At 71.4% G+C, this 55,412-nt stretch carries 56 protein-coding genes (1 of these 56 running past the window's edge); 30 read left to right on the top strand and 26 right to left on the bottom strand.

All coding sequences use genetic code 11. The annotated features are described in order from the left end of the window. Positions 1 to 109 precede the first annotated feature (109 nt). The gene (locus tag ABTZ99_RS27300; protein ID WP_499615116.1) at positions 110 to 1,810 is read right to left on the bottom strand and encodes a substrate-binding and VWA domain-containing protein; all 1,701 of its coding nucleotides are present in this window, start codon (positions 1,808 to 1,810) and stop codon (positions 110 to 112) included. A gap of 421 nt (positions 1,811 to 2,231) precedes the next feature. Here ABTZ99_RS27300 and ftsH point away from each other — a divergent pair, with 421 nt between their 5' ends. From ftsH to ABTZ99_RS27340, 8 genes are all read left to right on the top strand, one after another. Continuing rightward, positions 2,232 to 4,457 (top strand): ATP-dependent zinc metalloprotease FtsH, encoded by a 2,226-nt coding sequence (ftsH, locus tag ABTZ99_RS27305; protein ID WP_498779307.1) that lies wholly within the window; start codon positions 2,232 to 2,234, stop codon positions 4,455 to 4,457. A 17-nt stretch (positions 4,458 to 4,474) separates the two neighbouring features. After that, positions 4,475 to 5,098, top strand: a complete 624-nt coding sequence (gene folE / locus ABTZ99_RS27310; RefSeq protein ID WP_498779367.1) for a GTP cyclohydrolase I FolE — start codon at positions 4,475 to 4,477, stop codon at positions 5,096 to 5,098. A gap of 29 nt (positions 5,099 to 5,127) precedes the next feature. Further along, the gene (gene folP, locus ABTZ99_RS27315; protein ID WP_498779368.1) at positions 5,128 to 5,916 is read left to right on the top strand and encodes a dihydropteroate synthase; all 789 of its coding nucleotides are present in this window, start codon (positions 5,128 to 5,130) and stop codon (positions 5,914 to 5,916) included. Next, the gene (gene folB / locus ABTZ99_RS27320) at positions 5,906 to 6,307 is read left to right on the top strand and encodes a dihydroneopterin aldolase (RefSeq protein WP_498779309.1); all 402 of its coding nucleotides are present in this window, start codon (positions 5,906 to 5,908) and stop codon (positions 6,305 to 6,307) included. The genes folP and folB overlap by 11 nt, the downstream gene beginning before the upstream one ends. Further along, a complete protein-coding gene (folK, locus tag ABTZ99_RS27325; RefSeq protein WP_498779310.1) occupies positions 6,300 to 6,782 on the top strand; it encodes a 2-amino-4-hydroxy-6-hydroxymethyldihydropteridine diphosphokinase in 483 nt (160 codons plus the stop codon). Before folB ends, folK begins: the two co-directional genes overlap by 8 nt. 53 nt (positions 6,783 to 6,835) lie before the next feature. Next, complete coding sequence (locus tag ABTZ99_RS27330) at positions 6,836 to 7,492, top strand: maleylpyruvate isomerase family mycothiol-dependent enzyme (RefSeq protein WP_498779312.1); 657 nt, start codon at positions 6,836 to 6,838, stop codon at positions 7,490 to 7,492. 17 nt (positions 7,493 to 7,509) lie between these two features. Continuing rightward, complete coding sequence (locus tag ABTZ99_RS27335; protein WP_498779314.1) at positions 7,510 to 7,962, top strand: DUF3180 domain-containing protein; 453 nt, start codon at positions 7,510 to 7,512, stop codon at positions 7,960 to 7,962. A gap of 131 nt (positions 7,963 to 8,093) precedes the next feature. Then, positions 8,094 to 9,743, top strand: a complete 1,650-nt coding sequence (locus ABTZ99_RS27340; RefSeq protein WP_498779316.1) for a DUF6779 domain-containing protein — start codon at positions 8,094 to 8,096, stop codon at positions 9,741 to 9,743. On the opposite strand, the gene ABTZ99_RS27345 is transcribed toward ABTZ99_RS27340, so the two are convergent. The 3 genes from ABTZ99_RS27345 to ABTZ99_RS27355 all read right to left on the bottom strand — a co-directional run bounded on the left by ABTZ99_RS27345 (position 9,744) and on the right by ABTZ99_RS27355 (position 11,810). Next, positions 9,744 to 10,808: an NADH-quinone oxidoreductase subunit D gene (locus ABTZ99_RS27345; protein WP_498779317.1), complete on the bottom strand. Its 1,065-nt coding sequence runs from the start codon at positions 10,806 to 10,808 to the stop codon at positions 9,744 to 9,746. It abuts the gene before it with no gap. Positions 10,809 to 10,856: 48 nt separating this feature from the next. Continuing rightward, positions 10,857 to 11,303, bottom strand: a complete 447-nt coding sequence (locus ABTZ99_RS27350; RefSeq protein ID WP_499615121.1) for a DUF1203 domain-containing protein — start codon at positions 11,301 to 11,303, stop codon at positions 10,857 to 10,859. Positions 11,304 to 11,366: 63 nt separating this feature from the next. Then, a complete protein-coding gene (locus tag ABTZ99_RS27355) occupies positions 11,367 to 11,810 on the bottom strand; it encodes a MarR family winged helix-turn-helix transcriptional regulator (protein WP_499615124.1) in 444 nt (147 codons plus the stop codon). Between the two features lie 49 nt (positions 11,811 to 11,859). Here ABTZ99_RS27355 and ABTZ99_RS27360 point away from each other — a divergent pair, with 49 nt between their 5' ends. Then, complete coding sequence (locus ABTZ99_RS27360) at positions 11,860 to 12,183, top strand: cupin domain-containing protein (protein ID WP_498779320.1); 324 nt, start codon at positions 11,860 to 11,862, stop codon at positions 12,181 to 12,183. Positions 12,184 to 12,186: 3 nt separating this feature from the next. On the opposite strand, the gene ABTZ99_RS27365 is transcribed toward ABTZ99_RS27360, so the two are convergent. Further along, positions 12,187 to 13,098 (bottom strand): SAM-dependent methyltransferase, encoded by a 912-nt coding sequence (locus ABTZ99_RS27365; protein ID WP_499615127.1) that lies wholly within the window; start codon positions 13,096 to 13,098, stop codon positions 12,187 to 12,189. Positions 13,099 to 13,128: 30 nt separating this feature from the next. Between ABTZ99_RS27365 and ABTZ99_RS27370 the strand changes: the two genes are divergently transcribed. The 5 genes from ABTZ99_RS27370 (at position 13,129) to ABTZ99_RS27390 (ending at position 17,460) form a co-directional block, all read left to right on the top strand. Further along, the gene (locus ABTZ99_RS27370) at positions 13,129 to 14,301 is read left to right on the top strand and encodes a PrsW family intramembrane metalloprotease (RefSeq protein WP_498779323.1); all 1,173 of its coding nucleotides are present in this window, start codon (positions 13,129 to 13,131) and stop codon (positions 14,299 to 14,301) included. A gap of 91 nt (positions 14,302 to 14,392) precedes the next feature. Continuing rightward, positions 14,393 to 15,283 carry a Rossmann-like and DUF2520 domain-containing protein gene (locus ABTZ99_RS27375; RefSeq protein ID WP_498779325.1) on the top strand — a complete coding sequence of 297 codons (891 nt, stop codon included), beginning with the start codon at positions 14,393 to 14,395 and terminating at the stop codon, positions 15,281 to 15,283. Then, positions 15,280 to 16,170 (top strand): pantoate--beta-alanine ligase, encoded by an 891-nt coding sequence (panC, locus tag ABTZ99_RS27380; protein ID WP_498779326.1) that lies wholly within the window; start codon positions 15,280 to 15,282, stop codon positions 16,168 to 16,170. Before ABTZ99_RS27375 ends, panC begins: the two co-directional genes overlap by 4 nt. Before the next feature lie 10 nt (positions 16,171 to 16,180). Beyond that, on the top strand, positions 16,181 to 16,663 hold the full coding sequence (gene panD, locus ABTZ99_RS27385; protein ID WP_498779328.1) for an aspartate 1-decarboxylase: 483 nt from the start codon (positions 16,181 to 16,183) through the stop codon (positions 16,661 to 16,663). Between the two features lie 11 nt (positions 16,664 to 16,674). After that, a complete protein-coding gene (locus tag ABTZ99_RS27390) occupies positions 16,675 to 17,460 on the top strand; it encodes a type III pantothenate kinase (RefSeq protein ID WP_498779330.1) in 786 nt (261 codons plus the stop codon). Between the two features lie 81 nt (positions 17,461 to 17,541). Here the strand turns inward: ABTZ99_RS27390 and ABTZ99_RS27395 are convergent, their stop codons facing one another. Continuing rightward, positions 17,542 to 18,297: a class I SAM-dependent methyltransferase gene (locus ABTZ99_RS27395; RefSeq protein ID WP_498779331.1), complete on the bottom strand. Its 756-nt coding sequence runs from the start codon at positions 18,295 to 18,297 to the stop codon at positions 17,542 to 17,544. Between the two features lie 62 nt (positions 18,298 to 18,359). Here ABTZ99_RS27395 and lysS point away from each other — a divergent pair, with 62 nt between their 5' ends. From lysS to ABTZ99_RS27420, 5 genes are all read left to right on the top strand, one after another. Then, the gene (lysS, locus tag ABTZ99_RS27400) at positions 18,360 to 19,871 is read left to right on the top strand and encodes a lysine--tRNA ligase (protein ID WP_498779333.1); all 1,512 of its coding nucleotides are present in this window, start codon (positions 18,360 to 18,362) and stop codon (positions 19,869 to 19,871) included. Between the two features lie 114 nt (positions 19,872 to 19,985). Then, positions 19,986 to 20,333 (top strand): histone-like nucleoid-structuring protein Lsr2, encoded by a 348-nt coding sequence (locus ABTZ99_RS27405; RefSeq protein WP_053715841.1) that lies wholly within the window; start codon positions 19,986 to 19,988, stop codon positions 20,331 to 20,333. A gap of 257 nt (positions 20,334 to 20,590) precedes the next feature. Next, positions 20,591 to 21,580 (top strand): FecCD family ABC transporter permease, encoded by a 990-nt coding sequence (locus tag ABTZ99_RS27410; RefSeq protein ID WP_498779335.1) that lies wholly within the window; start codon positions 20,591 to 20,593, stop codon positions 21,578 to 21,580. After that, the gene (locus tag ABTZ99_RS27415; RefSeq protein ID WP_499615133.1) at positions 21,577 to 22,650 is read left to right on the top strand and encodes a FecCD family ABC transporter permease; all 1,074 of its coding nucleotides are present in this window, start codon (positions 21,577 to 21,579) and stop codon (positions 22,648 to 22,650) included. The genes ABTZ99_RS27410 and ABTZ99_RS27415 overlap by 4 nt, the downstream gene beginning before the upstream one ends. Continuing rightward, positions 22,647 to 23,438, top strand: a complete 792-nt coding sequence (locus tag ABTZ99_RS27420; RefSeq protein WP_498779338.1) for an ABC transporter ATP-binding protein — start codon at positions 22,647 to 22,649, stop codon at positions 23,436 to 23,438. The genes ABTZ99_RS27415 and ABTZ99_RS27420 overlap by 4 nt, the downstream gene beginning before the upstream one ends. A gap of 45 nt (positions 23,439 to 23,483) precedes the next feature. Here ABTZ99_RS27420 and ABTZ99_RS27425 read toward each other — a convergent pair whose 3' ends face one another. Beyond that, positions 23,484 to 24,284 carry a (2Fe-2S)-binding protein gene (locus ABTZ99_RS27425; RefSeq protein ID WP_498779340.1) on the bottom strand — a complete coding sequence of 267 codons (801 nt, stop codon included), beginning with the start codon at positions 24,282 to 24,284 and terminating at the stop codon, positions 23,484 to 23,486. 351 nt (positions 24,285 to 24,635) lie between these two features. Between ABTZ99_RS27425 and ABTZ99_RS27430 the strand changes: the two genes are divergently transcribed. Then, positions 24,636 to 27,194 carry an ATP-dependent Clp protease ATP-binding subunit gene (locus ABTZ99_RS27430; RefSeq protein WP_498779341.1) on the top strand — a complete coding sequence of 853 codons (2,559 nt, stop codon included), beginning with the start codon at positions 24,636 to 24,638 and terminating at the stop codon, positions 27,192 to 27,194. A 384-nt stretch (positions 27,195 to 27,578) separates the two neighbouring features. Here ABTZ99_RS27430 and pcp read toward each other — a convergent pair whose 3' ends face one another. Continuing rightward, positions 27,579 to 28,211, bottom strand: a complete 633-nt coding sequence (gene pcp, locus ABTZ99_RS27435; protein ID WP_499615138.1) for a pyroglutamyl-peptidase I — start codon at positions 28,209 to 28,211, stop codon at positions 27,579 to 27,581. A gap of 18 nt (positions 28,212 to 28,229) precedes the next feature. Here pcp and ABTZ99_RS27440 point away from each other — a divergent pair, with 18 nt between their 5' ends. Continuing rightward, the gene (locus ABTZ99_RS27440) at positions 28,230 to 29,201 is read left to right on the top strand and encodes an endonuclease/exonuclease/phosphatase family protein (RefSeq protein WP_499615141.1); all 972 of its coding nucleotides are present in this window, start codon (positions 28,230 to 28,232) and stop codon (positions 29,199 to 29,201) included. Here the strand turns inward: ABTZ99_RS27440 and ABTZ99_RS27445 are convergent. The 4 genes from ABTZ99_RS27445 to ABTZ99_RS27460 are packed head-to-tail and all read right to left on the bottom strand — an operon-like array spanning position 29,173 to position 32,431. Then, positions 29,173 to 29,970: an SIR2 family NAD-dependent protein deacylase gene (locus ABTZ99_RS27445; protein ID WP_498779346.1), complete on the bottom strand. Its 798-nt coding sequence runs from the start codon at positions 29,968 to 29,970 to the stop codon at positions 29,173 to 29,175. The genes ABTZ99_RS27440 and ABTZ99_RS27445 overlap by 29 nt on opposite strands. A 25-nt stretch (positions 29,971 to 29,995) precedes the next feature. After that, a complete protein-coding gene (locus tag ABTZ99_RS27450; protein WP_123744476.1) occupies positions 29,996 to 30,304 on the bottom strand; it encodes an antibiotic biosynthesis monooxygenase family protein in 309 nt (102 codons plus the stop codon). A 9-nt stretch (positions 30,305 to 30,313) separates the two neighbouring features. Continuing rightward, positions 30,314 to 30,925 (bottom strand): CGNR zinc finger domain-containing protein, encoded by a 612-nt coding sequence (locus ABTZ99_RS27455; protein ID WP_499615143.1) that lies wholly within the window; start codon positions 30,923 to 30,925, stop codon positions 30,314 to 30,316. A gap of 39 nt (positions 30,926 to 30,964) precedes the next feature. After that, entirely contained in the window at positions 30,965 to 32,431 is a 1,467-nt protein-coding gene (locus tag ABTZ99_RS27460) for a M1 family metallopeptidase (RefSeq protein ID WP_499615145.1), read from the bottom strand. Positions 32,432 to 32,448: 17 nt separating this feature from the next. Here ABTZ99_RS27460 and ABTZ99_RS27465 point away from each other — a divergent pair, with 17 nt between their 5' ends. Further along, positions 32,449 to 33,195 carry an alpha/beta fold hydrolase gene (locus ABTZ99_RS27465; protein WP_499615148.1) on the top strand — a complete coding sequence of 249 codons (747 nt, stop codon included), beginning with the start codon at positions 32,449 to 32,451 and terminating at the stop codon, positions 33,193 to 33,195. Here the strand turns inward: ABTZ99_RS27465 and ABTZ99_RS27470 are convergent. Genes ABTZ99_RS27470 through ABTZ99_RS27480 form a run of 3 tightly spaced genes read right to left on the bottom strand, consistent with a single transcriptional unit; the run spans position 33,144 to position 35,049 of the window. Then, entirely contained in the window at positions 33,144 to 33,641 is a 498-nt protein-coding gene (locus tag ABTZ99_RS27470) for a 2'-5' RNA ligase family protein (RefSeq protein WP_498779352.1), read from the bottom strand. The genes ABTZ99_RS27465 and ABTZ99_RS27470 overlap by 52 nt on opposite strands. A 2-nt stretch (positions 33,642 to 33,643) precedes the next feature. Next, on the bottom strand, positions 33,644 to 34,519 hold the full coding sequence (locus ABTZ99_RS27475; protein WP_498779353.1) for an HhH-GPD family protein: 876 nt from the start codon (positions 34,517 to 34,519) through the stop codon (positions 33,644 to 33,646). A gap of 38 nt (positions 34,520 to 34,557) precedes the next feature. Further along, complete coding sequence (locus ABTZ99_RS27480) at positions 34,558 to 35,049, bottom strand: beta-class carbonic anhydrase (protein WP_498779355.1); 492 nt, start codon at positions 35,047 to 35,049, stop codon at positions 34,558 to 34,560. 140 nt (positions 35,050 to 35,189) lie between these two features. Here ABTZ99_RS27480 and ABTZ99_RS27485 point away from each other — a divergent pair, with 140 nt between their 5' ends. Next, positions 35,190 to 35,843 (top strand): hypothetical protein, encoded by a 654-nt coding sequence (locus ABTZ99_RS27485; RefSeq protein WP_499615151.1) that lies wholly within the window; start codon positions 35,190 to 35,192, stop codon positions 35,841 to 35,843. Between the two features lie 33 nt (positions 35,844 to 35,876). Here ABTZ99_RS27485 and ABTZ99_RS27490 read toward each other — a convergent pair whose 3' ends face one another. From ABTZ99_RS27490 to ABTZ99_RS27505, 4 genes are all read right to left on the bottom strand, one after another. Further along, positions 35,877 to 36,299, bottom strand: coding sequence for a hypothetical protein (locus ABTZ99_RS27490; RefSeq protein ID WP_498779359.1), 423 nt, complete (start codon positions 36,297 to 36,299; stop codon positions 35,877 to 35,879). After that, positions 36,296 to 38,101 (bottom strand): hypothetical protein, encoded by a 1,806-nt coding sequence (locus ABTZ99_RS27495; RefSeq protein ID WP_499615154.1) that lies wholly within the window; start codon positions 38,099 to 38,101, stop codon positions 36,296 to 36,298. Before ABTZ99_RS27495 ends, ABTZ99_RS27490 begins: the two co-directional genes overlap by 4 nt. A 363-nt stretch (positions 38,102 to 38,464) precedes the next feature. Beyond that, positions 38,465 to 39,568, bottom strand: coding sequence for a LacI family DNA-binding transcriptional regulator (locus ABTZ99_RS27500; RefSeq protein WP_498786914.1), 1,104 nt, complete (start codon positions 39,566 to 39,568; stop codon positions 38,465 to 38,467). Between the two features lie 107 nt (positions 39,569 to 39,675). Further along, on the bottom strand, positions 39,676 to 40,725 hold the full coding sequence (locus ABTZ99_RS27505; protein ID WP_230569940.1) for a LacI family DNA-binding transcriptional regulator: 1,050 nt from the start codon (positions 40,723 to 40,725) through the stop codon (positions 39,676 to 39,678). Positions 40,726 to 40,951: 226 nt separating this feature from the next. Here ABTZ99_RS27505 and ABTZ99_RS27510 point away from each other — a divergent pair, with 226 nt between their 5' ends. From ABTZ99_RS27510 to ABTZ99_RS27520, 3 genes are all read left to right on the top strand, one after another. Further along, positions 40,952 to 42,208 (top strand): extracellular solute-binding protein, encoded by a 1,257-nt coding sequence (locus ABTZ99_RS27510; protein ID WP_498786916.1) that lies wholly within the window; start codon positions 40,952 to 40,954, stop codon positions 42,206 to 42,208. Positions 42,209 to 42,273: 65 nt separating this feature from the next. Continuing rightward, positions 42,274 to 43,194 carry a carbohydrate ABC transporter permease gene (locus ABTZ99_RS27515; RefSeq protein ID WP_498777868.1) on the top strand — a complete coding sequence of 307 codons (921 nt, stop codon included), beginning with the start codon at positions 42,274 to 42,276 and terminating at the stop codon, positions 43,192 to 43,194. Further along, positions 43,194 to 44,087, top strand: coding sequence for a sugar ABC transporter permease (locus ABTZ99_RS27520; RefSeq protein ID WP_499615158.1), 894 nt, complete (start codon positions 43,194 to 43,196; stop codon positions 44,085 to 44,087). Before ABTZ99_RS27515 ends, ABTZ99_RS27520 begins: the two co-directional genes overlap by 1 nt. A 40-nt stretch (positions 44,088 to 44,127) precedes the next feature. On the opposite strand, the gene ABTZ99_RS27525 is transcribed toward ABTZ99_RS27520, so the two are convergent. Genes ABTZ99_RS27525 through ABTZ99_RS27535 form a run of 3 tightly spaced genes read right to left on the bottom strand, consistent with a single transcriptional unit; the run spans position 44,128 to position 45,422 of the window. Beyond that, positions 44,128 to 44,532 (bottom strand): type II toxin-antitoxin system VapC family toxin, encoded by a 405-nt coding sequence (locus ABTZ99_RS27525; RefSeq protein WP_499615161.1) that lies wholly within the window; start codon positions 44,530 to 44,532, stop codon positions 44,128 to 44,130. After that, complete coding sequence (locus tag ABTZ99_RS27530; RefSeq protein ID WP_230569936.1) at positions 44,525 to 44,803, bottom strand: type II toxin-antitoxin system Phd/YefM family antitoxin; 279 nt, start codon at positions 44,801 to 44,803, stop codon at positions 44,525 to 44,527. Before ABTZ99_RS27530 ends, ABTZ99_RS27525 begins: the two co-directional genes overlap by 8 nt. Positions 44,804 to 44,855: 52 nt before the next feature. Beyond that, positions 44,856 to 45,422, bottom strand: coding sequence for a histidine phosphatase family protein (locus ABTZ99_RS27535; protein WP_499615164.1), 567 nt, complete (start codon positions 45,420 to 45,422; stop codon positions 44,856 to 44,858). A gap of 115 nt (positions 45,423 to 45,537) precedes the next feature. Between ABTZ99_RS27535 and ABTZ99_RS27540 the strand changes: the two genes are divergently transcribed. The 4 genes from ABTZ99_RS27540 to ABTZ99_RS27555 all read left to right on the top strand — a co-directional run bounded on the left by ABTZ99_RS27540 (position 45,538) and on the right by ABTZ99_RS27555 (position 49,390). Further along, entirely contained in the window at positions 45,538 to 46,638 is a 1,101-nt protein-coding gene (locus ABTZ99_RS27540; RefSeq protein ID WP_230569934.1) for an ABC transporter ATP-binding protein, read from the top strand. A 160-nt stretch (positions 46,639 to 46,798) separates the two neighbouring features. Next, positions 46,799 to 47,743 carry a metal ABC transporter solute-binding protein, Zn/Mn family gene (locus tag ABTZ99_RS27545; RefSeq protein WP_499615166.1) on the top strand — a complete coding sequence of 315 codons (945 nt, stop codon included), beginning with the start codon at positions 46,799 to 46,801 and terminating at the stop codon, positions 47,741 to 47,743. Beyond that, the gene (locus ABTZ99_RS27550; protein ID WP_499615169.1) at positions 47,740 to 48,552 is read left to right on the top strand and encodes a metal ABC transporter ATP-binding protein; all 813 of its coding nucleotides are present in this window, start codon (positions 47,740 to 47,742) and stop codon (positions 48,550 to 48,552) included. Before ABTZ99_RS27545 ends, ABTZ99_RS27550 begins: the two co-directional genes overlap by 4 nt. Positions 48,553 to 48,559: 7 nt before the next feature. After that, a complete protein-coding gene (locus tag ABTZ99_RS27555) occupies positions 48,560 to 49,390 on the top strand; it encodes a metal ABC transporter permease (protein ID WP_498777853.1) in 831 nt (276 codons plus the stop codon). 230 nt (positions 49,391 to 49,620) lie between these two features. Here ABTZ99_RS27555 and ABTZ99_RS27560 read toward each other — a convergent pair whose 3' ends face one another. From ABTZ99_RS27560 to rlmB, 4 genes are all read right to left on the bottom strand, one after another. Next, positions 49,621 to 51,027 carry a GGDEF domain-containing protein gene (locus ABTZ99_RS27560; protein WP_498777851.1) on the bottom strand — a complete coding sequence of 469 codons (1,407 nt, stop codon included), beginning with the start codon at positions 51,025 to 51,027 and terminating at the stop codon, positions 49,621 to 49,623. 302 nt (positions 51,028 to 51,329) lie between these two features. Further along, positions 51,330 to 52,553, bottom strand: a complete 1,224-nt coding sequence (locus ABTZ99_RS27565; protein ID WP_498777849.1) for an MFS transporter — start codon at positions 52,551 to 52,553, stop codon at positions 51,330 to 51,332. Between the two features lie 383 nt (positions 52,554 to 52,936). Next, positions 52,937 to 54,358: an MBOAT family O-acyltransferase gene (locus tag ABTZ99_RS27570; protein WP_499615172.1), complete on the bottom strand. Its 1,422-nt coding sequence runs from the start codon at positions 54,356 to 54,358 to the stop codon at positions 52,937 to 52,939. 279 nt (positions 54,359 to 54,637) lie between these two features. Beyond that, on the bottom strand, positions 54,638 to 55,412 hold the 3' portion of the coding sequence (rlmB, locus tag ABTZ99_RS27575) for a 23S rRNA (guanosine(2251)-2'-O)-methyltransferase RlmB (protein WP_499615174.1). The gene runs 194 nt beyond the window's last position; the window shows 775 of its 969 coding nt (coding positions 195–969); its start codon lies off the right edge, out of view; its stop codon occupies positions 54,638 to 54,640.

The following is a 55,412-nucleotide window of genomic DNA, read 5'->3' on the forward strand; positions in this document are numbered from 1 at the left end:
GTTCGCGTCCTCATTCCCGGCGATCACGCTTTTCGATCGTCGGGAATCAGGGCGCGAACGACCGACTTCCAGGCGACCGAGCCGCCGTCTGCGGAGCAGCGGCAATGTTTCAGCAGTTCGGCCGGCAGCGGCGCTGGGAGATGCCGTCCAGCAGCACGCCGCGGATGTCCTCCGGCTCCATCGCCTGGTAGGCCTTGCCGCCGGTGGCCTCGGCGATCTGCCGCAACGCGTTCATGTCCGCGTCCGCGCCCAGCCCCACCATGATCATCGGCACCGGCCGCGACGGGTCGGCCTCCTGCTTCAGCGTGGCCAGCAGGCCGGGCAGGTCGATGCTGGAGATGTCGTCGTTGCTGCCGTCCGTGATCAGCGTGACCGAGTTGATCTTGGACGGGTCGTAGGTCTGCTGCACGTGCCGGAACGCGGCCAGCGCCGTCTCGTGCAACGCCGTGCCGCCGCCGACCAGGGCGGGCAGGTTGCCCGCGCCCTTCTGCAGCTGCACCCGCCGCGGCGCGCCGCCGATCGGCTCGCCGAGCGGACCGACCGGCACCAGCTCGATCCAGTCGTTCGGCGGCTTCTTGTTCGTCGAGAACGCCCACAGGCCGATCTCCGAGGTGTCGGGCAGCATGCCCAACGCGGTCAGCGCCGCCTCCCGGGCCGCCTCGACGCGGGTCTGGCCGTTGCTCATCTTCTCGGCCATCGAGCCGGACACGTCCAGCACCGCGAGCAGCCGGGTGTCCAGGCTGACCGCGCCCCACGTGCGCAGCAGTTCGGAGACCTGGTCGGGGTCCGGCGTCTTCAGCACGGCCACGTCGTCGCCGCGCACGCCGTGCTCCTCGTTCGTCCAGCCGCCGGGGGCCTTGCCGTCGGGCGTGCGGAAGCCCGCCTCGGCGAACCGCTGCGCGGTCCGGCCGGTGCGCAACGCCTGCTCGAAGCCCTCCGCGGCCTGCGCGGTGCCCGCCTGCTCGCTCAACCGGCTCACCCGCACCAGGGGGTAGTCGAACGAGACCGTGCCCTCCTTGGGGTAGGAGGCGACGACCCGGCGCGACCCGGCCGTGCGGTTGGCGGACAGCACGGACTGCTCCGAAGCGGTGAACACGGGCGCGTTGTCCGCGCCCTGCACGACCTTGCCGAACGCGTCGCGCACGGACGGCAGGGCGTTGCGGCCGACCCTCAGCAGTGCGCCGATCAGCTCCGGCTTCGGCGTGCCGTCCGGGTTGCCGAGCTGCGCCCGGATGACCGCGAGCGTGGCCAGGCCCTCGGTGGACGTGGTCGGGTCGCTCAGCGTCACCGGCACCCTGGGGTCGACGACCTTCGCCCACGTCACGGGCGTGATCGGCCAGCCGAGCGCGGTCATGGCCTGCTCCGAGCCCGCGATCACCAGCGGCGAGCTCGCCAGCGGGTCGTGGATGTCCAGCCGCGGCGCCTCCGCGCCCTCGTCACCGGCCTGCCGCTGGGTCTCGGCCGCCCACATGGACGAGTCCGGCACCCACAGCGCGGGCGGGTTGATCTGGGCGGTCGGCAGCTCGTTGGCCACGTCGGCGGCGCCGCGCGCCTCGACCTGCACCTGCACGCACTTGCCGTCCACGATCGGCTGGGTCGCCTGGTAGTCGTCGGCCGCGCCGCGCACGACCTCCTCGATCGCCGGGGTCACCGCGATCTTGAGCGGTAGGGTGCCCTTGCACTCGGGTCCGCTGGTGGCTCGCAGCGCCACCACGGTGACGCCCGCGGCGGCGATGACGCCGAGCAGCGCGCCGACGGGCAGGACGACGCGGCGGAGCCGGCCGGGGCGGTCCGGGTTGCGAGCTGACATGCTTCGTACCTTCGGTCGGTGTTCACCCTTTCGGGTGGGCGAGGAACACTCGGTTGGTTGCCGAGGATGACACGGCTCACTCACATGACAAACTCTCGTGTTCTACGTCACTCGAGTGGTCCTCGCGTTGTCGCTACCTGCTAGTGCGGGATGACCCCTCGTGAGTGGTTACGGGATCGAGCCCTCGCCGGTTCACGATCGAGTCAGTCGACCGGCTGAACCTGGTTGACCTGGGATCCGTGTCCGCGGTCACCACGGGAACACCGGACGCCCCTCGCCCGTTGGTCCGGCAAGACGCGACAGGGCCCGCACGCGGAGCGCTTCGCCCGAGCCATGGGCGGTAGTCTGGTCGGACGGGTGTGCCCGTCTACGCCCGTCGACAAGTCAGGGAGGGTCGAGGCCGCCCGCCGGCCGTAAGTGCATGGACCGCAAGCGCCTGCTTCGCAACCCGCTGCTGTGGATCGTGGCGGTGTTGTTGCTCTTTTACGCCTTCAACGTGCTCTTCGACGACAACCGGGGCTACACCCCGATCAAGACGTCCCAGGCACTGCAACAGATCCGGGACGGCCAGGTCAAGGAAGCCACGATCGAGGACAAGGAGCAGCTCCTCAAGCTCACCCTCAACGACGGGGTGACCGTCGAGGGCAGCAACCGCGTGCGCGCCCAGTTCCCGGCGAGCTCGACGGACGAGGTCTTCACCATCCTCGACCAGGCGGGCAACAAGCCCGTCGTGGAGACCAAGGTCACGCAGGACTCGTTCCTGATGCAGATGCTGCTGTACATGATCCCGCTGGGTCTGCTGCTGCTCCTGCTGATGTGGATGATGAACAACTCCCAGGGCGGCGGCAACCGCGTCCTGAACTTCGGCAAGTCCAAGGCCAAGCAGCTGTCCAAGGACATGCCCAAGACGACGTTCAGCGACGTCGCGGGCGCCGAGGAGGCCGTCGAAGAGCTCTACGAGATCAAGGACTTCCTGCAGAACCCGGGCCGCTACCAGGCCCTGGGCGCGAAGATCCCCAAGGGCGTGCTGCTGTACGGCCCGCCCGGCACCGGCAAGACGCTGCTCGCGCGCGCCGTGGCCGGCGAGGCGGGCGTGCCGTTCTACTCGATCTCCGGCTCGGACTTCGTGGAGATGTTCGTCGGCGTCGGCGCCTCGCGCGTCCGCGACCTGTTCGAGCAGGCGAAGCAGAACGCGCCGTGCATCATCTTCGTCGACGAGATCGACGCGGTCGGCCGCCACCGCGGCGCGGGCCTCGGCGGCGGGCACGACGAGCGCGAGCAGACGCTCAACCAGCTGCTGGTGGAGATGGACGGCTTCGACTCGCGCGGCGGGATCATCCTGATCGCGGCGACGAACCGGCCCGACATCCTCGACCCGGCGCTGCTGCGCCCCGGTCGCTTCGACCGGCAGATCCCGGTGTCCGCGCCGGACCTGAAGGGCCGCAAGCAGATCCTGCGCGTGCACGCCAAGGGCAAGCCGTTGGCCCCCGAGGCCGACCTGGACGGCCTGGCCAAGCGCACCGTGGGCTTCTCCGGCGCCGACCTGGCCAACGTGATCAACGAGGCCGCCCTGCTCACCGCGCGCAAGAACGGCACGGTGATCAGCAGCCTCGAGCTGGAAGAGTCGGTGGACCGCGTGATCGGCGGTCCGGCCCGCAAGAGCCGGATCATCTCCGAGAAGGAGAAGAAGATCACCGCCTACCACGAGGCCGGGCACGCCCTGGCCGCGTGGGCGATGCCGGACATCGACCCGGTCTACAAGGTCACGATCCTGGCCCGCGGCCGGACGGGTGGTCACACCCTCTCCGTGCCCGAGGAGGACAAGGACCTGATGACCAGGTCCGAGATGATCGCCCGGCTGGTGTTCGCGCTGGGTGGCCGCTCCGCCGAGGAGCTGGTCTTCCACGAGCCGACCACGGGCGCGTCCAACGACATCGAGCAGGCGACCAAGATCGCCCGCGCGATGGTCACCGAGTACGGCATGTCCGCCCGGCTCGGCGCGGTCAAGTACGGCCAGGAGCAGGGCGAGCCGTTCCTCGGCCGCACGGCGGGCCGGCAGGCCGACTACTCGCTCGAGGTCGCGCACGAGATCGACGAGGAAGTCCGCGAGCTGATCGAGGCCGCGCACACCGAGGCGTACGAGGTGCTCAACACCTACCGCGACGTGCTCGACGCGCTGACGCTGGAGCTGATCGAGAAGGAGACCCTGCACCAGAAGGAACTGGAGCGGATCTTCGCCGCGGTCGAGAAGCGCCCGCGCATCACGAAGTTCAACGACTTCGGCCACCGCACCCCGTCGGACAAGCCGCCGGTCAAGACCCCGGCGGAACTGGCCAAGGAGCGCGGCGAGCCGTGGCCGCCGGCGATCGAGGACACCCTGGACGCCGAACCGCGCGTGCAGGACCAGGTGCCCACGCCGCCGAACGGCCACAACGGCGTGCTGCCCCAGAGCCCGCAGCCGCAGGCCTACCCGCAGCAGCAGCCGCAGCACCCGTCGTCCGGCCCGCCGAACTACGGCGCGCCGCCCGGGTGGACGCCCGCGACGGCGCCCGGCGGCGCACCGCAGCCACCGCAGTGGCGGCCGGAGCCGACGGACGCGGAAGCGGGGAAGCGGTCCTTCGACACGGACCCGGACAACCGCACGTGACCGAGCACGGCACCGCGATCGACCAGACCGGCCTCTCCGTCAACGGGGGGGCCGGTCTCGCGCGCCCACCCTTCGACCAGAAGCGGGCCGAGGCTGCGGTGCGCGAGCTGCTGCTCGCGTGCGGTGAGGACCCGGAGCGCGAAGGGCTGCGCGACACGCCGGCGCGGGTGGCGCGGGCGTACCGGGAGCTGTTCGCCGGCCTGCACACCGACCCGGACGCCGTGCTGGCCAAGACGTTCGACGAGAGCCACGAGGAGTTGGTGCTGATCACCGACATCCCGATGTTCTCGTTCTGCGAGCACCACCTGCTGCCGTTCCACGGCGTCGCGCACGTCGGGTACATCCCGAACGAGCACGGCCGGGTGACCGGGCTGTCGAAGCTGGCCCGGCTGGTCGACCTGTACGCCAAGCGGCCGCAGGTGCAGGAGCGGCTGACGTCGCAGGTGGCGGACGCGCTGATGCGGCGGCTCGACCCGCGCGGCGTGATCGTGGTGGTCGAGGCCGAGCACCTGTGCATGGCCATGCGCGGCGTGCGCAAGCCGGGCTCGCGGACCACGACGTCGGCGGTGCGCGGGTTGCTGCGCGACTCCGCGTCGACGCGGTCGGAGGCGATCGAGCTGATCAAGGGACGTTTGCGGTGAGCGTGCCCAGGCCGGGGCACTGCGTGGTGATGGGCGTGCTCAACGTCACCCCGGACTCGTTCTCCGACGGCGGCCGGTACCTCGACCTGGACGACGCGGTGGCGCACGGCGTGGCGCTGTTCCGCCGCGGCGCCGACCTGATCGACGTCGGCGGCGAGTCGACGCGCCCCGGCGCGGACCGGGTGTCGCCGGAGGTGGAGGCCGCGCGCGTCGCGCCGGTGATCCGGGCGCTGGTCGCGGAGGGCGTGCCGGTGAGCGTGGACACCACGCGGGCCGAGGTGGCGCGGGCAGCGCTGGACGCGGGCGCGTCGATCGTGAACGACGTGTCCGGCGGGCTGGCCGATCCGGCGATGGCGCCGCTGGTGGCGTCGGCGGGCGTGCCGTACGTGCTGATGCACTGGCGCGGGCACAGCAGGCGGATGGACCGGCTGGCCGTGTACGACGACGTGGTGTGCGAGGTGCGCGACGAGCTGTGCCGCCAGGTGGACGCCGCCCTGGCCGCCGGTGTGGCGTCGGACGACATCATCCTCGACCCCGGGCTGGGTTTCGCGAAGGACGCCACGCACAACTGGCAGCTGCTGCACGGCCTCGGCTCGTTGCTGGAGCTGGGTTTCCCGGTGCTGGTCGGCGCGTCGCGCAAGCGGTTCCTCGGCGCCCTGCTCGGCGACCGGGCGCCGGACGGCCGGGAGGACGCGACGGCGGCGGTGTCGGCGCTGGCCGCGTTCGTCGGCGCGTGGGGCGTGCGGGTGCACGACGTGGACCGGTCGTTGGACGCGGTGGCCGTGGCGCGGGCGTGGAGGCGGGGACGTGCCGACTGACCCGGGTGGCTCGGCGGAGGTGGGCGGGACTTCCGACCGGATCTCGTTGCGCGGCCTGCGGGTGCGCGGGTTCCACGGCGTGTTCGAGCACGAGAAGCGCGACGGGCAGGACTTCCTGGTCGACGTCACGGTGTGGCTCGACTTGTCGCGCGCGGCGGCCACGGACGACCTGCGGGAGACGCTGCACTACGGCGAGCTGGCCGAGCGCGCGGCGGCGATCGTGGCCGGTGGGCCGTACGACCTGATCGAGACGGTGGCGGGCAAGGTGGCCGACGAGGTGATGACCGACCTGCGGGTGCGGGCGACCGAGGTGACCGTGCACAAGCCGTCGGCCCCGATCCCGCTGGCGTTCGAGGACGTCGCCGTGACGATCCGGCGCACGCGTGACTAGGGCGGTGCTGTCGCTCGGCTCGAACCTGGGCGACCGGCTCGGCTACCTGCGGCTCGCGGTGGCCGGGTTCGCCGACGTGCTGGTGGCGGCGTCGCCGGTGTACGAGACCGCGCCGTGGGGCGTGACCGACCAGCCCGACTTCCTCAACGCGGTGCTGATCGTCTCCGGTGACGTGGACGAGTGGGGCTGGCTGCGGCGGGGGCAGGCGGTGGAGCGGGCCGCCGGGAGGGTCAGGGAGCTGCGGTGGGGCCCGCGCACGCTGGACGTGGACGTCGTGACGGTGGACGGCGTGCGGTCGTCGGACCCGGAACTGCTGCTGCCGCACCCCGGCGCGCACGACCGCGCGTCCGTGCTGGCGCCGTGGCTGGACGTGGAGCCGGACGCGGTCGTGCCGGGGCACGGCCCGGCGCGCGACCTGCTCGCCGGTCTCGACCTCGGCGGCGTCACCCGACGGGATGATCTCCACCTGAGGTGATCAGCGCTGCGGTGTCCGCGAAGCGGGGTTAGCGTGGGCGCGGAGGTGGCGCGATGAGCAACGCGGTCACTTACGACGCCGCACGGCGGCGGATCATCAGCCTCGTCACCGGCGGCGATCCCGACGCGCCGGTCGGGGCGTGCCCGGGGTGGACGGTCCGGGACGTGGTCGCGCACCTGGCCGGTGGGCTCGGCGACTTCACCGAGCGGCGGTTCGAGGGCGTCGACGACGGCTCGTGGGGCGAGCGGCAGGTGCACGACCGCCGCGGCCGCACGCTGGGCGAGCTGCTGGTCGAGTGGGAGCGGAACTTCCAGATCGCCGAAGGGCTGTTCGACTCGCCGATGGGCGCGGTGCTGATCGCCGAGATCATCTCCCACGAGCACGACATCCGCACCGCGCTGGGGCAGCCGGGTGAGCGGGACAACGTGGCCGTGCGGGCGGCGTTGACGCGGCCGTTGCAGGACCTGGACAAGCGGCTGCGGGCCAAGCACCTGCCCGCGCTGCGGATCACCTTGGAGCACGGCGACCGGGTCGTCGGCGAGGGTGAGCCGGCGGGCGCGCTGCGGACGTCGTCGTTCGAACTCCTGCGCGTGCTGGGCGGGCGGCGTGACGACGAGCAGGTCCGCGCGCTGGACTGGGACACCGATCCCGGGCCGTGGCTGGCGGAGCTGTCGCTGTTCGGCAGGCGCGACACCGCGTTGGTCGAGTAGTCGGGGACGATGGTGGGGTGAGGTTCACCAAACCCCGTGACCTGCTCGCCGCCGGACTCGTCGCGGGCCTGCTCGCGCACCTGCTGATCAGGCTCGCCTACGACACGCTGCCGCCGCTGCCGACGTTCGCCGGGTTCACCCTGCTGGTGATCGCGGTGGTCAACCTGTGGCTGGCGTTCTCGCTGCGCGCCCGCATCCTGCGCAAGCCGGGCGCGCGGCCCGTGGAGCCGTTGACCGCGGCGCGGGCGGTGGCGTTCGCCAAGGCGTCGTCGCTGCTCGGCGCGATCATGCTGGGCGCGTGGGCGGGTGTGCTGGTGTACGTGCTGCCGGCGCGCGGCGAGTTCGAGGCGGCCGACCACGACGTGCTCAGCGCGAGCGTCGGCGCCGGCTGCGCGGCGCTGCTCATCGCCGCCGCGTTGTGGCTGGAGCGGTGCTGCAAGACGCCCGACGACCCGCATCTCGATCAATAGATACGGACGCCGAGGTCTCAATCGGGTAACTGACCGGTACGGTAGACGCCATGACCGGGCGAGGCGCGTCGGAAGATGACGAGCAGCAAGATCACGGTCGTGGCTCTGGGCGACTACTGCTGGTAGCGGCATTGACGCTCGCACTGGGTGCCGCGGCGGTGTTGGTGCTGAGCGACAACGCCCGCTGGCTGCGGCTGGCCGTGGTCGCCGCGCTGTGGGCGGCGCTGGTCGGCGCGTTCCTCGCGGCCCGCTACCGCAAGCAGATCTCCGAGCGCGAGGACGAGGTGGCCGACCTCCAGTCGGTCTACGAGCTCGAGCTGGAGCGCGAGATCGCCGCCCGGCGCGAGTACGAGCTGGAGGTCGAGGCCGAGACCCGCAAGCGGGTGCGGGAGGAGGCCAAGGACGACCTCGACGCGCTGCGCGGCGAGCTGCGCGCCCTGCGGGAGAACCTGGAGGCCCTGCTCGGCGGCGAGGTGCTGGTCGAGCGGGTGGCGCTGCGCGCCGAGTCGACCCGGATGCGCGCCCTGTCCGACCAGTCGCGGTTGATGGCGGTGGGTGACCAGCGGATCATCAACGCCGGTCCCGCCGTGCCGGTGACGAAGAAGACCGCGGAGACGCCGCAGGTGGAGCGGGTCGAGCGGACCGAGCTGATCGAGCGGGTCAACGTCGACACCGCGCGCAAGGACCAGGTTCGGCGTCCCGAACCGACCCGCCCCGAGCCCGCGCGGCGCGAGCAGGCGCAGCCGGTGCGCCGTGAGCCCGCCCGCGCGGCGGCCCAGGCCCGCCCGACGCCGCCGGTGGTGGTGCGGCGGGAGGCGGCCAAGCAGGAGCCGACGGAGCGCGTGAGCCGGGACGTGGCGGCGCGGTTGGCCCCGCCGGCGGCCCCGGCCGGTCGGCCCGCCGAGCCGTCGAAGACCGAGCACACCGTGCAGCGGCGCAGCCGGGTGGCCGACCGGACCGAGATGATCAGCCGGGACGCGTTGGCCGAGGAGCCCGTGCGGCGGCCCGAGGGCCCCGGCGCCGCCGTGCGGCGGACGGGTGAGCAGCGGGCCGTGCCGAGGACCGAGTCGACCGGCGAGCAGCGCTCCGTGCCCGCGGAACCCCGCCGACCGTCGACCGCTCGGGTGGAGCTGACCGGCGAGCACCGCCCGGTGGAGGCGCGCAGGCCCGCGGCGCGGGCCGACGTGACCGGTGAGCACCGCCCGGTCGAACCCGGCCGCCGGCCGGGGGCGCGGCCGGACCTGACGGGCGAGCACCGGCCCGTCGGCCGTCCCGAGCAGACCGGTGAGCAGCGGACCGTCGCCGGTGGTGAGGCCGGTCGTCGGATCGGCACGACCGGTGAGCAGCGGGCGGTGGGCCGTCCCGACCCGGTGCGCCGACCCGTGACGCGGGCCGAGCTGACCGGTGAGCACGTCCCGGTGGCGGCGCAGGTGGAGGACGACGCGCGTCGGTCGCGCCGTGCGGCCGAGCTGACCGGCGGGCACCGCCCGGTGGCCTCGCCGGAGTCGATCGGCGGTCGTTCGGCGGATTCCGCGTCGGCCTCCGTGACGCCCGAGGGCCGTCGCCGGGCCGCCGAGCCCGCGGCCGAGTCGGGTGGCAGGCGGCGGGCCGAGGAGCGCTGGGACTCGTGGGAGGACACCCCGAAGCCGGCCGGCAGGCGCAGCGCGCCGGAACCCGCCGAGCCCGCCGGGGCGCACGCGGACGGCAAGTCGGTCAGCGAGCTGCTCGCCGCGTTCGGCGGCGGCGACTCGCCGCGCCGCCGTCGTCGCCGCGAGGACTAGCTACTTGTCGATGTCGCCGACGACCACGGCGAACGACCCGAGCACCGCGGGCAGGTCGGCCACCTTCGTGCCGGGCAGCAGCGCGGACAGGGCCTGCACGTTGTTGAACGACGGCGTGCGCAGCTTCAGCCGCCACGGCGTCTTCTCGCCCCGGGACGCGAGGTGCACCCCGGACGTGCCCAACGGCGCCTCGACCCACGTGTAGACCGAGCCCTCGGGCGCCTTGACCGCCTTGGGCAGGCGCAGGTTCACCGGGCCGGTCGGCAGGTGGTCCAGGCACTGGTTCGCCAGCGCGACGGACTGGCGGACCTCGTCCACCAGGCCGCGGACGCGGGCCAGCGCGTCGCCCTCGGTGCGGACCACCGGGCGCACGTCCAGGTTGCGGTAGCCGGGCAGCGGGTCGTCGCGGCGCAGGTCGAAGTCCACACCGGACGCCCTGCCGATCGGACCGGTGACGCCGTACGCGAGCGCGGCGTCGCGGTCGAGCACACCGAGGCCCGCCAAGCCCTCCGGCGCCTCACCGGGGTCCACAGTGGACAGCACCTCGCGCACGCGGCCGGTCCAGCCGGCGGGCACGTCCTCGCGCAGGCCGCCGATCCGGTTGGCCATGAAGTGGATCCGGCCGCCGGAGGCCTCCTCCAGCACGGCCTGCACGGCGTCGCGGTCGCGGGCGCCGGTGAGCGGCGCGAGGAACACCAGGTGCGCCATGATCCGGTTGAGCTCGCACAGCAGGACCCGCAGCGCCTGGGCGCGCGGTGGGACGTCCATGCCGGTCATGCGTTCGACGGCCAGCGCGACGGCCAGCTCGTTGCAGAAGGCGGCGAGCCAGTCGTGCCGGTTGGCGAGGGTGAGCACCTGCCGGTAGTCGCGGACCTCGAACAGCTTCTCCGCGCCCCGGTGCAGGTGGCCGACCAGGGGCGCGGCGGCGGTGATGACCTCGTCGTCGCGGACCGCCAGGCGCAACCGGTACGCGCCGTGCGCCGACGGGTGCAGGGGGCCGAGGTCGACCACCCGGTCCACGCCGAGGTGGCGTGCACCGGCGCCCACGCCAACGGTGATCTCCACCCGGTCATCGTCGCACGGCCGGACCGCTGTCCGGGTGCCACGGGCTAGCTAGTCGCGGGTGATCGCGAACAGGAAGCACCCGTGCGACGTGCTGCGGACCTGGATCGCGGCCACGTCCGGGTCGTCGAGCAGCGCGGCGACGCGGTCGGCGAGGTGCTCCGGGTCGGCGATCTCGCCACCGTGGATGCGGCCTTCGGCGGTGTAGGCGCGCAGGGTCCGCGGCGCGTGGCGGAACGCTTCGGGGAACGCCGCCGTGGTCGCCGGCCCGTCGCACGGCTCGGCGTGCGCGAACACCGGGCCGAGTTCCTCGTACGGCCCGGCGCCCCAGGCGGGGGTGTGGCGGAAGAGGACCACCGGCTCGCCCGGCCCGGCCTTGCGCAGGCAGCAGCGCAGCGGCGCGCCGGGCGACTCGGCGTGCCACTCGTGGTGCGCGTCGGAGCCCGCGAGCGCGCGGGCTCGGTCCAGCACGTCGTCCGACAGGGCGTGGATTCTCATGCGCTCGACCTTCGCCCGGCCCGGTCGCCGCCGCCGGCGGTCTTCGGCCGTCGCGTCCAGCGGTCACCAGACCGGGCGGATGCCTTCCGCGTCGGCGGCGGCGAGGTAGGTCTGCAGGGCTTCGCGCAGGACTGCCAGCCGTTCCGCGCCCACGACGGAGGCGAACTCGTCCTCCAGCTCCGACCAGAGCGCGTCGGCGAACCGGAGGTAGTCCTGGCCCTTGCCGGTGAGGGTCAGCGCCTGGGCGCGGCGGTCGGTCGGGTGGGGCGTCCGCCGGACGTAGCCCCAGTCGACCAGCTCGGCCACGGTCTTGGTCGCGGCCTGCTTGGAGACGCCCAGGTGGGCGGCCAGGTCGACGGCGGTGGCGGAGGGTTGGGCGGCGAGGTAGCGGAAGACGTAGCCGTGCGCCGGCCGCAGTGGTTCGAGGTCGCGATCGGCCAGCCGTTCGTGGAAGCGGTCGGTCATCGCGCGGAACGTTCTGGCGAACAGCATCGACACGGGTTCCACGGTCGCCTAGTCTGCAACTAGACAACTTGGTTGACCAGTTTGGAGAGCGATGTTCGAGCGCCACGGCTTCCTGTTCCACCCCCACGCGTCCCCGTCCCACGGCGGCAGCACGCAGATCGCCCTGTGGACCGTCGAGGTGCCCGCGGACGCGAAGAGCGAACGGCACCAGGTCGACAAGGAGGAGGTGTTCCACGTGCTGGAGGGCCACGTGACCGTCAACGACGTCGAGGCGGGCCCCGGCGACACGGTCGTCGTGCCGCCGCACGTGGAGTTCCAGCTGGTCGGCGGGCCGGCCAAGGTCCTGGTCGCCACGTCGGTCGGGATCACCGGCCTGGTCGGGGACCAGCGCATCACCCCGCCCTGGGCGTCGTAGGGCTCAGGGCCGCCACGGGGGCAGGGGCGGGAGCAGGGACGACACCGGCACGTCGACGCCGTGCAGGAGCCAGCCGAACGAGCCCAACCCGCCCTCGGCCCGCAGCTCGGCGATCCGCGACGCCCGCGCGGCCGCGCCCAGCCAGTCGGGCTCACCGGGCGGCACCGTGCCGACCAGGCCCAACGCGGCCAGCGCGTCCCGCTGTGAGACCAGCACCCACTCACCGCCGACCGCCTCGGCGCACGCGTCCAGCGCCACGTGCGCCGTCAGGTCGCACGTGCCGTCGAACACCGGCTCCACCCGGCGCCCACCCCGGTACGCGGCGAACGTGCCCGCCGCGTACCGGCCCGCCGCCCGGTCGGCCCGCACGTGCCCGTAGTCCACCGCCAACGCCGCGCCGTGCGCCACCCGCGACACCGCGTCCGCCCACGCCACGTCCCGCGGCTGCCCGATCTCGGCCCGCTCCCCCTCGCCCACCGGCCACCACCGCCGCAGCCAGGGGTGCGACGACGGGCCCGTGACCAGCGGACAGGGCACCGCGTCCAGCCACTCGTGTCCCACCAGCAACCCGCACACCGAGTCCGGCAGCGCCGACGTCCACCGCACCCCCGGCACCGACCGCGCGGGCCCCACGTCCACCGCCGTCACCACCAGCCGTGCCGCCAGCGCACCCGACGCCGTGGACCGCACCGCGCCGGCCAGCTCACCGCCGCCGGCGCCCACGTCCACGAAATCCAGCCGCGGTGGCCTGCCGAGCGCGAAGTCCACCCGATCGAGCAGTTCGAGCAGCGCTTCGGCCAGCTCAGGACCCACCAGCGGCGCGGTGCGGAAGTGGTCCGCCGGGACCTCGCCACGCGTGAAGAACCCGGTCGGCCCGTACAGCGCCGCCCGCCACAGGGCTTCCGACTCCACCACCGGTCAAGTGTCCCTTTAAGGTTTCCCACCGTGACCACTCCCGCCCGCAAGCGCGTCGACCAGCAGCGCTGGACCGTCCTGCTCCCGGTCCTGGGCCTGATCGCGTTGGGCGTGTGCGGCCTGGTCCTGCTCGGCCTCGGCACGTCGCAGACCGGCCTGCTGCCGATCATGGTCGGCGCGGTGGCCGCGCTGCTGCCCGTCCTCGCGGTGATCGGCGCCTACCTGTGGGTCGACCGCTGGGAGCCGGAGCCCGCGAAGATCCTGCTGCTGGCGTTCCTCTGGGGCGCGTGCGGCGCGACGATCACCTCCCTGGTGTTCAACCAGAGCGCGCACGTGCTGGGCCAGCTCATCAACGGCGGCGACGGCAGCACGTTCGCCGCCGTGGTCGGCGCGCCGATCACCGAGGAGGCCGCGAAGGCCGCGTTCATCGTGGTGCTGTTCCTGCGCCGCCGCCAGGAGTTCGACGGCGTGGTGGACGGCGTGGTGTACGCGGGCGTGACGGCCGCGGGCTTCGCGTTCACCGAGAACATCTGGTACTTCGCCCGGGTCTTCTCCGACAGCGGGTTCGGCGACCTGAGCAGCGGCGTGATCGCGCTGTTCATCCTGCGCGGGGTGCTCTCTCCGTTCGCGCACCCGCTGTTCACGTCGATGACCGGCATCGGGATCGGCATCGCGGCCATGACCACGAGCCGGAACGTGCGGATCGCCGCGCCGGTCCTGGGCTACCTCGGCGCGGCCGGCCTGCACTCGCTGTGGAACTTCTCCACCACCGTCGGCACCGGCTCGACGTTCATCAACCTGTACTTCCTGATCATGGTGCCGATCTTCGCCGGCATGGTGCTGATGGTCGTCTGGCAGCGCCGCCGCGAGCAGCGGATCGTCGCGGGCCAGCTGCCCGCCATGGCCGCCAACAAGTGGATCGCCTCCAGCGAGGTCACCCTGCTGGCGAGCCTGCAGGGCCGCAGCCGGTGGCGGCGCACGGTGCGGCGGCGCGTCGGCGACCAGGCGGCCAAGGCCGTCGCGGGCTACCAGGTCGCCGCCACCGAACTGGCGTTCCTGCGCCACCGCATGGCCAACGGCACCGCGGGCCACGACGCGGAGGAACGTCACGAGAAGCTGCTCGCCGCCCTCGTCGCCGCACGTCAGGCCGCGGTGGACGCGCCGGGCGCGCTGAAGGCCGCGGGTGGCGTTCGTCGCAGTTGACGGCCCGCCGCACGACACCGGATTACGCTCGCGGCCGTCGTCCGGTACCCGAGCATCGGGACTGGAACGCCGCGGTGAAGGAGTACGTCGCATGGACGCGACCCCCCGCCCCGCGCGGTTGGCCGTGGGAGTGATCTCGGCCGGCCGGGTGGGTTCGGTGCTGGGCGCCGCGCTGTCCCGGGCGGGACACGTCGTGAGCGCCGTCTCCGCCGTTTCCCGCGACTCGCTGCGCCGCGCCGAAGAGCTGCTGCCCGACGCGCCCGTGCTGTCACCGCCCGAGGTGGCCGCCACCGCCGACCTGGTGCTGCTCGCCGTGCCCGACGACGAGCTGCCGGGCCTCGTCCGCGGCCTCGTCGCCACCGGTTCGCTGCGCGCCGGGCAGATCGTCGTGCACACCAGCGGCGCGCAGGGCGTGGACGTGCTGCGGCCCGCCGCCGAGCTCGGCGCGCTGTGCGTGGCCCTGCACCCCGTGATGACGTTCACCGGCCGGGCGGAGGACGTGCAGCGGGTGAACGCCTGCTCCGTCGGCGTCACGGCGGCCGACGACGACGAGATCGCGTGGCACGTCGGCGAGGCGCTGGTGGTGGAGATGTCCGCCGAACCGGTGCGCGTGCCCGAGGCCGCCCGCCCGCTCTACCACGCCGCCCTCGCGCACGGCGCCAACCACCTGATCACGCTGGTCGCCGACTGCGCGGACCTGTTGCGCGGCGCGGGCATCCAGGACGCCGAGCGGATGCTGGGCCCGCTGCTGTCCGCCGCCCTGGACAACGCCCTGCGGCACGGCGACCGCGCCCTCACCGGCCCCGTGGCGCGCGGCGACGCGGGCACCGTGGCCAAGCACCTGGCGGTGCTCTCGGACACCGAGGCGCTGCCCGCGTACCGAATCCTCGCGCTCCGCACCGCGGCCCGCGCCCAGGCCGCCGGGCTGCTCAAGCCCGAACTCGCGTCCGACGTCCGCACCACTCTTGAGGGACAAGCATGACCAAGCCGCTCACCAAGGACGACTACACGCCGAACGACGTGACGGTGCACCGCGACCCGGAACGGCTGCGCCGCGTCACGAGGGCGTTGAAGGCGGCCGGCCGCAACATCGCCCTGGTGCCGACCATGGGCGCGCTGCACGCGGGTCACCGCAAGCTGATCCGCGAAGCGCAGGTCATGCAGAACACCGTGGTCGTCGTCTCCCTCTTCGTGAACCCGACCCAGTTCGGCCCGAACGAGGACTTCGACCGCTACCCGCGCAGCTTCGACTCCGATGTGGACATCTGCCGCGAGGAGCGCGTCGGGCTGGTGTTCGCGCCGTCCGTGGAGGACATGTACCCGCCGGGTGGCACGGTCACGGTGAACCCCGGCCCGCTCGGCGACGAGCTGGAGGGCAGGACCCGCCCCGGCCACTTCGCCGGCGTGCTGTCCGTGGTCGCCAAGCTGTTCAACATCGTGCAGCCGACCTACGCGGTGTTCGGCGAGAAGGACTACCAGCAGCTCACGCTGATCCACCGGATGGCGCGCGACCTGAACTTCCCGCTGGACGTGGTCGGCGTGCCGACCGTGCGCGAGCCGGACGGCCTGGCGCTGTCCTCGCGCAACCGCTACCTGTCCGACGAGGAGCGCTCCGCCGCGACCGCGTTGTCCGCCGCCCTGGTGGCGGGCGCGTACGTCAGCGGCCAGGGCGCGGACGCCGTGCTCAAGGCCGCGGGCGACACGCTCGCGGCCGCGCCCGGCGTCGACCTCGACTACCTGGAGCTGCGCGCGCCCGACCTGGGCCCGGCGCCGGAGAACGGCGACGCCCGACTGCTCGTGGCCGCCCGCGTCGGCTCCACCCGACTGATCGACAACGCCGCCGTGCTGCTCGGCACCGGTGACGAGTAAGGGGACCGCCATGTTCCGCACCATGCTCAAGTCGAAGATCCACCGGGCCACCGTCACGCAGGCCGACCTGCACTACGTCGGCTCGGTCACGGTGGACGAGGACCTGATGGAGGCCGCCGACCTGCTGGCCGGCGAGCAGGTCGCGATCGTGGACGTCACCAACGGCGCGCGCCTGGAGACCTACGTCATCCCGGGCGAGCGCGGCACCGGCGTGATCGGCATCAACGGCGCGGCGGCGCACCTGGTCAAGCCGGGCGACCTGGTGATCCTGATCGCCTACGGGCAGATGGACGACGCCGAGGCGCGGGTGTACGAACCCAAGGTGGTCTTCGTCGACGCCGACAACAAGGTCGTCGAGCTCGGCGCGGACCCGGCGCACGCGCCGGCGGGCTCGGGCCTGGTCAACGGGTCCGCGACCGCGCTGCCGGAACCCGTGGCGGCGGAGACCGAGGACGCGGCGGCGCTGGACGCGTTGATCCAGGCCGAGGACTAGGGGGAACCGCTGTGCTGCTCGCCATCGACGTCGGCAACACCAACATCGTGCTGGGCCTGTACGACGGCACGGGTGATTCCGCCGCGCTGATCCGGGACTGGCGGATGCGCACCGACGCGCGGATGACCGCCGACGAGCTGGCGCTGACGATGCGCGGCCTGCTCGGCGAGTACGCGGACAAGATCACCGGCATCTCGGCGCTGTCCACCGTGCCCGCGGTTCTGCGCGAGCTGCGCGTGATGCTGGGCCGGTACTACTCGGGCGTGCCGAAGGTGCTGGTGGAGCCGGGCGTGCGGACCGGCGTGCCGCTGCTGGTGGACAACCCCAAGGAGGTCGGCTCCGACCGGGTGATCAACACGCTGGCCGCGCACCACCTGCACAGCACGGCGTGCGTGGTGGTCGACTTCGGCACGTCCACGAACCTGGACGTGATCTCGGCGAAGGGCGAGTTCCTCGGCGGCGCGCTGGCGCCGGGCATCGAGATCTCCGTCGACGCGCTGGCGGCCCGCGCCGCGCAGCTGCGCAAGGTCGAGCTGGTGCGGCCGCGGTCGGTGATCGGCAAGAACACCGTGGAGTGCCTGCAGTCCGGCATCGTCTACGGGTTCGTCGGCCAGGTGGACGGCCTGGTGCGCCGCATCGTGGACGAGCTCCAGCTCAGCGAGCCCGGCCCGGTCACGGTCATCGCGACCGGCGGCCTCGCGCCCTTGGTGGTGACCGAGTCGGCCACCATCCAGGCGCACGTGCCGGACCTCACGCTGCTGGGCCTGCGCCTGGTGTTCGAGCGCAACCGCGTTTGATCGCCGCTGCTCCGCGGACGGCGGCGAGGTCGCCCGGAAGTCGATCGTCCGCGGGGCGGACGGCGGCGAGCTCGGCGGCGTTCAGGCCCTCCGCAGGCGCTTCGCGTAGGTGGTCAGCGGGAAGTCGAACTCGCCCTCGGCGGTCTCCGGGCGGGACTTGAGGAACGCGAGCACCCGCGCGTTCATCGCGGCCCGCTCCTCCTCCGGGATCACCAACGCGTGCGAGTGCGTGTTGAGCGTCGCCACCAGGGACTCGGCGGTGCGCCGGTGCACGTGCGGGAAGACCCGGGTGGCCAGGTCGGTGAACGGCTCGTGCTCCGTCGTCGGGGCGAAGGCCAGCTCGTCCTGCGCGCTGACGGTGGACTGGGCGGCCCGGACGAACTCCGCCATCCACGGCACCGAGTCGTCGTAGTCGTTCCACAGCGCCGCCAGCACACCGCCCGGCCGCAGCACGCGGGCGATCTCCGGCATCGCCCGCGCCTGGTCGAACCAGTGGAACGCCTGGCCGACCACGACCGCGTCCACCGTGCCGTCCGGCAGCGGGATCCGCTCCGCGCTGCCGGGCAACGCGCGCGCCGCGCCGTGGTGCCGCACCAGCTCCGAGAGCATCGCCTCGTCGGGCTCCACCGCCGTCACGTGGTGGCCCTCGGCGAGCAGCCCGCCGGTCAGCTTGCCCGTGCCCGCACCCAGGTCGAGCACCTGGTGCGGCCCCTCACCCAAGGGCTCCAGCGCCCAGCGGACGGCCTCGGCGGGGTAGTCCGGTCGGTGTTCCGCGTACGCCGAGGCGTGCGCTCCGAAGGAGTTCGCCCGCCTGGCCCGCAAGTCATCTCCCGTCACCCGCCAGAGCCTAGTGAGATCCGGTTCGATTTCCCGAGTGGTCTTTCCGTACTCTTCGTCTTGTGAGTGAGCAGCCAGCGACCGGTTCCGCGACCAGCGACGACGATCTCCCCGAGCAGCTGAGGGTGCGCCGGGAGAAGCGGGCGCGACTGCTGGAACGCGGCGTCGACCCGTATCCGGTCGAAGTACCGCGCACGCACACGTTGCGCGAGGTGCGCGAAGCGCATCAGGGACTGGAACCGGACACCGCGACCGGTGATGTGGTCGGTGTGACGGGCCGGGTCATGTTCATCCGCAACACCGGCAAGTTGTGCTTCGCCACGCTGCGCGAGGGCGACGGCACCGAACTGCAGGCGATGCTGAGCCTGAACGGCGTCGGCGAGCAGTCGCTCGGCGAATGGAAGTCCGAGGTCGACTTGGGCGACCACGTATTCGTGCACGGCGAGGTCATCACGTCCCGCCGCGGCGAACTGTCGGTGATGGCGGACCAGTGGTCCCTGGCGGCGAAGGCGTTGCGCCCGTTGCCGGTCGCGCACAAGGAACTCGCCGAGGAAACCCGCATTCGCCAGCGGTACGTGGATCTGATCCTGCGCGAGCAGGCCCGGAACACGGTGCGCAACCGGGCCGCGGTGGTGCGCTCGTTGCGGGAGTCGTTCCACCGGCGCGGTTTCATCGAAGTCGAGACCCCGATGTTGCAGACGTTGCAGGGTGGCGCGAGCGCCCGGCCGTTCGTGACCCGGTCGAACGCGCTCGACATCGACCTGTTCCTGCGGATCGCGCCCGAGCTGTACCTCAAGCGGTGCGTGGTGGGCGGTATCGAGAAGGTCTTCGAGATCAACCGCAACTTCCGCAACGAGGGCATGGACTCGTCGCATTCGCCGGAGTTCTCCATGCTGGAGTACTACGAGGCGTACGCCACCTACGACACGAACGCGGTGCTGACCCGGGAGCTGATCCAGGAAGCCGCGATGGCGATCGCCGGTTCGCACGTGGTGACCCTGGTCGACGGCACCGAGTACGACCTCGGCGGCGAGTGGACCACGTTGAGCATGTACGACTCGTTGTCCGGAGCGGCGGGCGAGGAAGTCACGCCCGAAACCTCTTCGGAGCGGTTGCTGGAGCTGGCCGACAAGCACGGCCTGGACACGGACCCCAAGCTGGGGCACGGCAAGCTGGTCGAGGAGCTGTGGGAGCACCTGGTCGGCGACACCCTGCACGCGCCCACGTTTGTGCGCGATTTCCCGCTGGAGACCTCGCCGCTCACCCGTCAGCACCGCACCCGGCCGGGTGTGGCCGAAAAGTGGGACCTGTACGTGCGCGGTTTCGAGTTGGCCACGGGATACTCGGAACTGGTGGACCCGGTGGTCGAGCGCGAGCGGTTGGAAGCCCAGGCCCGCCTGGGGGCCACCGGTGACGCCGAGGCGATGCCGGTCGACGAAGACTTTCTGCGATCACTGGAGTACGGAATGCCACCGAGCGGCGGTGTGGGAATGGGCATCGACCGGCTGCTGATGGCGCTCACCGGTCTCGGTATCCGGGAGACGATCCTGTTCCCCCTCGTGCGCCCGGAATGAGTAACTTCTCGGACTCCAGGCGGCGCATTCCTCCAGTTGTGCGCTAACCTGCACTCGCCAATGCTTTAGGTCGCGGTCGGGGAACACCGCGCATTCGAGTCCAGGAGGATACGCATGGCGCAGAAGGTCACCGTGACCCTGGTCGATGACCTGGACGGTGGGAAGGCGGAGGAGACGGTCGGCTTCGGATTGGACGGCGTGTCCTACGAGATCGACCTTTCCGCGAGCAATGCGGGCAGGCTCCGCGACGCTCTCGCCGACTTCGTCGCCAGTGCCCGCAAGGCGGGCGGCCGCAAGCGCGGCCCGGGTCGTCCGGCCGGTGTGAAGGCGGCTCGTCCGGCTTCGGCGGATCGCGAGCAGAACCAGGCCATTCGGGAGTGGGCGCGCAAGCAGGGGATGAAGGTCTCCGATCGCGGGCGCATCCCGGCCGAGGTGCTGGAGGCTTACCACCAGCAGGGCTGACGCGAGTTGTGCGGGTGGCGCAGGCCACCGCAATTACGTCAATCGACGAAGGGGCGCCGGATTCCTCCGGCGCCCCTGGTTGTTTTTCGGGACTCGTGAGCGGAGTTGTGAAGATCGATTGTGCGGTTCGGGCCACCGCACTCAGGTGATCACGACTCGACCGTTCGGCGGCACGGAGCGTGCTCGGCGGTGATCGGACCGTGTTCGGTTAGGCTTACCTCACCGAAGGTCGGGTCGCCGGGGGAGGAGCAAGCGCCGTGGCCCTCCGCCCCACCCGCCTGGCCCTGCTCGTCGGTCTCCTGGCCCTGGTCGCGCTCGCCAGCGTCGCCATCGGCGCGAAGGACATCCCGATCGCCGACGTCTGGCACGCGTTGACCGCGCCGACGGGGCTGGAGAACGACCTCGTCGTCCGTGAGCTGAGGGTGCCGCGCACGCTGCTCGGCATCGCGGTCGGGGTCGCGCTGGGCGTCGGCGGCGCGCTGATGCAGGGCCACACCCGCAACCCGCTGGCCGACCCGGGCATCCTCGGCGTCACGCAGGGCGCGGCGTTCGCGGTGGTGCTGTCGATCTTCACGCTGGGGGTGACCAGCCTCCACGGGTACGTGTGGTTCGCGTTCGGCGGCGCGCTCGTGGCCAGCGTCGTGGTGTTCCTGCTGGGGTCGGGGCGCAGCGGGCCGACGCCGGTCACGTTGGCGCTGGCGGGCGCGGCGGTGAGCGCGCTCATGCACGGCCTGGTGTCCGCGATCGTGCTGCTGGACCGGCAGAGCCTGGACGCGTTCCGGTTCTGGCAGGTCGGGGGCATCGCCGGGCGCGACCTCGTCGTGCTGGGTCAGGTGCTGCCGTTCCTGGTGCTCGGGCTCGTGCTGGCGGCGGCCAACGCGCCGGGGCTCAACGCGCTGGCGCTGGGTGACGACGTGGCCCGGTCGCTGGGGCAGCGGGTGGCGGCGACCCGGGTCGTCGGCGTGGTCGCGACGACGTTGCTGGTGGGCGGCGCGGTGGCGGTGTGCGGGCCGATCGGGTTCCTCGGGCTCGTCGTGCCGCACGCGGCGCGGGCGCTGACCGGGCCGGACTACCGGTGGCTGCTGCCGTTCTCGGCGGTGATCGGCGCGATCGTGCTGCTGGTCGCGGACGTCGTGGGACGGGTCGTGACGAGGCCGGGCGAGCTGGAGGTCGGCGTGGTGATGGCGCTGGTCGGCGCGCCGTTCTTCATCGCCCTCGTGCGGCGGCGGAAGCTGGTGAAGCTGTGAGCGGTGTGGTGGCCAAGGCGCCCCCGGGTTTCCGGGTCGGACCCGTGTCGGGGCCGCTGCGGTGGCGGCCGTTCGCCGTGGTGGTCGTCGGGCTGGCGCTGGTGGTGCTCGCGGGTGCGGTGAGCGTTGCCCGCGGCGACTTCCCGATCCCGCTGGGGCAGGTGTTCGACGTGCTGCTGGGCGGCGGGCAGCGGGGGCAGCGGTTCATCGTGCTCGACCTGCGGCTGCCGCGGGCGTTGACCGCGGTGTTCGTCGGCGCGGCCCTGGGGGTGGCGGGCGCGGTGTTCCAGTCGATCGCGCGCAACCCGCTGGCGAGCCCGGACATCCTCGGCGTGACGTGGGGCGCGGGGGCCGGTGCGGTCACCGTGATCACGTTCGCCGGGTCGATGGGCGCGGTCGGCGGGACCACGGCGACGGTCGGCGTGCCGCTGGCGGCGCTGGGCGGCGGTCTGCTGGCCGGGCTGCTGGTCTACGGGCTGGCCTGGCGGCGGGGGATCGAGGGGTTCCGGCTGGTGCTGGTCGGCATCGGCGTGTCGGCCGTGACCGGCAACTTCACCCACTACCTGCTGACCGTCGGCGACGTGACCGACGCGGCGCGGGTGATGGTGTGGATCACCGGGAGCCTGAACGGGCGCGGGTGGGAGCACGTCGTGCCGGTCGGGCTGGCGCTGGCGGTGCTGGTCCCGGCGGCCCTGGTCGGCTCCCGGCTGCTGGGCGCGCTGCAGTTCGACGACGACACCGTGCGCGGGCTCGGCGTGCGGCTCAACGGCGCGCGCAGCGTGATGCTGCTGATCGCGGTCGTGCTGGCGGCCGTGGCCACGGCGTCGGCCGGTCCGGTGGCGTTCGTGGCGCTGGCGTCGCCGCAGATCGCGCTGCGGGTGGCCGGGACCGCCACGCCGCCGCTGCTGGGGTCGGCCGTGGTCGGCGGGCTGCTGGTGGTGGTGTCGGACCTGGTCGCGCGGCTCGCGTTCGGCGGGTTCGAGCTGCCGGTCGGCGTGGTGACGGTGGTGCTCGGCGCCCCCTATCTGATGTACCTGCTCGTCCGCAGTCGCCGGGAGGCACGGGTATGACCGCTGTTCGGCTGCAGGCGCAGTCGCTGTCCGTGGGGTACGGGGAGCGGCTGGTGGTGTCCGGGCTGGACCTGGACGTGCTGTCCGGTTCGGTGACGGCGGTGATCGGGCCCAACGGGTGCGGCAAGTCGACGTTGCTGCGCGCCCTGGGGCGGCTGCTGCCCGCGCGTTCGGGCGCGGTGGTGCTGGACGGCAAGCGGATCGACCGGACGCCGACCCGCGAGGTGGCGAAGGTGCTGGCGATGCTGCCGCAGTCGCCGCAGGCGCCCGAGGGGCTGACCGTGGCCGAGCTGGTCGCGCGCGGGCGGCACCCGCACCAGGCGTGGTACCGGCAGTGGTCGCCGGAGGACGAGGCGGCGGTGGCCTCGGCCCTGGAGATGACCGCCATGGCCGCGCTGGCCGACCGGACCGTGGACGAGCTGTCCGGCGGGCAGCGGCAGCGGGCGTGGATCTCGATGGCGCTGGCGCAGGGCACGGACCTGCTGCTGCTCGACGAGCCGACGACCTACCTGGACCTGGCGCACCAGATCGACGTGCTGGACCTCGTGCGCCGGCTGCACCGGGACTTCGGCCGGACCGTGGTGATGGTCCTGCACGACCTGAACCTGGCCGCCCGTTACGCGGACCGCCTGGTCGCGATGAAGGACGGCCGGATCGTGGTGGCCGGCACGCCGTCCGACGTGCTGACCGAGCCGAACCTGCTGGACGTCTTCGGCCTGTCCGCCCGCGTCATCCCCGATCCCGTCTCCCACACCCCACTGGTCATCCCCATCGGCCACCACCACTGACCCGCGTGTCCGCACGCGCGTTCCGGGCGTAGGGCACGCGCGGGGTCAGCAGGTGCGGGGGCAGGTGGCGCAGGCGGTGGCGTCGGGCAGCACGAAGTGGAAGCAGCAGCTCTCGCGGCGGCGGGTCCAGCCCGTGTCCGTGGCCTTCAGGGTGGACGCCGAGGTGAACGGGTCGAGCTTGGCCGGCAGCAGCAGCGCCGAGTCCATCACGCCGGCCGTCTCGTCGCCGCACAGCTGGCCCGCCGTCCACGCCGCGCTGTCCAGGGCGTCCGTGGCCGCCGCCCACAGCATCCGCCGCCCCAGCCGCACGGTCGGCCCGAAGGCGCCCACGAACTGCGCGCTGTGCGCCGCGAACCGGGCCCTCAGCAACGCCGCCAGCGCCGTCTCGTCGGCCACCACGGTCGCCGCCGGGTGGTCGGCCTCCGGGTCGTCCGGCAGGCACGCGAACTCGTCGTTCAGCAACGCCACCCCGACCACGTGCGGCCGACCACCGGCCGCCACCTTGATCGCCACGTCGGCCGGCCGCAGCGACGGCACCCGCCGCGCGGTGTGGAACAGCAGCCCGCCCAGCACGCCGACGACGTTGAGGTACCAGCTCATGACGTACCCGGCGGTAGTGCGCTCGGGCGCCTCGCCGTGCTGCTCCCGCAGCCACTCCGCCAGCGCCTTGCGCCACGCGTCGAACCGCTCCGGCTCGCCGGTGAACTCCGAGCACAGGACCCAGTCGCCACGCTCGGCCGGCAGCCCGAACCGCGCCTCGAAGCCCTCGTACAGCGAGACCTGCCCGAGCGACCGCGCGACGGGGGTCGTCACGTCGCACACCGTGGTCCGCGCCGGTACGGTCATGTCCAGAAGGTCCTCGTCGGTTCGAGACGGTCGCGTGGGTTGAGGCTTGCCTAACCTTACCGAGGTTCGCCTAACTTGCACCGCCTCGGTGACCCCGGTCACCCCGGATGTCGCCGAACGGCTGAATGTTCGCGCTCAGCGGACAACGCCCGTTCCGTGGAATCTCGCTGGCAGATCACGCGTTGATACCGATGTCAGAGATCCCCGAAGACGGCTGCCTGCGATCGGGAACTGAGAGTGTCGGGGCTGACGACTACAGTGGTCCCACGGTGCCGCGCTCTCCAACGGTCAGCCAGACGGTCGGCCAGGGGTGAGCCCGAGGACCGCCGGCGCAGCAGTCAGGGAGTGCGAATGTTCGAAAGGTTCACCGACCGCGCGAGGCGGGTGGTTGTCCTGGCCCAAGAAGAGGCCCGGATGCTCAACCACAACTACATCGGCACCGAGCACATCCTCCTGGGGTTGATCCACGAGGGTGAAGGTGTCGCCGCCAAGGCGCTGGAGTCGTTGGGGATCGCGCTGGAGGGCGTCCGCCAGCAGGTCGAAGAGATCATCGGCCAGGGTCAGCAGGCCCCATCCGGCCACATCCCCTTCACCCCGCGCGCCAAGAAGGTGCTCGAGCTGTCACTGCGCGAAGCGCTGCAGCTCGGACACAACTACATCGGCACGGAGCACATCCTGCTCGGCCTGATCCGCGAGGGCGAGGGCGTCGCCGCGCAGGTGCTGGTCAAGCTCGGCGCGGACCTCAACCGGGTGCGCCAGCAGGTCCTCCAGCTCCTGTCCGGCTACTCCGGCGGCAAGGAGCCGGCCGAGTCCGGCGGCCGCGGTGAGGGCACCCCGTCCTCGTCCCTGGTCCTCGACCAGTTCGGGCGCAACCTGACCGCCAGCGCGCGGGAGGGCAAGCTCGACCCGGTGATCGGGCGCACCAAGGAGATCGAGCGGGTCATGCAGGTGCTGTCCCGCCGCACCAAGAACAACCCGGTCCTGATCGGCGAGCCCGGCGTGGGCAAGACCGCCGTCGTCGAGGGCCTGGCCCAGATGGTGGTCAAGGGCGAGGTGCCCGAGACGCTCAAGGACAAGCAGCTCTACACGCTGGACCTGGGTTCGCTGGTCGCGGGCTCGCGCTACCGCGGTGACTTCGAAGAGCGCCTGAAGAAGGTGCTCAAGGAGATCCGCACGCGCGGCGACATCATCCTGTTCATCGACGAGATCCACACCCTGGTGGGCGCCGGCGCCGCCGAGGGCGCGATCGACGCCGCGTCGATCCTCAAGCCCATGCTGGCCCGCGGCGAGCTCCAGACCATCGGCGCGACCACCCTCGACGAGTACCGCAAGTACGTCGAGAAGGACCCCGCCCTCGAGCGCCGGTTCCAGCCGATCCAGGTCGGCGAGCCGTCGCTGGAGCACACGATCGAGATCCTCAAGGGTCTGCGGGACCGGTACGAGGCGCACCACCGCGTCTCGATCACCGACTCCGCGCTGGTCGCCGCCGCCACGCTGGCCGACCGGTACATCAACGACCGGTTCCTGCCGGACAAGGCGATCGACCTCATCGACGAGGCGGGCGCGCGGATGCGCATCCGCCGGATGACCGCGCCGCCGGACCTGCGCGAGTTCGACGAGAAGATCGCCGACGTGCGCCGGGACAAGGAGTCCGCGATCGACGCGCAGGACTTCGAGCGCGCCGCGAAGCTCCGCGACCAGGAGAAGACGCTGCTGGGCCAGAAGGCCGAGCGGGAGAAGCAGTGGAAGGACGGCGACCTCGACGTCGTCGCCGAGGTGGACGACGAGCAGATCGCCGAGGTGCTGGCGAACTGGACCGGCATCCCCGTGTTCAAGCTCACCGAGGAGGAGACCACGCGTCTGCTCCGCATGGAGGACGAGCTGCACAAGCGGATCATCGGCCAGGTCGACGCCGTCAAGGCGGTCAGCCAGGCGATCCGCCGCACGCGGGCGGGTCTGAAGGACCCGAAGCGCCCGTCGGGCTCGTTCATCTTCGCCGGCCCGTCCGGTGTGGGTAAGACCGAGCTGTCGAAGGCGCTGGCGAACTTCCTGTTCGGCGAGGACGACGCCCTCATCCAGATCGACATGGGCGAGTTCCACGACCGCTACACGGCGTCGCGCCTGTTCGGTGCCCCTCCCGGCTACGTCGGCTACGAAGAGGGCGGCCAGCTCACCGAGAAGGTGCGCCGCAAGCCGTTCTCCGTGGTGCTGTTCGACGAGATCGAGAAGGCTCACCAGGAGGTCTACAACACGCTGCTCCAGGTGTTGGAGGACGGCCGCCTGACCGACGGTCAGGGCCGGACGGTGGACTTCAAGAACACCGTCATCATCTTCACGTCCAACCTGGGCACGTCGGACATCAGCAAGGCCGTCGGCTTGGGCTTCACCTCGGGTCAGGACACCGCGTCCAACTACGAGCGCATGAAGAACAAGGTCAACGACGAGCTGAAGAAGCACTTCCGGCCCGAGTTCCTCAACCGCATCGACGACATCATCGTCTTCCACCAGCTCACGCAGGACGAGATCATCAAGATGGTGGACCTGATGATCGCCCGCGTCGAGCAGCAGTTGAAGAACAAGGACATGGCGATCGAGCTCACGGATCGCGCGAAGAGGCTGCTGGCCAAGCGCGGGTTCGACCCCGTGCTGGGCGCCCGGCCGCTGCGCCGCACGATCCAGCGCGAGATCGAGGACCAGCTGTCGGAGAAGATCCTGTTCGGAGAGATCCAGGCCGGCCAGATCATCATCACCGACGTCGAGGGCTGGGACGGCGAGTCCGAGGCCGACGACAAGGCGCACTTCACCTTCCGCGGCGAGACCAAGCCGCTGCAGGTGCCGGACGCCCCGCCGGTCGACCTGGCCGCCTCCGGTGGCGACTCGGGCGGCGACTCGGACTCCGAGTCCGCCTGATGTGACGATCGACCGAAACGCCCCCCGGGTTCGCCCGGGGGGCGTTTCGCTTTCCGGACGGCCGGTGGACGGCCGGCGGACGGCTGGCGGAAGGGTTCGGTGGGGTCCGTCGGGGGCCGTGGGACGGGGCAGGGATCGGCGCAGAGATCGGTGCCACGATCCGCGTAGGTCCGCCGCTCGATGCAAATCCCCGGCCGTCAGTGCAGGTCAGCCGGGGTGCGTGCAGATCCACGGCCGTCGATGCAACTTTGCAGTTGTTGGTGCAGGTCAGTGCCAGGTCAATGCGGGTTGGTGCAGGGGTTCGGTGCCGGTCTGCGGCCGTTAATGCAGGTTTGCAGATCTCAGGTGCAGATCGGTGCGGGGTTGGTGCAGGGCTGCGGCGGGTCAGTGCAGGGTGCCGGCGGTGACGTGCAGGTCGGTGGACGCGGCCAGCGACGTGCGGACGATCAGCTTCAGCGCCCGCGCCGTGGTGGCGACAGGCAGGCTGGGGTGGCCGCCCGCCTCGGCCTGCTCCGGCGAGAACGGCACGTGCACGAACCCGCCGCGCACGTGCGGGTGCTCGGTCGCGATCAGGTGCATGAGGCCGTAGAACACGTGGTTGCACACGAACGTGCCGGCCGAGTGCGACACCGACGCCGGGATGCCCTCGGCCGCCACCGCCGCCACGCACGCCTTCACCGGCAGCCCGGTGAAGTACGCCGCCGGCCCTCCTCGCACCACGGGCTCGTCGATGGGCTGTGCACCCGCGTTGTCCGGGATCCGGGCGTCGTCCAGGTTCACCGCGACGCGCTCCGGCGTGATCCCGACCCGCCCACCCGCCTGGCCGACGCACACGACGAGGTCGGGGCGATGCGCGGCGAGCGCGTCCCGCAGCACGGCGATCGACTCGTCGAACACGCACGGCAGGCGCAACTTCGTCAGACGGTAACCGTCCGGTCGCACGGCGTCGACCGCGTCCCACGACGGGTTGGTGACCTCCCCGCCGAACGGCTCGAACCCCGTCAGCAAAACTTCCACTCAGGCAGACTAGATCGCGTGGTCGACATCGAGGAACGCCGCACCAGGCGCAAGGGGACGACGTTCTTGCTGGTGGTGGCGGCCATCGCCTTCCTGCTCGCGGCGCTCACCCGGCTGCTCGGCATCGACGGCACGCGGTACATGGTCGCGACGACCGCCCTGACGCCCTACTTCACCGCCGCAGGCGTGGTCCTGGGCGCGCTGGCGCTGCTGCTGCGGCGCTGGGCGGTCGGCACGGTGACGTTGCTGGTCGCGGTGGTGCTGGTGGCGGCGGTCGCGCCGCGGGCGTTCCCCGACTCACGGCCGGTCGGCGTCGGCCAGGAGGTCACCGTGATGGCGGCGAACCTGCTGGTCGGCATGGCCGACGCGGAGGCGGTCGTGGCGGCGGTGCGGGCGCACGACGTCGACGTGCTCACGCTGCAGGAGCTGACCCCGGAGATGGTGCGCGACTTCGAGCGCGCGGGCCTGGACGAGGTGCTGCCCTACCGGCACTTCCTGGACGAGCCGGGCGGCTCCGGGTCCGGCATCGCGTCGCGCTACCCGGTGTTCCCCCGCACGCTCACGCCGCCCAGCACGTTGCGCCAGGCGGGCGCGCTGGTCGACGTGCCCGGCGAGGACATCGAGGTGCTGTCCGTGCACCCGCTGCCGCCGGTGGTCGACGCCGGGCCGGAGAGCTGGCAGCGCGACATGGCGGGCCTGCCGGAACGGGAGCTGGACGGGCCGGTGCGCGTGCTCGCGGGCGACTTCAACGCCACCCTGGACCACGTGGGCCTGCGCCGGCTGCTCAACACCGGTTACGCGGACGCCGCCGACCAGGTCGGCGCGGGCATGAACCCGACCTGGCCGGCCGGCGCGCTGTGGCCGCCGCCGGTGGCCATCGACCACGTGCTGGTCGACGAGCGGTGCCCGGTGGAGGAGTTCACCGTGGTCGACATCCCCGGCTCGGACCACCGGGCCGTCCTCACCCGATTCGTCGTGCCAACTCGGTGATCGCCGCCAGCGCGCCCATCGGCAACGACACACCACGCCCGTGCCGCACCTCCGGCTCGCGCGGGTTGATCCTGATCAACGCGCCCGACGCGGCACTGGCCAGCTCCGCCTGACGCCGCACGGTCGGCACCGCGACACCCGCGCCCAGCTCCAGCACGGCGAGGTTCCGGTGCGCGCGCCGCCACTGGGCGAGCCCGTCCAACGCCTTCTGCGACGGCCCGCCGAGCCACGACCAGTCGCCGAACATGAGGATGTTCGGCCTCGCCAGCCCGCCGCAGTTGCGGCACGACGGCAGCGGCCCGGTCGCGCGCATCGACTCGGGGTCCACGTCCACCACGACGTCGTCGGCGGGCCACACGTCGTCCGTGCACGGCTCCACGCACTGCAGGTGGTGGATCGACCCGTGCACCTCGGCCACGTCGGCGAACCCGGCCCGCTGGAACTGGCCGTCCACGTTCGACGTGAACACCCGCGCGCCCCACTCGCGCAGCACGCGGAACCCGTCGTGCGGCATCGTGCGCCGGTACAGGTCGAGCCGGTGCCCGTAGAAGCCCCAGGCGAGCGTCGGGTCCTCCACGAAGTGCACCGGGTCGGCCAGTTCCTCGAACCGCAGCCCCAGCCGCTCGTAGGGCGGGTACGCCTGCCAGAAGCCGGCCGCGCCGCGGAAGTCGGGCAGGCCGGAGTCGACGCCCATCCCCGCGCCCGCGCACACCAGCACCGCGTCGGCGGAGGAGATCAGCTCCGCCGCGCGGTCGAGCGCCTCGTTCACCGCCGGGATGCCACTTCCGGGGGAGTCACTTCTTCGCTTGGGAGCTGAGCACGACCTCGAACTCCAGCAGGTCGGACCCGGTGCCGACCGGCTTGGCGCGCTCGCCCGAGTGCGCCTCCTTGGCCCGGCCGCCCATCCAGTTCTGGAAGTCCTCTTCGGTCTCCCACTGCGTGACCACGAAGTACCGCTCGTCGCCCTTGACCGGCCGCAGGAGCTGGAAGCCGAGGAAACCGGGCTCGGAGTCCACCGCGCCCAGCCGCGCGGCGAACCGCTTCTCCAGCTCCGGGCCCGAGCCGTCGGGCACGTGGATCGCATTGATCTTCACAACAGCCATGCCCCGACGTTACTGCGCCGCGGCCGGTTCCGTCTCGTGGCGGGCGCGGTGCGCGCGGACCTTGTGCCTGTTGCCGCACCGCTCCATCGAGCACCAGCGGCGGTTGCCCGCCCGGGACGCGTCCACGAACAGCAGGCCGCAGTCGGCCGCCGAGCACGCCCGCACGCCGCCGTGCGCGACGAGCTCGACCGCGTCACGGGCCGCCGCGCCGAGCACCTGCGTGCCGGTGATCGGCCGGGCCCAGGTGAGCGCCCGCGTGCGGGGGTCGACGACCGGCCGGGGCGTCTCGGCGGTGGCCGCGTTCAGCACCTCCAGGCCCTCCGCCGGCAGGTCGGCGCCCTCGGCCAACGCCCGCGCCACTCCCCAGAACGCGTCACGCAGCCGCTTCACCGCGACCAGCTCGGCTTCGATGACGCGCACGTCGGCCGCGGTGAACGGCGCGGTCGCGGCCAGGCGCGAGTCGACCAGCCACGCCGCCAGGTCGTCCGGCCGGTGCAGCGCCTCGAACACGCGCAGTTCGCCCGGACCGCCGCTGACCAGGAGTTCCATCGCGAAGCTGCCGGGGTCGAAGCGGAAGCTCTGCCCGTCCGGGCGGGTCAGCGTCCTCGTCCAGGTGGCCATGTAACCACTGTAGCCAGTTTCACCGGCCGGTCCGGCGAGTCACCGGCGCAGCGGACCCGGGTACAGGAACTCGTCGGCGGGCGCCTCGTCGCCGCGGAACCACGCGGTGAAGAACGCGTCCAGGTCCTGCCCCGACACCTGCTCCGCGTGCGCCTCGAACTCCGGCCACGACGCGTTGCCGCCCCGGTTCGCGGCCGTCCAGTCCTTGACCACGCGGTCGAAGGCGGGGTCGCCGATCTGGCGGCGCAACGCGTGCAGGGCGAGCTGCCCCTTGTCGTAGACGCCGCGGAACTCGTTGCCGCGGCCCATGTCGTAGAGCTTGCGGCCCCAGTACGTCTCGCGGTCGGCGACCCGCTCGACCTCGGCGAGGTAGCGGTCGTCCAGGTCGACGCCCTGCTTGGCCTCCGCCCACAGCCACTGGGCGTAGGAGGCGAAGCACTCGTTCAGGCAGATGTCGGCCCAGTTCTCCAGGCTCACCGAGTCGCCGAACCACTGGTGCGCCTGCTCGTGCACCACGGTGTCGAGGTCGGCCCAGCCCGCGTAGATGGGCCGGGTCTGGGTCTCCAGCGAGAAGCCGATGTCGTCGGCCAGGAAGATCCCGCCCGCCGAGGAGAACGGGTAGGGCCCGAACTTCTCCGACAGGAGCGCGAGCACCTCCGGCAGCCGCTCCTGGTGCTGCCTGCCGCCCTCCGCGCCCGGCGCGTAGGCGTCCACCACGGGCGTGCCGTCGGGCAGCGTGGACCGCTCGACGGTCCACCGGTCGATCGCGATCGTGGTCAGGTAGGTGGCCATCGGCTGCTCGGCGACCCAGCGGAACGACGTCCAGCCGTCGGCGGTGGTGGAGCCGCCCTCGACGCCGTTGGAGATCACCGACCAGCCCTCCGGCACGCGGGCGGTCAGCGCGAACGACGCCTTGTCGCGCGGGGTGTCGTTGGCGGGGAACCAGGTGGTCGCCGAGTGCGGCTCGCCCGCCGCGAACGCGCCGCCGGACGCGGAGACCTGCCAGCCGCTGCGGCCCAGCGCGCGGTCCTCGAACAGGGTCGGCACGCCGCCGTACCGGACGGTGGTGGTGAACTCCTCGCCGTCGGCCAAGGGCGCTCCGGGCGTGACGACCAGCTCGTGGTCGCCCTCCTGCCGGTAGTCGGCCGCCTGATCGCGCACGTCGACGCCGGAGACCTCCAGCGCGTACAGGTCGAGGTTGAACCGGGACAGGTCGGCGGTCGCCCTGGCGGTGATCCTCGCGACCCCGTCCAGCCGCTTCGTCGCCGGGTCGTAGGTGACCGACACGTCGTACGCGCTGACGTCGTAGCCGGTGTTGCCGTCCTGCGGGTAGTACGCGTCGCCCGCGCCGTCGCCGCCCTCGGCGTTCACCACGGAGGGGGTGGTCGCGGGCGTCGGCGTCGCGCCCGGCTGGTCCCTCGGCAGCCTGGCCACCACGATCCCGGCCACCACCAGCACCACGATGACGACGATCAGGTACGGGCGCGCCTTGGGACTGATGGCCATGCCGACATGATGCACGCATGAGCGTTGCGGAGTTCGGGGGATCGGGGCAGGGCATCCTGCTGCTCCACGGCCTGATGAGCCGGGCGAGCACGTGGTGGACGGTCGCGCAGTGGCTCAAGCCGTACGGGCGCGTGGTCGCCCCGGACGCGCGGGGGCACGGCCGCAACCCGGTGCGGGGGCCGTACCGGACGGAGGACTTCGTCGCCGACGCCGCCGAGGTGATCGAGCGGCACGACCTCGCGCCCGCCGTGGTGATCGGGCACTCGATGGGCGGGCTGCACGCGTGGGCGCTCGCCGCGACCCGGCCCGACCTGGTGCGCGCGGTCGTGGCCGAGGACGTGGTGCCGGACAACCGCGGCCGCACGGTCGACGAGTGGAAGTGGTACTTCGACTCGTGGCCGCCCGCGTTCGAGTCCCTGGCGCACGTCCGGACGGTCGTGGACGTGCCGCGGGTGGAGGAGATGTTCGAGGAGCGCGAGGACGGCTGGCACCTCATCGCGCAACTGCCCGACCTGTACGAGATCGCCTCCGAGTGGGGCGAGCGGGCGTACTGGGATCACGTGGACGCGATCCGGTGCCCGACGCTCGTGGTCGAGGCGGGTCGCGGCGGGCTGCGGGCCGGGCAGATGGCCGAGGTGGCGCGGCGGACCGGGGGGACGCACCTGGTGGTGCCGGAGTCCGGGCACGTCGTGCACGACGAGGCGCCGGAGGTCTACCGGGGCGCGGTGGAGGCGTTCCTGAGCGGGTCGATCGACCCCGTCTGAGTGTCCACGATCGCCATCTCGCGGGTCTTGGCGCGGATCGGCGTGATCGGGTGCAGCTCGGCGAACGCGGCCTTCACCTCGGCGTCCTCGCCGTCGACCAGCGTGCAGTGCGGCACCCAGCTGCCCGGCAGGTGCCGGCTGTTCGGGTGCTTCACGCGGCCCGCGAGGACGTCGTGCACGGCCGAGTGCACGGCCAGCAGCTCGGCGTCGACGACCGCGCCGAGCTGCAGCGTGTTCTCCGTGGCGCTGAGGGTGTGCAGCCAGACGTCGGGCAGCCACAGCCGGGACAGGTCCTCGCGCAGCTCGGCGCGCACCTTCGGCCCGATCGTGCCCGCCGCCGCGTACGTCAGGTGCGGCGGCAGCTGCGACCTCGCGCCGATCCGCCGCCACAGGGACCGCACGGCCTGGTCGGCCTCGGCGTCGAAGAACACCACGAGCACGTGCACGGTCAGTGCTCCCCGGGCAGCGCGAACAGGCCCTCGTCGGTCTGCTCGACCAGGCCGTCGACGAGCAGCGAGTGCAGGCACCGGTCCCGCTGGCCCGCGTCCGACCAGACCACGTCGAGCCGGGTCTTCGCCACGGGTTCGCTGGTGCCGCGCAGCACGTCCAGCAGCAGGCCGCGCACCTGCCGGTCGGTGCCCGCGAACTTCTGCACGACCTTCGCCGGGCCGTCGTACGCGGGACGGCCGTTGAGCTGCCACGCGCACGCGGCGAACACGGGGCAGTCGGCGCACTTGGGCGCGCGGGCCGTGCAGACGAGCGCCCCCAGCTCCATCAGGGCGGCGGAGTAGACCGCGGCGCGCGCCTTTTCTTCGGGGAGGAGGGCTTCGACGTCCTTCATGTCCTTGGTGGTGGACGGCGGACCGGCGTCGCCCGCGCCGTGCACGGCCCGTGCCACGACGCGGCGGACGTTCGTGTCGACCACCGGGCACCGCTGCCCGTAGGCGAACGCCGCGACGGCCCGTGCCGTGTACGCGCCGATGCCCGGCAGGGCCAGGAGGGTGTCCACGTCGCTCGGGACCACGTCGTCGTGCAGCTCGGCGATGGCCTGCGCGGCGGCGTGCAGCCGGAGGGCGCGGCGCGGGTAGCCGAGCTTGCCCCAGGCCCGCAGCACCTCGCCCTGGGTCGCCGCGGCCATCGCCGACGGCGTCGGCCAGCGGGCCAGCCACTCGTGCCAGATCGGTTCGACCCGCGCGACGGGGGTCTGCTGCAACATGATCTCGCTGACCAGCACGCCCCACGCCGTGCACTCCGGCCGTCGCCAGGGCAGGTCGCGGGCGGTGTCGGCGAACCAGTCGAGGAGGAGCTCGGCGTCCAGGCTCATAGCGACGCACAGTCTTCCACGACCGGTTCGCCGCCCGGTCACACGACTTCGGTCAGCTCTCCGGTGTGCACGTCGTAGACGAAGCCGCGCACCTGGTCGCGGTGCGGGAGGAAGGCGCTGTGCCGGACCCGGTTCATCGAGCCGCGCACGCTGTCCTTCACCTCGCGGAACGCCTCCACCGACCACGTGGGGCGCAGGCCGGAGTCCTGCTCCAGCTCGTCCTTGAACTCGTCCTCGGTGACCAGTTGCAGGCCGCAGTTCGTGTGGTGCACCAGCAGCACCTCGCGGGTGCCGAGCTTGCGCTGGCTCAGCGCCAGCGAGCGGATCATGTCGTCGGTCACCACACCGCCGGCGTTGCGCAGCACGTGCGCCTCACCCTGCTGGAGGCCGAAGATCTCGAACACCCGGATGCGGGAGTCCATGCAGGTCAGGATGGCCACGTTCATCGAAGGTCGCGGCGAGGAACGGTCGCCGGGAACGATGTTGCCCAATTCGGCGTTGCGGCGCAGCAGCTCGTCGATCGCGGTCATCGCACACCTCCCGTGTTCCCTCGGATTGGAACCCGGCTCCCGCATGGCGGGCAAGTGGATCGGGGCGAACCTCACGTTCACCTCATCGGAGGACCGATGCCTCCCGGGCAATTCCAGGTGACCCGGCTACCTTCGACGGCGTGACCGAGCACACAGGCCCGCACCCGCGGTCGGTGTACTGGCGGCGCCGCGCGCTGGCGGTCGCCGGGTCGGTGGTCGCGCTGGTGCTCGTGGTCTGGCTGGTCGGCGTGCTGGTCGGGCGCGGTGACCCGGCGCCGGTGGCCGCCCAGCCGTCGTCCCGCCCGCCGGAGCCGCCCGCGACGCCCGTGGTCGCCTCGTCGTCCTCGACGACACCCCCTCCGCCGCCCGCGTCCCCTCCTCCCACCCTGCCGCCGGGTCCGCCACCGCCGTGCGACGACGCGCAGGTGGCCGTGGTGGCCGAGGTGGACCAGCCCTCCGCTCCCGCCGGGCAGCCCGTGGGGTTCACGATCGTCATCTCCAACACCGGCCCGCTGCCGTGCGCGAAGGAGATCGGGCGGCAGGTGCGCGAGCTGGTCGTGACGAGCGTGGACGGCGCGACGCGGCTGTGGTCGAGCAACGACTGCTTCGCCACCCGGGGGTCCGAGGTGCGCGTGATGCAGCCGGGGGAGCGGTTCAGCTACAGCCTGCGGTGGACGGGCGGCACGTCGGAGCCGGGGTGCCGCAAGCACTCCAGGCTGGGCGCGGGCGACTACCTGCTCACCGCGGTGGTGGCGGGCAAGGCGAGCAACCCGGTGATCTTCCGCGTGACGTGAGGTCGGGGCCGCGGCTGAATCCGGTGACGACGGTCAGGTGGACGGGCGGTTGGCCCGCTCTTCGTCCTGGATGCGGCGCAACTGCCGTCGGTACTCCTCCAGCAGTGCGGCCTCGCCTGCCTCGCCGGTGGCTTCACGTTTGTTGTTGATCACTACGGTCGCGGCGAACGCCGCTCGGGCGACCGGCCGGCGGAGCAATCTTTCCACGTCGATGTTCTGAATCCACTCGTTGCCCGCGGCGGTGGCCCGTCCTTCACCTGTGTACACCGACCACTTCGATTCCGAATCGGAGTGCGCGGCTCGCGCGGAAAGCCTTTCGAGGAGACGCAGGAGTTTGCCGAGCAGGCCCGTGCCGAGGTCGTATCCCGACCTGTCGCGTAACCCGTCGCCCGGCATGGACGGAGTATGGGGTAAGTCCGGGTCCGGGTCAATGCGCTGGTCGCTGGTCAAACTCATCGGTGACCGTCCCATCCGGTGTTTTCGCCCGTGTCCCGCGAGGCGAGCCAGTAGTAGCTGTACGTCCGTGTCACCCAGACGAATGAAGAAACTGTGAAGTTCAGCAATGCCAAAGATGCGAGCAGTTGCCACCAGGTGCTGTCGATCAGCATCAGTTCGAACGTCGACTTCCTGGTCATCTCGTCCGCCGTCTGCGCCATGTACAGACCGCTCGCCAGCAGCGAGATGATGATCGTGGTCAGCGACGATGCGCGTGAGGCCAAGGTGCCGCCGAGCAGTTGGCCCGCGCCTTTGTCGAAGCCCACGAAGGCCGCGGCCAGCGCGGGGAACGCGAGGACGAGCGCCGGGAAGTCGCTGTCGAACGTCTTGTTGGCCGCCGAGATCACCACGCCCGCGATGTAGATCAACGCGAAGCTCGCGAGTGCCGCCATCATCGTCGGGGCCATGGATCCGGGCGGGGTCTCGTGGAAGCGCATCCGCACCCGCAGGTTGTCGGCGAGGTCGGCCGGGATGGACCGGAGGTACAGGTGCAGGTAACCCTGGCCGAGGCGCTTGCGGAAGCGCTTGTAGGGATCGGAGGGCTTGCGCGCCTCGTTGCGAGAGCTGAACCGGCCGTTGCCGTTGATCAACTCCTGTTCGCCGAGGTGCATGCCGTCCGGGGCGAACACGTTGAGGTGGTAGGAGCGGGCCAGCGCGGCGTTGTTCAGCTGGATCTCGAGGCTGATGGGTCGGGTGCCCAGCAGCATCCGGGCGCGGTCGCGGAGGTATCGGGCGAGCTGCCTGACCGGGGCGCGGACGAGGTGCGGGATGATGTACCGCTGGTAGGTCACGATGGCCCGGCCGCCTTGGAACACGTCGTGCGGCAGCACTACGACAATGGCGTAGTTGCCGGCCATCTTCGTGATCAGGCCGACGGTCAGCCTGAGCAGCTCCACTTCGTCGTCGGCCTGTCCGGGCTGGTCGTCCTTCAGTCTCGTCGCGATCCGCTCGATGTCGGAAACGCACTGCGCGAGATCCTTCGCCTGGGCGGATTCGATCCGGCCACGCCGGGCGATGTGGCCGAACGCCGTGGAGGTGATGGCGTCCAGCCGGTCGCGGTCGGCCGGGCTCACCTTGAGCTTGGGCGCCGCGAGCAGTGCCCGGAGCATGCTGGCCATGAGGACGAGGTACTCGTGATAGGTCAACGTGGCCGCCGTGTCGTCCCCGTTGATCCGCAGCACGAGGTGGTCCTGCAGCGATCCCTTCGGAGGGGTCATCAGTGGGTAGATGACGTCGACGTCCTCGTTGCCCTTGCCCCTATTGCCCTCATCCTCGTCGTCCTTGACGGCGGTGGACTTCACCGTCGTGGAGACGGACTGGTGGAGGACCCGCCGGATCGGCCGGATCTCCTCGATGATGCGGCTCCGGGTCGCTTTCGGGTTGATCAGCGAGTCGACGAACATCGGCAGCTGCGCTTCGGAGAGGGAGCTGCTGAACTCGCTCTTCTCATCCCGGAACCGCTCGTAGTCGGCGTCCACGACCTGGATGTCGGACTTGAACCGCTTGCGAGTGGGCAGGAATTGGAAGATGTAGACGTGGCACGCGGTCGAGGAGATGAGCATGAATAACGAGAAACCGAGGTAGGCGTGCCAATGCGACTCCGCGTACTGCCATGACCCGCTGGCCGTCACGACAACCGAGGAAAAGGACAGGACCATGGTGACGACGAACGCGAAGCGGAGGGCACCGCGTTCGTGCAAGCGCTTCTTCTCGCCCGGGTCGAGGACGTCTTCGGCGGCATCCGTGTCGATCGCGGCGCTCATCGCCCGCCCCCGCCGTCCGTGTCACGATGATCGCGACTCATGCTGCCTCCCGGCCCGACACCATTGTCCTTGCGCTCGCTCCGACGACCTAGCTCCGCTCGGTGGAACCTCGCGGGTACTATCGGTGACATGCCCGCGGTGTTACTCGTATGCACGGTGGTGACCGGAACGGCCCATTCCGCATTTCTCGGATAGGTGACTAATGCTATTCCGTCGCCATTCGGAATCATGCCGATTCGGTGAGTGGCGCTCACGTCCCACGTCCGGTCCCCGACGGACGTTCCTCGTCGCAAACGGAAGCAGGGGTCCCCGTGCGGGGACCCCTGCGTGGTGTTCGAGGGCGGTGTCAGGCCGGACGTGCGGTCACGGGCCGAACCAGCGTTCCTCCGCCGTCCCGCGCGGTGGGGCGGCGGTGGTGCCGTGGATCAGTTCGGTGGACAGGGTGACGGCTCGGGGGCGCGTGCGCTCGGCCGAGTCGAGCAGCAGCTTGCCCGCCGCGCGGCCCTTTTCCAGGACCGGCTGGCGCACCGTGGTCAGACCGGCCTGCTCCGCCTCGCGGATGCCGTCGAAACCGGTGACGGTGATGTCGACCGGCACGCGCAGGCCGCGCCGCTGGACCTCCGCCATCGCGCCCAGGGCCAGTATGTCCGACGTGCAGATCAACGCGGTGATCTGCGGGTCGCGCTCCAGCACCTGCGCCGCCGCCGACGCGCCCGACGCCATGGTGTGGTCGAACCGCTCCGCCACCGGCACGGTCGCCCAGTCCACGCCGACCGACGCGAACGCCTGCGCCAATCCGGCCAACCGGGCCCGCTGCACGTGGAAGTGCGCCGCCTGCTGCCGCTCCGGCACGACGAAGTCGTCGTTGCGGTCACGGGCCAGCCGCATGCACACCACGCCGACCCGCCGGTGCCCCAACGAGATCAGGTGCTGCGCCAGCGCGTGCATGGCCGCCTGGTCGTCGATCCCGACGCGGTCGACGTTGCCGAGATCGGGCTGGTCGCACACGACCGTCGGCACGGGCCGCTCCAGCACCGCCGCCAGGTGCGGGTCGTCGTCGGGCACGGAGTACACCACGAAACCGTCCACCCCGGCCCGGTGCACGGCCGCCACGTCCTCGCGCTCGGGGTTCGCCGGCACGAGCAGCAGCCCGGTGCCGGCGTCCTCGCACGCGAGCGCCAATCCCTCCAGGAACCCGATCGCCGCCGGGTCGCGGAACGCGTAGGACAGGTTCTCGGTGAGCAGCAGGCCCACCGCACCGGCCTTCCTCGTCCGCAGTGAACGGGCCACGGGGTCGGGCCCCGGGTACCCGAGTCGTCTCGCTGTCTCCAACACCCGGCGTCGCAGCTCTGGCGAGAGCTGGTCGGGACGGTTGTACGCGTTGGACACCGTTGTCCGGGAAACACCCAGCTCCGCCGCCAGTGAGGCGAGCGTCGCGGGGCGTCGCACATGCATCGACCGCGCCATGAAGTGACCGTAACGGTTCAGAACCATTTGCAGAAGTGGGGGTGACCGGCGTCCCTCTAAATCGTCATCAGTGCAGCTGGGGGTGGGTTACCTCAGGGTACAATGGTCTAAACCAATAGGGGCTCAGCGGACGACTCGCGCACGACCAACCGCGGTCGGAAAACACGCGTGTAATTGCCCGCCGGACGTCGTCGCCGATCGGGGTCGAGCCGGTGCACCAGCTCGTCGACGGCCGCCGCCGCCATCTCCTCGATCGGCTGCGCCAGCGTGGTCAACGACGGCGAGCAGTACGACGCCAGCGGGATGTCGTCGAACCCCACCACGGACAGGTCCCGCGGCACGGTCAGCCCGCGCCGGTGCGCCTCCCGCAGCACGCCGATCGCCATGTGGTCGGACGAGCAGATCACCGCCGTCGGCCGCACGGTGTCCAGCAGCGTCGCCACCGCCTCCGCCCCGCCCTCCGGCCCGAACGGCGCGTGCGCCACGAAGTCGGACGTCGCGGGCAGCCCGTCCTCCTCCAGCGCCGCCGCCCACCCGGCCCGCTTGAGCCGCGACGGCAGCGCCCGCGCCGGCCCCGACACGAACCCGATCCGCCGGTGGCCCAGCTCGACCAGGTGCCGGGTCGCCGCGTACCCCGCGTGCTGCTCGTCCACGGTCACGTCCGGCACGTCCAGCGACGGCGTCGCCCCGTTGAGGAACACCATGTGCACGCCGTCGGCCAGCAGCTTCGCGTAGTACGACGGCCGCGGCGCCTGGCCGAGCGGCACCTCGACGTTCGTGATCTCCGGCGACACGAACACCATGCCCTCGACGCCGCGCGCGAGGAGCATCCGCACGTACTCCTCCTCGCCCATCGCACCCGCGCCGGTGGCCCGCGTGTTGCACAGCAGCGACGAGTACCCCAGCCGCGCGGCCCGCACCTCCAGCGCCTCGGCGAACGCCGGGAACACGGGGTTCGACAGCTCGGGCACGAGCAGGCCGATCACGCCGGTGCGCTGCAGCGCACCCAGCCCGCGCGGGGTGTAAGGCATTTCCGCAAGCACCGCGAGCACCCGCTGGCGCGTCTCGTCGTTCACGCCCGCCCGGCGGTTGAGCACCCGGCTGACCGTGGAGATGCTCACCCCGGCTGCCCTGGCGATCTCGGACAGACCGGACACCGTGCCTCCTCGCAGACTTGTGGGTGACGTGCAGCCTGCCGTCAGCGGCAAATTTTTGCAACGCCCACCTTGGTTTCCGTCGGCCGGACCGGGCCGTTACGGCTTGGTTACGTCAAGACCCTTGACCCGGCCCTGGTCGGCGGGATGAAATCCGCGTCAACAATTTCGCAAGTTCTTGCAAGAGCCTTCATCACGGTGGAGGCCCGCAGGAGGGACGACAGCAACGATGCGACGTACCACCCTCGTGACCGCAGTGGCGGCCGTTTCCGCCCTCGTCCTCACCGCGTGCGGTGGTGGCGACGGCGGATCGGCGTCCGGCGACTCCGGCGAGATCACCTTCTGGGACACCAGCGGCCCGAACGAGGGCCCGGCGTTCGCCGCGATCGCGCAGGAGTGCGCGACCAAGGGCGGCTACAAGGTCAAGACCGAGACCGTGCCCTTCGACGCGGCCCTGAACAACTACAAGACCGCCGCGCAGGGCGGCCAGGGCCCGGACGTCTTCCGCGCCGAGGTCGCGTGGGTGTCGCAGCTGGCCAAGCTCGGCTACGTCGCCGACCTGGCCGGCACGGACCTGGTCAAGGACACGTCCGACTTCCTGGACACGCCGCTGGGCTCCACCAAGTACGACGGCAAGACCTACGGCGTCCCCCAGGTCACCGACTCGCTGGCGCTGTTCTACAACAAGAAGCTGCTGGCCGACGCCGGTGTCGAGCCGCCGAAGACGTGGGACGAGGTCAAGGCCGCCGCGGCCAAGCTGGGCGGCGAGAAGACCATCTTCGTCAACAACGACGCCTACTACGCGCTGCCGTTCATCTACGGCGAGGGCGGCGACCTGGTCGACGCCGACGCGAAGAAGATCGTGGTCAACTCCGCGGACAACGTGAAGGCGCTGGAGACCGCGAAGGGCCTGCTGGACGCCAAGGCCGCGTCCACCGCGCTCGACCCGACCAACTCCTACAACAACATGCAGGCCGCGTTCACCTCGGGCGAGGTCGCCATGGTGGTCAACGGCCCGTGGTCGGTCGCCGACTACCTCAAGGGCGCCGCGTTCGCCGACCCCGCCAACCTGGGCATCGCGCCCGTCCCCGGCGCCACCGCGGGCAAGGGCTCCGCGCCGGTCGGCGGCCACGACTACGTGATCCGCCAGGGCACCAAGGCCAAGGACTCCTCGGTCAAGTTCATCGCCTGCATGAGCAGCACCGAGTCGCAGGTGCGCATCGCCAAGGAACTGGGCCTGCTGCCCACCCGCAAGTCGGCCTACGAGAACGCCGACGTGAAGGCCAACGCGGTCGTGTCCTCGTTCGAGCCGGTCGTCACCGCCGCCCACCCGCGGGCGTGGATCCCCGAGGGCGGCGAGCTGTTCGACCCGCTGAAGATCGCCTACGCCGACGTGCTGGCGGGCAAGAAGGACGCCAAGACGGCGCTGGACGAGGTGGCCAAGAAGTACAAGGACACCGTCCTGCCCGAGTACACCGTCGGCTGACCATCCCTCGCGGCGCCCGGCCCGAACGCGGGCCGGGCGCCGCGGGGCAGCGAAGGGAGACTTCGGTGCGCAGGTTCCTGGACCGGCACTGGTACGCGTACGCGATGGTGCTGCCGGTCGTGGTGGTCATCGCGGTGTTGGTGCTGTTCCCGCTCGCCCAGGGCGTGTTCTTCACCTTCACCGACATCAACGAGGGCAACATCGCCAACCCGATCCTCGACCGGCCGGCGACCTACGTCTCCGTTGGCCTCGACAACTACCTGAACGTCCTGTCCGGCGACGCCAGCTACGGCGCGTTCTGGTCGACGCTGGTGCGCACGCTGGTGTGGACGTTCGGCTGCGTGTTCTTCCACTACACGATCGGCCTCGGCCTCGCGCTGCTGCTCAACCGGGAGGTGCGCGGCCGGGCGGCGTACCGGGTGCTGCTGATCCTGCCGTGGGCCGTGCCCGCGTTCATCAGCGCGTTCGCGTGGAAGTACATGTTCAACGCGCAGTACGGGATCATCAACCAGTTCCTGCGCTTCCTCGGCCTGGACGACCCGCCGGTGTGGCTCGGCCAGTCCGACTGGGCGCTGGTCGCGGTGATCATCGTCAACGTGTGGCTCGGCGTGCCGTTCATGATGGTGGCGCTGCTGGGCGGGCTCCAGTCGATCCCCGGCGACCTCTACGAGGCAGCCGAGGTGGACGGGGCGACGGCGTGGCAGCGGTTCCGCAACGTGACGCTGCCCGGCCTGCGGTCGGTGTCCAGCACGGTGGTGCTGCTGGGCATCATCTGGACGTTCAACATGTTCGCGATCATCTACCTGATCACCGGGCCGAACCCGAACACCCGGATCCTGGTGACCTACGCGTTCGAGCGGTTCTTCTCCGGCGCGTCCCGCGACTTCGCGGTGGCGTCGACCTACGGCGTGCTGATCCTGTCCGTGCTGCTCGTGTTCGCGGGCGTGTACCGGCGTGCGCTGCGCAAGCAAGGCGAGGTGTGGTGATGACGGTCGAAGCCGCTTCGTTGAAGGCGGTCCCGCGGGCCCGGGCGCCCAAGCGCTCGCAGCGGTCGCCCCTGGCCAGCGTCGGGCTGCACGCCGCGCTGGTGGTGGCGTCGCTCATCGCGGTGTTCCCGGTGTTCTGGGTGCTGGTGACGTCGTTCAAGCCGGACGCCAAGGCCGTGGAGACCACGCCGAAGCTGGTCAACGACTCCAGCCTGGACAACTACGGGCGCATCCTGGCGGGGGAGAAGGGCGACTTCCTCGCGTGGTTCGGCAACTCGGTGCTGATCGCGCTGATGACCACGGTGCTGGCGGTGTTCCTGTCGGCGACGACGGGCTACGCGGCGTCGCGGTTCCGGTTCCCGGGCAAGCGGTCGCTGATGCTGTCGTTCCTGGTCGTGCAGATGTTCCCGTTCGCGGTGCTGATCGTGCCGCTGTACAACATCCTGCTGGCGCTCGGGCTGCAGGGGACGTCGCTCGGCCTGGTGCTCGTCTACTGCACGACCGCCGTGCCGTTCTGCACGTACATGCTGAAGGGCTACTTCGACACCATCCCGACCGACATCGACGAGGCGGGGCGGGTGGACGGCCTGTCGCCGTTCGGCGTGTTCTGGCGGCTGGTGCTGCCCCTGGCCCGGCCGGGGCTGGCCGTGACGGCGTTCTACGCGTTCCTGACGGCGTGGGGCGAGGTGGCGTTCGCGTCGGCGTTCCTGTCGGCGGCGGACGAGTCGAAGACGCTGGCCGTGGGGCTGCAGGTGTTCGTCCAGCAGAACCGGACCGAGTGGGGCCACCTGGCGGCCGCCTCGATCCTGGTCGCGATCCCCGCGATCGTGGTGTTCTACCTGGTGCAGAAGTTCCTGGTGACGGGCCTGTCGTCGGGCGCGGTGAAGGGCTGATGCCGACGGGGGCCTCCGCCTCGTCGCGGAGGCCCTCCCATCACACCTCGATGACCTCGACCAACTCCTCCAGGCCGACGAAGTCCTTCGGGTTGCGGGTGTAGAGCGGCAGGTCGTTGGACGAGGCGATGGCGGCGATCATCAGGTCGAACTTGCGCGACCGGGGGGCGCGGCCGGCTGCGATCGTCAGGCCGACCAGGCTGCCGAACCGAGCGGACGCCCGTCGGTCGAAGGGCAGCGGGTAGTAACCCGCGATCGCGGCACGCAACCGCTTGCCGCGATCGTCGCGGGCTGTCGCCTCCTTCGCCAGCGCGACGCCCTGCTGCAGTTCCGCCAAGGTGATGGTGGTCAGTTCGAAGCGCTCCGGGAGTTCCATCCGGTCGACCTTCGCCAGGTCGATGTAAACGTTGGTGTCGAGGACACCGGCCGGTCGACGTTCAGCCACGCCGACGCTCCCACGGGTCGTCGTCGCCGAGGCGGTCCTCGTTGCCCCAGAACTCGTCCGCCTCCGCGCGCATCTCCGCGTAGTCGACCGGCGGCAGGTCCTTGACCACGGCGATGACCTCGTCGGTGTTCAAGGGCTGCCGGTACGTCGGGGGGCGCAGTTCGGCGACCTCGGTGCCGTCGCGGGTGACGTGATAGGTCTCGCCAGCCTCGACTGCTTCCATGATTTGAGCGGGGTTCTGGTCGAACTCCCGTTGATCGATGACCTTCATGGCGGAGAGGTTAGGGAGCCGGCGCACCCCGCGCCAGCGGCAATACCGCTGGTCAAAGGCCTGGTCCGGACGCCTCGATCGGGTGATCGCCGGCCCACCGGACCCGGTAGACGGCGGGCATCGGCATGGTCTTCAGGAAGGCCCAGTCGACGGCGTGACCGGCTGCCAGCAGGGTACGTGCGGCGAACGTGCCGTGCGTCCCGATGAGCACCACGCCACCGTCGTGCTCCTCGGCCACCGCGGTCAACGCCCGCCGCACCCGGTCGCCGAGCGCGGTCAGGCTCTCGCCACCCGGTCGAGCGAAGTCCGGGTGCTCCCAGCTGTGCGCGTAGTGTCGCGCGTAGTCGGGCGTCGGTGGGATGCCCGAGTCCCACTCCCGCAGGTCCCACCTGGTCTCGACGGTCATGCCCAGGGCGTCGGCGGTCGGCTGCACGGTCTGAACGGCCCGCGGGTAAGGGCTCGACAGGACCGCCGTCGGACGCAGCGCCAGCAGCTCTTCCACCAGCTCACGCGCCTGGACCAGCCCCGACTCGCGCAACGGCCGGGCCAGCTCGTCCGGTCCGCCTGGGGTGGGTGCGACGGAGGTCGCGTGACGGACGAGCACCAGGGAAGCGGCCATGTTCCACCAGTACCAGGCGCTGAACCGATGCGGAACTAGACCAATTCACCCGTTCCCGTAAGCGCTTGCAATCCCTAGCGTTGCGGCAAAGCTCGGGTAGTGAAAGGTGCGTGGCATGGCTGAGGTCGCCTACGTCAAGGCTTCGCGGATCTTCTCCGGCAACCCGCCGGTCCGCGCGGTCGACGAGTTGTCGTTGGACGTCACCGACGGCGAGTTCCTGGTCCTGGTCGGTCCGTCCGGCTCCGGCAAGTCGACCGCGCTGCGGATGCTCGCGGGTCTGGAGGACGTGGACGAGGGCGCCATCCACATCGGCGGCAAGGACGTCACCAACGTCCCGCCCAAGGGCCGTGACATCGCGATGGTGTTCCAGTCCTACGCGCTGTACCCGCACATGACGGTCGCGGAGAACATGGGCTTCGCGCTCAAGCTGCGCGGCGTCAACAAGACCGAGATCCGGGAGAAGGTCGCCGAGGCGGCCAAGATGCTGGACCTCGAGAAGTACCTGGACCGCAAGCCGAAGGCGCTCTCCGGCGGCCAGCGGCAGCGCGTCGCGATGGGCCGCGCGATCGTCCGCGAGCCCTCCGTGTTCCTCATGGACGAGCCGCTGTCCAACCTGGACGCGAAGCTCCGCGTGGAGACCCGCGCGAACATCGCCGCCCTCCAGGCCCGCCTGGACACCACCACGATCTACGTCACGCACGACCAGGTCGAGGCCATGACCATGGGCCACCGGGTCGCCGTGCTCAAGGACGGCCTGCTCCAGCAGTGCGACACCCCGCGCGCGCTGTACGACAAGCCGGCCAACGCGTTCGTCGCCGGCTTCATGGGCTCGCCCGCGATGAACCTCAAGACCGTGCCGCTGACGTCGGAGGGCGCGAAGCTCGACGGCATCGTGGTGCCGCTGGAGCGCCGCGCGCTGGACAAGGCGGCGGGCGAGGGCCTGTCCGAGGTCACGTTCGGCATCCGGCCCGAGTCGCTGGCCCTGGTCAGCTCCTCGGAGCAGGGCATGGACATGACCGTCGAGCTGGTCGAGGAGCTGGGCGCGGACGCGCTTATGCACGGCTCGGTCCGCATCGGCGACGTGCCCGAGCGGTTCGTGGTCCGCGTCGACGGCCGCACGCCGCCCACCCTGGGCCAGACCGTCAAGGTCGCGGTGCGTGACGCCGGTGAGGTCCACCTGTTCCACCCGGAGTCCGGCCACCGCCTGACCGACTGACGATCTTCGAGCCCCAGGGGCCACCTCCCGTGCCGCGGTGAGGTGGCCCCTGTGGTGCGTAAAACACCCGGTCGGTGGGCGTGTCGGTAGCGGAGCGTTCTAAACTGAACTCGACAACGGTTTCCATTGCCTATGTGTCCGCCTGTCGAGGAGTGCTCTGATGACTGTCCGCAACGTGTTGCTCGGCGCGGTGGCCGCCGCGACCGCCGTCGCCCTCACCGCTTGCGGTGCCCAGGACACCCCCGCCGCGAACGACGGCACGATCAAGGTCGTCGCCTCCACCAACGTGTGGGGCAGCGTGGTCAAGGCCGTCGGCGGCGACGCCGTGCAGGTCAGCGCCATCATCGACGACCCGTCCGGCGACCCGCACTCCTACGAGAGCAAGCCGTCCGACCTGGCCGCGGTCCGCGACGCCAAGCTCGTCATCTTCAACGGCGGCGGCTACGACGACTTCTTCGCCACCCTGCTCGGCCCCGAGACCGAGGGCGCGAAGAAGATCGAGGCGTTCCCGGTGTCCGGCAAGGCCTCCGGGCACGAGGAGCCGGAGCCCTCTGGCGAGCCGGAGGGCGAGGAGCACCACGACCACGCCGTCAACGAGCACGTCTGGTACGACTTCGAGACCGTCCGCAAGGTCGCCGACCAGGCCGCGGCCGACCTCGGCGCGATCGCGCCGGACAAGAAGTCGACCTTCGAGGCCAACGCGAAGGACTTCACCGCCAAGCTGACCGAGCTGGAGCAGCGCGTCGAGGGCAAGGGCGCGGGCAAGAAGGTGGTGGTGACCGAGCCGGTGGCGCACTACCTGCTCGACACCGCGGGCGTCGAGGACGTCACGCCGGAGTCCTTCAGCGAGGCCGTGGAGAACGAGACCGACATCCCCGCCGCCGCGCTCGCCGACGTCACCCGGCTGATCGAGCAGAAGCAGGTCGCCGCGCTGGTCAACAACGCGCAGACGGAGAACGCGGGCACCCGGCAGGTCGTCGACCAGGCCAAGACCGCGGGCGTGCCGATCGCCGAGGTGACCGAGACGCTGCCGGAAGGCGTCACGGGTTACCTTGATTGGATGACGAAGCAGGTCGACTCGCTGGTGGGAGCGCTCGCGGCATGACGGCTCAGGTGGCGGACAGGTCCACGCGCGCGGCGGTCGCGCTGCGCGGCGCGCGGCTGTCCTACGGCGACCGCGTGCTGTGGGACGGGTTGGACCTGGACGTCGCCCCCGGCGAGTTCGTGGCCGTGCTCGGGCCCAACGGCTCGGGCAAGACCAGCCTCATCCGGGTGCTGCTCGGCCTGCAACCGCTGTCCGCGGGCACGGTCCACGTCGCGGGCGGCAACCGGCGCATCGGTTACATCCCGCAGCAGCGGGCGATCGACTCGAGCCTCGCGCTGCGCGGCCGCGACCTGGTCGGGTTCGGCCTGGACGGGCACGGCTGGGGCATCGGCTGGCGCACCCGCCGCGAACGCCGGGCCAGGGTGGACGCGGCGCTGGAGTCCGTCGGCGCGACGAGGTACGCCGACGAGCCCGTCGGCCTGCTCTCCGGTGGCGAGCAGCAGCGGCTGCGGGTGGCGCAGGCCATGGTCGGCGACCCCGAGGTGCTGCTGTGCGACGAGCCGCTGCTCTCGCTCGACCTCGCGCACCAGCGCGTGGTCAGCGACCTGATCGACGCCCGGCGCCGGTCCGCGGGCACGGCCGTGCTGTTCGTGACCCACGAGATCAACCCGATCCTGCCGCTGGTCGACCGGGTGCTGTACCTGGTCGAGGGCCGGTTCCGGATCGGCGCGCCCGCCGAGGTGATGACCTCGCGGACGCTGACCGAGCTGTACCGCACGAACGTCGAGGTGGTCCGCGTGCGCGACCAGATCCACGTGGTCGGCGCGCAGCACGTGTGCGAGGACGAGCCGCACCACGTGGCGGGGTGAAGGGCTGATGGAGAACTTCTTCGACGTCGCGCAGACGCTGGACCTGCTGCGGTACGTCCAGCCGATGCTCGTCGCGGGCGCCGTGCTCGGGCTGGTGGCGGGGCTGCTCGGCCCGCTCGTGGTGACCCGCAAGATGGCGTTCGCCGTGCACGGCACGAGCGAGCTCGCGTTCACCGGCGGCGCGGCGGCCCTGCTGCTCGGCATCGGCGTCGGGTACGGCGCGCTGGCCGGGTCGGTCGTCGCCGCGCTGCTGCTGGGGCTGCTCAGCACGCGCGACTCGGACCGCGACTCGGTGATCGGCGCGATCCTGGCGTTCGGCCTCGGCCTGGGCGTGCTGTTCCTGGCCCTCTACAACGGGCGTGCGGCGAACAAGTTCGGCCTGCTGACCGGTCAGGTGGTCAGCGTCGGCTCGACCGACCTGTGGCTGCTCATCGGCGCGTCGGTGGCCGTGCTGGCGGTGCTGGCGGTCATCTACCGGCCGCTGCACTTCGCCAGCGTGGACGCCGCCGTGGCCGTGGCGCGCGGCGTGCCCGTGCGGGCCCTGTCGGTGGTGTTCGCGGTGCTGGTGGGCGTGGCGACGGCGTTGAGCGTGCAGCTGGTGGGCGCGCTGCTCGTGCTGTCGCTGATGATCACGCCCGCGGCGGCGGCGACCAGGGTCACCGCGAGCCCGCTGCGGGCCACCGTGCTGGCCGTGGTGTTCGCCGAGGTGTCCGTGCTGGGCGGGATGATCCTGTCGCTCGCGCCCGGCATGCCGGTGAGCGCGTTCGTCACCGCGGTCTCGTTCCTGATCTACCTGGTCTGCCGGCTGATGAGCGGCAAGCGGGAAAGGGTCCAGTAGCACGTTTGGAACGCGCCGCGAGTGGGTAAGCCCGGGTGGAGGGGGCACCGGAGGCCCGATCGCGGGGCGCGGGCCGCGCGGAGACGACGGGTGCCATGCGAAGCACGACGACCACGTCGGCCGACCACCGCGGTCGCGGTGGCGGGCACGGCTGTGCCCTCGGGCAGGCCCTGCGCCGTCACGCCCGCCACGCCCGCGTGCCGAACGGTCGGGCCCGAGAGGTGGGGGACTTACGCGGTCCGGGTGACCTCGGCGGCCCCCGCCTGGTCCCCGGCGTCCTCCGCCACGGGCTGGTCGCCCCGCGGCGCGGGCAGCAGCCGGATCTCGCCACCGGCGACCCGCACCTGGTTGCGCCCGTTCTCCTTGGCCGCGTAGAGCGCCGCGTCGGCGAAGTGCTGGGCGTCCTGGAGGCAGTCGCCGTTGTCCGGCAGCACGGCCACGCCGATGGACGCCGAGATGGCCCGCACGTCCGGCCCGTCCGCCGTCAACGGCAGGTTCCGGCCGCGCAGGGTGACGGTGTTGCGGTGCTTGTCGGTGGTCATCACGGACATCTCGCCGATCGCCTCGCGCACCCGTTCGGCGATGGCCGTGCCCTGGGCCAGGCCCGTGTCGGCGAGCACGACGACGAACTCCTCGCCGCCGTCGCGCCCGGCCACGTCACCCGGCCGCAGCTTCTCCCGCAGGATCCGGCCCACCTCGGCCAGCACCGCGTTGCCCGCCGGGTGGCCCCAGGTGTCGTTGATCCGCTTGAAGTGGTCCAGGTCGATGGCCAGCACGGTCACCGGCTGGTTGTCGTGGCGGCACCGGTCGGTGAGCCTGCTCCCGTACTCGGCGAGGCCGTTGGTGTTGAGCAGCCCGGTCCGGTAGTCGGTGTGCGCGTCCTCGGCCAGCCGCGCCTGCAGCTGCTCCTGCTCGCGCAGCAGCCGCTCGAGGTGCGCCCGCCGCTGCGCGGCGTGGTAGAGCAGCGAGTTCACCAGGATCACCGGGAAGACCAGCAGCAGCGGACCCACCCAGTGGGTGGTCATCAGCATGCCGAGCATCGCGCCCGCGCCGAGCGTGCTCAGCTCCAGCATGTTGTCCGCGCGCGAGCCCAGGAACTCCTGGATGCGGGTGTGCGGGGTGACGATCTTCAACGCGACGGCGATGTTCATGCCCTGCGCGCCCCAGTTGACCACCCCGGCCACGATGAGCACGAGCACGAGGCCCAGGTCGGTCGGGATGCTCCCGGTGGCGAGCAGCGACGTCCCGGACAGGTGCACCACGGCCCAGGCCAGCATGGTGCCGCCGAGGATGCTCGCGGAGCTGAACACGAACCGGTACGGCTGGCGTCGCGCGATCGGCTGGATCAGGATCCGCATCCAGACCGTGGCCAGCACGGCCAGCGCGCCGGGCAGCGCGATGGCGGCGGCGAACGTCCAGACCGACGTCAGGTCGATGTGCGGACCGGCCGACTCGTTGCGCCGCGACTCTTCGGCCCGCCGAACGATCATCAGGTGCACGGTGATGGCGAACATCACCGCGCAGAATCTGAGCCAGTCGGCGTTCGAGACCGAGTCGAGGCCGGTGAGCAGCCAAATGGCGGCAGCCGCTACCGCCGATTCGATGAAGAAGAAGTACGCCAGCGCGGCCGGTCGCAAGCTCCACAGATCCCAGTTGCGAATCGAGGGCCGGCCGACTGCCCCAGAAGGCTTCTGGTCAGTCAAACTGTTCTTCACCACGACCCCCTACCCTCTGCCCGGCGCCGCGTGGCGAACGCCGTTCGCAGCGGCACGTCCGTGCCCGAGATGCGCACTGAGGAGGTGTTCGCCATGCGCAACCGCGACATGTGAGCCGCTCCCTCCATCCCGGACCGAATGTTCACCGTACGTGCCCGCGGGCTAGCGGGCCGCAGCCGAGGGGTCCTTCATGTTTGACAATCGCGATATGTGATGAGTCCGTTTCAGATCGCCACCGCTTTCGGATCGTTCCGGGTGCGGGCCCGTCGCCAGGCTACGGTCGCCTGCGTGGCGAGCAACAGCCCGATGCCGCCTGCACCCGCGATCGTCGCGGTCACCGAGCCGATCGAGTGCGCCACGACACCGGCCAACGCCATCCCGCCGCCCTGCGACGAGCGCAGAGCGGCACGGCCGATGCCGTACGCGCGACCGCGGTAGGCGTCGGGCAGGATGCGCATCCACGCCGAGCGAGCGGGCGTGTGGTACGCGCCGGCCATACCGGCGATCACCAGTAGTGCGATGGTCCAGGTCAGGTTCGGGTGCAACGCGAACATGACCAGAGGGGCCAAGGACAGTATGGCGAGCGGGCCGATCAGCCGCTCGCGCTTCGCCGGATCGCGCACCAACCGGAACAGCACGGCCACGCCGAGGACGTTGGCGGCGGGCTCGATGGCCAGGATCAGGCCCACGGCCCACACCGCGTCCAGACTCGCCGCCAGGGGCACGGCGAGTCCCTCCGGGACCATGGCGAGGCCGGCGAGCAGGCGCATGCCCATCAGGCTGCGCAGCCGCGGTTCCGTGACCAGGAGCGTGAACGCTCCCTTCGGGCCTTCGGGATCCCGTTTCGCGCCGCGCGGGTCGGCGGCCGGCCGGTGCTTGACCGACAGCTGCACCAGGATCGCCACCCACACGAACGAGGCCGCGTCGATCGCGAGCGCGACGCCCGCGCCGGCGTTCGTGACGAGGAAGCCCGCGGCGGCCAGGCCGACCATCTGGGCGACGTCCACCGACGTGCCGAACAGCGCCACGCCGTCGTCGTAGCGCTTGTCCGGCAGCACGTGGGGCAGGCTCGCCTCCTGCGCCGCCAGGAACGGCGAAGAGATCATCAGCACGAGGACCAGCAGCACGATCATCAGCCACAGCGGCGCGCCGGGAATGGCCATCAGGCCTACCAGGGCGGCTTGCAGCCACGCGCACCACACCATCACCGTGCGGCGGGGGAACCGGTCCGCGACCCAGCCGAGCAGCGGTCCGGAGACCAGCGGCGGGAACAGCGTCAACGACCACGTGAGGGCGGTCCACGCGGCGGACTGGGTGCGCTCGAACACCAACAGGGAGAGCGCGACCGCCGCGAGTTGATCGCCCACGGTGGACACCGTCGAGCCGATCCACATGCCGCGGAACTCGCGGTTGCCCACGAGCGCGCGGATGGTCCCCCCGGAAGTCACAACTCCCCCAGGTTGGTCGGCCCCGATGAGTGAGTCACGTTACCCCCACCCGAAGTAACAATTCCCTCGGTTAGCACGGTAGAAGCTGCCGGATGTGCAATCTCTGTCCTACCACACTGTGTACCCGAACGGAGCAGGTCGGTTACATAAAGTAGTTACAACGGCGAAAAATCGCCCACTTATTCTTGACAGTTGACGGTAGGTGACACGGCGTGAGCAATCCTCGCCTACCCTACGTCGACCGCGACCTCCATTGGGCGCGGAGGGCTGGTCCGACCGGGCCAGCGCGTTCCTGCGGTCGCCGACGGCGTCGGGTCGGTTGGTGAGTCAATTGTTGAACATCGCCCGCTTGTCGATCTTCGCAACCGGTGGTGGGGCGATCTTCAGAACTGGTAGTAGAGGAACGGGCTGAACGTGCCGCTGGCGACGAGGATCGCCGCGTAGCCGACGCCGACCGTCATCAGCGAGACCCTGGCCGCGGTGGCGATCTTGTCCCGGGAAGACTCCAGGTAAGGCCCGCTCACCGGGTGATCGGGCATTGCGACAATCGCCAGCGCGAGCACCAGCAGCACAATGCGCTGATTGGTCGCCGCGGCCGCGACGGCGTCGGTCAACCCGCCGAAATCCGGCAACAACATGTGGCCGATGATTGTGAACGCCGTACCGAGATCGGCGGATCGGAAGAACACCCAGCCGATTACCACCAGCAGCATGGTCAGGACCCGTCGGGCAATTCGGGTGCGGGTGGCGGCCGGCGCCGAATCCCAGCCGAATCGGCGCTCCAGCACGAGCAGCGCGCCGTGGAACAAACCCCACACCAGGAACGTCCAGTTGGCGCCGTGCCAGAAACCGGTCAGCACGAAAACGATCGACAGGTTCCGGTAGGTCTGCACCACGCCGCCGCGGTTGCCGCCGAGCGGGATGTAGACGTAGTCGCGGAACCAGCGCGACAGCGACATGTGCCAGCGGCGCCAGAAGTCGGTGATCGTGACCGACGAGTACGGGCGGGCGAAGTTCTCCGGCAGCCGGAAGCCCAGCATCCGGCCGAGGCCGATGGCCATGTCGGAGTAGCCGGAGAAGTCGAAGTACAGCTGGAGCGTGTAGCCGATCGCGCCGAGCCAGGCGATGGACGTGGTCATCTCGTCGGCCGGGGTGGCGAAGCAGGCGTCGACCATCGGCGCGAGCGAGTCGGCGATGATCACCTTCTTGCACAGGCCGAGGGCGAACCGGGGGAAGCCGGCGGCGACGTCGTCCCAGCGGTGCAGGCGGGGCTGCGGCAGCTGGTCGGCGATCTCGCGGAACCGCACGATCGGACCGGCGACCAGTTGCGGGAACATCGCGATGTAGGTGACGAAGGCGACCGGCTCGCGCAGGGCCGGCCGTTCGCCGCGGTACACGTCGACCACGTACGAGATGTGGTGGAACGTGTAGAAGGAGATGCCGATCGGGAGCGCGAGCTCGACCACCGGCAGGTCGGCGCCCACGACGGCGGCGATGTCGTGCAGCTGCCCGGTGGCGAACCCGGCGTACTTCCAGATCAGCAGCACGCCGAGGTTGAGCGCGATCGAGCCGACCAGGACCAGGCGGCGATCGCCCGGCGCGCCCGGCTCCAGCCGCCGCCCGGCCAGGTAGTTGACCACCATGCAGGCGAGCAGCAGCAGCGTCGTGCCGCCCGCGCCGGAGACGTAGAACAGCAGGCTCGCCACGGCGACCACGCCGTTGCGCCAGTTCCTGGGCGTGACGAGGACGGTCGCGAGCACGACCGGGAGGAAGAACCACAGGAACAGCGGGCTGGCGAAGGACATCGCCGCAGACCCTATCCGCCGGTCACGCCCCGGCGGTCCGGATCACCCAACAAACGGTGCACCTCACACCGCGCCCGTGGGTCGAGGTTCAAGAAGAGCAAAAGAGAAGAGAGTCCTCGCCGGACGGGCAGATCAGCAGGATGACGTCCGGGTGGGTGGGTATGCGCCGGGCTCGTCGTGGGTCGGGTTTCGTGTCATCCCGCCGACCTCCACAAGGGCGGGATGACACGAAGCCCTTCTGTTGGGAAGGGCGTGGGTGCAGGTGAGGGGATGTGGGTGCTAGGCGCGGGTGTCGAGGCGGCGGCGGCGGGCGACTTCGGCCAGGACGACGCCGGCGGCGACGGAGGCGTTCAGCGATTCCACGCCGGCGGACATGGGGATGGAGACCGTTTGGTCGCACGTCTCCTTGACGAGGCGGGAGAGGCCGCGGCCCTCGGAGCCGACGACGACGACCAGTGGGCCGGTGGCCAGGTCGAGGCCGTCCACGTCGACGTCGCCGTCCGCGTCGAGGCCGATGATCATCAGCCCGGCGTCCGCCCACTCCTTGAGCTGGCGGGTCAGGTTCGTCGCCACGGCGATCGGCATCTTGGCCGCGGTGCCCGCGCTGGTCCGCCACGCGACGGCGGTGATGCCCGCCGAACGGCGTTGCGGCAGGACGACACCGTGGGCGCCGAAGGCCGCTGCCGAGCGCACGACCGCGCCCAGGTTGCGGGGGTCGGTCACGCCGTCCAGCGCCACCAGCAACGGCGGCACGCCGGACTCGTTCGCGATCTTGAGCAGCTCACGGGGCTCGGCGTACTCGTAGGGCGGCACCTGGAGGCCGAGGCCCTGGTGCATCGCGCCGCCGGTGATCCGGTCCAGCTCTCCGCGCTGCACCTCCAGCACGGAGATGCCGCGCGTGGCCGCCAGCTGCACGGCCTCGGCGACCCGGTCGTCCGCGTCGATGCCCAGCGCCACGTACAGCGCCGTCGCCGGGATGTCGGCGCGCAGGCACTCGACCACCGGGTTGCGACCGGCCACGGTCTCGGGGCCGTTCTCGGCGGCCTTGCGCCGC

The organism is Actinosynnema sp. NPDC002837, from assembly GCF_040295345.1.
Lineage (GTDB): Bacteria > Actinomycetota > Actinomycetes > Mycobacteriales > Pseudonocardiaceae > Actinosynnema.

Excerpts from the sequence above, each read along its gene's own strand:
- ABTZ99_RS27405 (WP_053715841.1), top strand. The coding sequence starts at position 19,986 with ATGGCGCAGAAGGTCACCGTGACCCTGGTCGATGACCTGGACGGTGGG.
- ABTZ99_RS27300 (WP_499615116.1), bottom strand. The coding sequence starts at position 1,810 with ATGTCAGCTCGCAACCCGGACCGCCCCGGCCGGCTCCGCCGCGTCGTC.
- ABTZ99_RS27545 (WP_499615166.1), top strand. The coding sequence starts at position 46,799 with ATGACTGTCCGCAACGTGTTGCTCGGCGCGGTGGCCGCCGCGACCGCC.
- ABTZ99_RS27455 (WP_499615143.1), bottom strand. The coding sequence starts at position 30,925 with ATGGCCACCTGGACGAGGACGCTGACCCGCCCGGACGGGCAGAGCTTC.
- ABTZ99_RS27460 (WP_499615145.1), bottom strand. The coding sequence starts at position 32,431 with ATGGCCATCAGTCCCAAGGCGCGCCCGTACCTGATCGTCGTCATCGTG.
- ABTZ99_RS27350 (WP_499615121.1), bottom strand. The coding sequence starts at position 11,303 with ATGAGAATCCACGCCCTGTCGGACGACGTGCTGGACCGAGCCCGCGCG.
- ABTZ99_RS27510 (WP_498786916.1), top strand. The coding sequence starts at position 40,952 with ATGCGACGTACCACCCTCGTGACCGCAGTGGCGGCCGTTTCCGCCCTC.
- ABTZ99_RS27360 (WP_498779320.1), top strand. The coding sequence starts at position 11,860 with ATGTTCGAGCGCCACGGCTTCCTGTTCCACCCCCACGCGTCCCCGTCC.
- ABTZ99_RS27490 (WP_498779359.1), bottom strand. The coding sequence starts at position 36,299 with ATGAGTTTGACCAGCGACCAGCGCATTGACCCGGACCCGGACTTACCC.
- ABTZ99_RS27495 (WP_499615154.1), bottom strand. The coding sequence starts at position 38,101 with ATGAGCGCCGCGATCGACACGGATGCCGCCGAAGACGTCCTCGACCCG.
- ABTZ99_RS27530 (WP_230569936.1), bottom strand. The coding sequence starts at position 44,803 with ATGAAGGTCATCGATCAACGGGAGTTCGACCAGAACCCCGCTCAAATC.
- ABTZ99_RS27500 (WP_498786914.1), bottom strand. The coding sequence starts at position 39,568 with ATGGCGCGGTCGATGCATGTGCGACGCCCCGCGACGCTCGCCTCACTG.
- panC (WP_498779326.1), top strand. The coding sequence starts at position 15,280 with ATGACCAAGCCGCTCACCAAGGACGACTACACGCCGAACGACGTGACG.
- ABTZ99_RS27420 (WP_498779338.1), top strand. The coding sequence starts at position 22,647 with ATGACCGCTGTTCGGCTGCAGGCGCAGTCGCTGTCCGTGGGGTACGGG.
- ABTZ99_RS27535 (WP_499615164.1), bottom strand. The coding sequence starts at position 45,422 with ATGGCCGCTTCCCTGGTGCTCGTCCGTCACGCGACCTCCGTCGCACCC.
- ABTZ99_RS27430 (WP_498779341.1), top strand. The coding sequence starts at position 24,636 with ATGTTCGAAAGGTTCACCGACCGCGCGAGGCGGGTGGTTGTCCTGGCC.
- ABTZ99_RS27465 (WP_499615148.1), top strand. The coding sequence starts at position 32,449 with ATGAGCGTTGCGGAGTTCGGGGGATCGGGGCAGGGCATCCTGCTGCTC.
- ABTZ99_RS27475 (WP_498779353.1), bottom strand. The coding sequence starts at position 34,519 with ATGAGCCTGGACGCCGAGCTCCTCCTCGACTGGTTCGCCGACACCGCC.
- panD (WP_498779328.1), top strand. The coding sequence starts at position 16,181 with ATGTTCCGCACCATGCTCAAGTCGAAGATCCACCGGGCCACCGTCACG.
- ftsH (WP_498779307.1), top strand. The coding sequence starts at position 2,232 with ATGGACCGCAAGCGCCTGCTTCGCAACCCGCTGCTGTGGATCGTGGCG.
- ABTZ99_RS27550 (WP_499615169.1), top strand. The coding sequence starts at position 47,740 with ATGACGGCTCAGGTGGCGGACAGGTCCACGCGCGCGGCGGTCGCGCTG.
- ABTZ99_RS27425 (WP_498779340.1), bottom strand. The coding sequence starts at position 24,284 with ATGACCGTACCGGCGCGGACCACGGTGTGCGACGTGACGACCCCCGTC.
- ABTZ99_RS27375 (WP_498779325.1), top strand. The coding sequence starts at position 14,393 with ATGGACGCGACCCCCCGCCCCGCGCGGTTGGCCGTGGGAGTGATCTCG.
- ABTZ99_RS27555 (WP_498777853.1), top strand. The coding sequence starts at position 48,560 with ATGGAGAACTTCTTCGACGTCGCGCAGACGCTGGACCTGCTGCGGTAC.
- ABTZ99_RS27570 (WP_499615172.1), bottom strand. The coding sequence starts at position 54,358 with ATGTCCTTCGCCAGCCCGCTGTTCCTGTGGTTCTTCCTCCCGGTCGTG.
- ABTZ99_RS27450 (WP_123744476.1), bottom strand. The coding sequence starts at position 30,304 with ATGGCTGTTGTGAAGATCAATGCGATCCACGTGCCCGACGGCTCGGGC.
- folP (WP_498779368.1), top strand. The coding sequence starts at position 5,128 with ATGGGCGTGCTCAACGTCACCCCGGACTCGTTCTCCGACGGCGGCCGG.
- ABTZ99_RS27330 (WP_498779312.1), top strand. The coding sequence starts at position 6,836 with ATGAGCAACGCGGTCACTTACGACGCCGCACGGCGGCGGATCATCAGC.
- ABTZ99_RS27540 (WP_230569934.1), top strand. The coding sequence starts at position 45,538 with ATGGCTGAGGTCGCCTACGTCAAGGCTTCGCGGATCTTCTCCGGCAAC.
- ABTZ99_RS27520 (WP_499615158.1), top strand. The coding sequence starts at position 43,194 with ATGACGGTCGAAGCCGCTTCGTTGAAGGCGGTCCCGCGGGCCCGGGCG.
- ABTZ99_RS27480 (WP_498779355.1), bottom strand. The coding sequence starts at position 35,049 with ATGACCGCGATCGACGAGCTGCTGCGCCGCAACGCCGAATTGGGCAAC.